The 57,671-nt window shown below is 41.7% G+C and carries 55 protein-coding genes and 1 tRNA gene (2 of these 56 running past the window's edge); 19 read left to right on the top strand and 37 right to left on the bottom strand.

Going from position 1 to position 57,671, the window contains the following annotated elements:
- On the bottom strand, positions 1–730 hold the 5' portion of the coding sequence (era, locus tag ACFSQ3_RS02455; protein ID WP_380867182.1) for a GTPase Era. 149 nt of this gene lie to the left of the window's left edge; only the first 730 of its 879 coding nucleotides appear in the window; the start codon lies at positions 728–730; the stop codon falls past the left edge of the window.
- Positions 731–843: 113 nt separating this feature from the next.
- Here era and ACFSQ3_RS02450 point away from each other — a divergent pair.
- Positions 844–916: transfer RNA gene (locus ACFSQ3_RS02450), tRNA-Met, on the top strand.
- Positions 917–1,019: 103 nt separating this feature from the next.
- Here the strand turns inward: ACFSQ3_RS02450 and ACFSQ3_RS02445 are convergent.
- From ACFSQ3_RS02445 to ACFSQ3_RS02405, 9 genes are all read right to left on the bottom strand, one after another.
- Positions 1,020–1,151 (bottom strand): hypothetical protein, encoded by a 132-nt coding sequence (locus tag ACFSQ3_RS02445; RefSeq protein ID WP_380867180.1) that lies wholly within the window; start codon positions 1,149–1,151, stop codon positions 1,020–1,022.
- Between the two features lie 205 nt (positions 1,152–1,356).
- Positions 1,357–2,166: a ChaN family lipoprotein gene (locus ACFSQ3_RS02440; protein ID WP_380867179.1), complete on the bottom strand. Its 810-nt coding sequence runs from the start codon at positions 2,164–2,166 to the stop codon at positions 1,357–1,359.
- 37 nt (positions 2,167–2,203) lie between these two features.
- On the bottom strand, positions 2,204–3,223 hold the full coding sequence (locus ACFSQ3_RS02435; protein WP_380867177.1) for a hemin-degrading factor: 1,020 nt from the start codon (positions 3,221–3,223) through the stop codon (positions 2,204–2,206).
- A gap of 11 nt (positions 3,224–3,234) precedes the next feature.
- Complete coding sequence (locus tag ACFSQ3_RS02430) at positions 3,235–4,008, bottom strand: heme ABC transporter ATP-binding protein (RefSeq protein WP_380867176.1); 774 nt, start codon at positions 4,006–4,008, stop codon at positions 3,235–3,237.
- Positions 4,005–5,057, bottom strand: a complete 1,053-nt coding sequence (locus tag ACFSQ3_RS02425) for a FecCD family ABC transporter permease (RefSeq protein WP_380867174.1) — start codon at positions 5,055–5,057, stop codon at positions 4,005–4,007. Before ACFSQ3_RS02425 ends, ACFSQ3_RS02430 begins: the two co-directional genes overlap by 4 nt.
- Positions 5,057–5,932 carry a heme/hemin ABC transporter substrate-binding protein gene (locus ACFSQ3_RS02420; protein WP_380867172.1) on the bottom strand — a complete coding sequence of 292 codons (876 nt, stop codon included), beginning with the start codon at positions 5,930–5,932 and terminating at the stop codon, positions 5,057–5,059. Before ACFSQ3_RS02420 ends, ACFSQ3_RS02425 begins: the two co-directional genes overlap by 1 nt.
- The gene (locus ACFSQ3_RS02415; protein ID WP_380867170.1) at positions 5,932–6,999 is read right to left on the bottom strand and encodes an HmuY family protein; all 1,068 of its coding nucleotides are present in this window, start codon (positions 6,997–6,999) and stop codon (positions 5,932–5,934) included. The genes ACFSQ3_RS02420 and ACFSQ3_RS02415 overlap by 1 nt, the downstream gene beginning before the upstream one ends.
- Positions 7,000–7,011: 12 nt before the next feature.
- Complete coding sequence (locus ACFSQ3_RS02410) at positions 7,012–9,051, bottom strand: TonB-dependent receptor plug domain-containing protein (protein ID WP_380867169.1); 2,040 nt, start codon at positions 9,049–9,051, stop codon at positions 7,012–7,014.
- Positions 9,052–9,559: 508 nt separating this feature from the next.
- Positions 9,560–10,804 carry a hypothetical protein gene (locus ACFSQ3_RS02405; protein WP_380867167.1) on the bottom strand — a complete coding sequence of 415 codons (1,245 nt, stop codon included), beginning with the start codon at positions 10,802–10,804 and terminating at the stop codon, positions 9,560–9,562.
- A gap of 153 nt (positions 10,805–10,957) precedes the next feature.
- Between ACFSQ3_RS02405 and ACFSQ3_RS02400 the strand changes: the two genes are divergently transcribed.
- The 4 genes from ACFSQ3_RS02400 to ACFSQ3_RS02385 all read left to right on the top strand — a co-directional run bounded on the left by ACFSQ3_RS02400 (position 10,958) and on the right by ACFSQ3_RS02385 (position 17,395).
- A complete protein-coding gene (locus tag ACFSQ3_RS02400; RefSeq protein ID WP_380867165.1) occupies positions 10,958–12,292 on the top strand; it encodes a dihydroorotase in 1,335 nt (444 codons plus the stop codon).
- A gap of 36 nt (positions 12,293–12,328) precedes the next feature.
- Positions 12,329–13,843, top strand: a complete 1,515-nt coding sequence (locus tag ACFSQ3_RS02395) for a M14 family zinc carboxypeptidase (RefSeq protein WP_380867163.1) — start codon at positions 12,329–12,331, stop codon at positions 13,841–13,843.
- Between the two features lie 141 nt (positions 13,844–13,984).
- Positions 13,985–15,625 (top strand): M14 family metallopeptidase, encoded by a 1,641-nt coding sequence (locus tag ACFSQ3_RS02390; protein WP_380867162.1) that lies wholly within the window; start codon positions 13,985–13,987, stop codon positions 15,623–15,625.
- A 15-nt stretch (positions 15,626–15,640) separates the two neighbouring features.
- The gene (locus ACFSQ3_RS02385) at positions 15,641–17,395 is read left to right on the top strand and encodes a M14 family metallopeptidase (RefSeq protein ID WP_380867160.1); all 1,755 of its coding nucleotides are present in this window, start codon (positions 15,641–15,643) and stop codon (positions 17,393–17,395) included.
- Between the two features lie 18 nt (positions 17,396–17,413).
- Here the strand turns inward: ACFSQ3_RS02385 and ACFSQ3_RS02380 are convergent, their stop codons facing one another.
- The 4 genes from ACFSQ3_RS02380 to ACFSQ3_RS02365 all read right to left on the bottom strand — a co-directional run bounded on the left by ACFSQ3_RS02380 (position 17,414) and on the right by ACFSQ3_RS02365 (position 21,880).
- Entirely contained in the window at positions 17,414–18,478 is a 1,065-nt protein-coding gene (locus ACFSQ3_RS02380) for an AI-2E family transporter (protein ID WP_380867158.1), read from the bottom strand.
- 89 nt (positions 18,479–18,567) lie between these two features.
- Positions 18,568–18,903 carry a HopJ type III effector protein gene (locus ACFSQ3_RS02375; RefSeq protein WP_380867156.1) on the bottom strand — a complete coding sequence of 112 codons (336 nt, stop codon included), beginning with the start codon at positions 18,901–18,903 and terminating at the stop codon, positions 18,568–18,570.
- A gap of 33 nt (positions 18,904–18,936) precedes the next feature.
- Positions 18,937–20,952, bottom strand: coding sequence for a (E)-4-hydroxy-3-methylbut-2-enyl-diphosphate synthase (gene ispG / locus ACFSQ3_RS02370; protein ID WP_380867154.1), 2,016 nt, complete (start codon positions 20,950–20,952; stop codon positions 18,937–18,939).
- Positions 20,953–20,968: 16 nt separating this feature from the next.
- A complete protein-coding gene (locus tag ACFSQ3_RS02365; RefSeq protein ID WP_380867153.1) occupies positions 20,969–21,880 on the bottom strand; it encodes a LiaI-LiaF-like domain-containing protein in 912 nt (303 codons plus the stop codon).
- 232 nt (positions 21,881–22,112) lie between these two features.
- On the opposite strand from ACFSQ3_RS02365, the gene ACFSQ3_RS02360 reads away from it, so the two are divergent.
- Genes ACFSQ3_RS02360 through ACFSQ3_RS02350 form a run of 3 tightly spaced genes read left to right on the top strand, consistent with a single transcriptional unit; the run spans position 22,113 to position 24,557 of the window.
- Positions 22,113–22,847 (top strand): MlaE family ABC transporter permease, encoded by a 735-nt coding sequence (locus tag ACFSQ3_RS02360; protein ID WP_380867151.1) that lies wholly within the window; start codon positions 22,113–22,115, stop codon positions 22,845–22,847.
- A 3-nt stretch (positions 22,848–22,850) separates the two neighbouring features.
- Positions 22,851–23,603 carry an ABC transporter ATP-binding protein gene (locus tag ACFSQ3_RS02355; RefSeq protein WP_380867149.1) on the top strand — a complete coding sequence of 251 codons (753 nt, stop codon included), beginning with the start codon at positions 22,851–22,853 and terminating at the stop codon, positions 23,601–23,603.
- 54 nt (positions 23,604–23,657) lie between these two features.
- Positions 23,658–24,557: a class I SAM-dependent methyltransferase gene (locus tag ACFSQ3_RS02350; RefSeq protein ID WP_380867148.1), complete on the top strand. Its 900-nt coding sequence runs from the start codon at positions 23,658–23,660 to the stop codon at positions 24,555–24,557.
- Positions 24,558–24,725: 168 nt separating this feature from the next.
- Here ACFSQ3_RS02350 and msrA read toward each other — a convergent pair whose 3' ends face one another.
- Positions 24,726–25,247: a peptide-methionine (S)-S-oxide reductase MsrA gene (gene msrA, locus ACFSQ3_RS02345; protein WP_380867146.1), complete on the bottom strand. Its 522-nt coding sequence runs from the start codon at positions 25,245–25,247 to the stop codon at positions 24,726–24,728.
- 37 nt (positions 25,248–25,284) lie between these two features.
- Positions 25,285–26,355, bottom strand: a complete 1,071-nt coding sequence (locus ACFSQ3_RS02340; protein WP_380867144.1) for a N(4)-(beta-N-acetylglucosaminyl)-L-asparaginase — start codon at positions 26,353–26,355, stop codon at positions 25,285–25,287.
- 144 nt (positions 26,356–26,499) lie between these two features.
- On the opposite strand from ACFSQ3_RS02340, the gene ACFSQ3_RS02335 reads away from it, so the two are divergent.
- Both ACFSQ3_RS02335 and ACFSQ3_RS02330 read left to right on the top strand, forming a co-directional pair.
- Positions 26,500–27,597, top strand: coding sequence for a dipeptide epimerase (locus tag ACFSQ3_RS02335; protein ID WP_380867143.1), 1,098 nt, complete (start codon positions 26,500–26,502; stop codon positions 27,595–27,597).
- A gap of 62 nt (positions 27,598–27,659) precedes the next feature.
- Positions 27,660–29,510, top strand: a complete 1,851-nt coding sequence (locus tag ACFSQ3_RS02330) for a DNA topoisomerase IV subunit B (RefSeq protein WP_380867141.1) — start codon at positions 27,660–27,662, stop codon at positions 29,508–29,510.
- Here the strand turns inward: ACFSQ3_RS02330 and ACFSQ3_RS02325 are convergent.
- Genes ACFSQ3_RS02325 through ACFSQ3_RS02315 form a run of 3 tightly spaced genes read right to left on the bottom strand, consistent with a single transcriptional unit; the run spans position 29,493 to position 31,151 of the window.
- Positions 29,493–30,041: an AAA family ATPase gene (locus ACFSQ3_RS02325; RefSeq protein WP_380867140.1), complete on the bottom strand. Its 549-nt coding sequence runs from the start codon at positions 30,039–30,041 to the stop codon at positions 29,493–29,495. The two genes, ACFSQ3_RS02330 and ACFSQ3_RS02325, sit on opposite strands and share 18 nt — an antisense overlap.
- The gene (gene pnuC / locus ACFSQ3_RS02320; protein ID WP_380867138.1) at positions 30,029–30,640 is read right to left on the bottom strand and encodes a nicotinamide riboside transporter PnuC; all 612 of its coding nucleotides are present in this window, start codon (positions 30,638–30,640) and stop codon (positions 30,029–30,031) included. The genes ACFSQ3_RS02325 and pnuC overlap by 13 nt, the downstream gene beginning before the upstream one ends.
- Before the next feature lie 37 nt (positions 30,641–30,677).
- Positions 30,678–31,151 carry a ribonuclease H-like YkuK family protein gene (locus tag ACFSQ3_RS02315; protein ID WP_380867137.1) on the bottom strand — a complete coding sequence of 158 codons (474 nt, stop codon included), beginning with the start codon at positions 31,149–31,151 and terminating at the stop codon, positions 30,678–30,680.
- 1,125 nt (positions 31,152–32,276) lie between these two features.
- Here ACFSQ3_RS02315 and ACFSQ3_RS02310 point away from each other — a divergent pair.
- The gene (locus tag ACFSQ3_RS02310) at positions 32,277–32,678 is read left to right on the top strand and encodes a hypothetical protein (RefSeq protein ID WP_380867135.1); all 402 of its coding nucleotides are present in this window, start codon (positions 32,277–32,279) and stop codon (positions 32,676–32,678) included.
- Positions 32,679–32,799: 121 nt separating this feature from the next.
- On the opposite strand, the gene ACFSQ3_RS02305 is transcribed toward ACFSQ3_RS02310, so the two are convergent.
- Positions 32,800–33,375 (bottom strand): O-methyltransferase, encoded by a 576-nt coding sequence (locus tag ACFSQ3_RS02305; protein ID WP_380867133.1) that lies wholly within the window; start codon positions 33,373–33,375, stop codon positions 32,800–32,802.
- Positions 33,376–34,042: 667 nt separating this feature from the next.
- On the opposite strand from ACFSQ3_RS02305, the gene ACFSQ3_RS02300 reads away from it, so the two are divergent.
- Positions 34,043–34,402 carry a hypothetical protein gene (locus ACFSQ3_RS02300; protein ID WP_380867132.1) on the top strand — a complete coding sequence of 120 codons (360 nt, stop codon included), beginning with the start codon at positions 34,043–34,045 and terminating at the stop codon, positions 34,400–34,402.
- A 111-nt stretch (positions 34,403–34,513) separates the two neighbouring features.
- Positions 34,514–34,915 carry a hypothetical protein gene (locus ACFSQ3_RS02295; protein WP_380867130.1) on the top strand — a complete coding sequence of 134 codons (402 nt, stop codon included), beginning with the start codon at positions 34,514–34,516 and terminating at the stop codon, positions 34,913–34,915.
- Between the two features lie 94 nt (positions 34,916–35,009).
- On the opposite strand, the gene ACFSQ3_RS02290 is transcribed toward ACFSQ3_RS02295, so the two are convergent.
- Positions 35,010–35,912, bottom strand: a complete 903-nt coding sequence (locus ACFSQ3_RS02290; protein WP_380867129.1) for a hypothetical protein — start codon at positions 35,910–35,912, stop codon at positions 35,010–35,012.
- 520 nt (positions 35,913–36,432) lie between these two features.
- Positions 36,433–36,795: a winged helix-turn-helix transcriptional regulator gene (locus ACFSQ3_RS02285; RefSeq protein WP_380867127.1), complete on the bottom strand. Its 363-nt coding sequence runs from the start codon at positions 36,793–36,795 to the stop codon at positions 36,433–36,435.
- A 116-nt stretch (positions 36,796–36,911) separates the two neighbouring features.
- Here ACFSQ3_RS02285 and ACFSQ3_RS02280 point away from each other — a divergent pair, with 116 nt between their 5' ends.
- Both ACFSQ3_RS02280 and ACFSQ3_RS02275 read left to right on the top strand, forming a co-directional pair.
- Complete coding sequence (locus tag ACFSQ3_RS02280) at positions 36,912–37,298, top strand: DoxX family protein (protein WP_380867125.1); 387 nt, start codon at positions 36,912–36,914, stop codon at positions 37,296–37,298.
- A 380-nt stretch (positions 37,299–37,678) separates the two neighbouring features.
- A complete protein-coding gene (locus ACFSQ3_RS02275; RefSeq protein ID WP_380867123.1) occupies positions 37,679–38,143 on the top strand; it encodes an immunoglobulin-like domain-containing protein in 465 nt (154 codons plus the stop codon).
- A gap of 118 nt (positions 38,144–38,261) precedes the next feature.
- Here ACFSQ3_RS02275 and upp read toward each other — a convergent pair whose 3' ends face one another.
- Positions 38,262–38,906, bottom strand: a complete 645-nt coding sequence (gene upp, locus ACFSQ3_RS02270) for a uracil phosphoribosyltransferase (RefSeq protein WP_380867121.1) — start codon at positions 38,904–38,906, stop codon at positions 38,262–38,264.
- Positions 38,907–39,111: 205 nt separating this feature from the next.
- Between upp and uvrB the strand changes: the two genes are divergently transcribed.
- Positions 39,112–41,142: an excinuclease ABC subunit UvrB gene (gene uvrB, locus ACFSQ3_RS02265; protein WP_380867119.1), complete on the top strand. Its 2,031-nt coding sequence runs from the start codon at positions 39,112–39,114 to the stop codon at positions 41,140–41,142.
- A 306-nt stretch (positions 41,143–41,448) separates the two neighbouring features.
- Here uvrB and ACFSQ3_RS02260 read toward each other — a convergent pair whose 3' ends face one another.
- The 9 genes from ACFSQ3_RS02260 to nuoH form a co-directional block, all read right to left on the bottom strand.
- The gene (locus ACFSQ3_RS02260) at positions 41,449–41,874 is read right to left on the bottom strand and encodes a 6-pyruvoyl trahydropterin synthase family protein (RefSeq protein WP_380867117.1); all 426 of its coding nucleotides are present in this window, start codon (positions 41,872–41,874) and stop codon (positions 41,449–41,451) included.
- A gap of 41 nt (positions 41,875–41,915) precedes the next feature.
- Complete coding sequence (locus ACFSQ3_RS02255) at positions 41,916–43,082, bottom strand: alpha-hydroxy acid oxidase (RefSeq protein ID WP_380867115.1); 1,167 nt, start codon at positions 43,080–43,082, stop codon at positions 41,916–41,918.
- Between the two features lie 120 nt (positions 43,083–43,202).
- Positions 43,203–44,708, bottom strand: coding sequence for an NADH-quinone oxidoreductase subunit N (locus ACFSQ3_RS02250; protein WP_380867114.1), 1,506 nt, complete (start codon positions 44,706–44,708; stop codon positions 43,203–43,205).
- Between the two features lie 12 nt (positions 44,709–44,720).
- Entirely contained in the window at positions 44,721–46,325 is a 1,605-nt protein-coding gene (locus ACFSQ3_RS02245) for a complex I subunit 4 family protein (protein WP_380867112.1), read from the bottom strand.
- A gap of 1 nt (position 46,326) precedes the next feature.
- Positions 46,327–48,351 carry an NADH-quinone oxidoreductase subunit L gene (gene nuoL / locus ACFSQ3_RS02240; RefSeq protein WP_380867110.1) on the bottom strand — a complete coding sequence of 675 codons (2,025 nt, stop codon included), beginning with the start codon at positions 48,349–48,351 and terminating at the stop codon, positions 46,327–46,329.
- Positions 48,351–48,656: an NADH-quinone oxidoreductase subunit NuoK gene (nuoK, locus tag ACFSQ3_RS02235; RefSeq protein ID WP_380867108.1), complete on the bottom strand. Its 306-nt coding sequence runs from the start codon at positions 48,654–48,656 to the stop codon at positions 48,351–48,353. Before nuoK ends, nuoL begins: the two co-directional genes overlap by 1 nt.
- Positions 48,653–49,198 (bottom strand): NADH-quinone oxidoreductase subunit J family protein, encoded by a 546-nt coding sequence (locus ACFSQ3_RS02230; RefSeq protein ID WP_380867106.1) that lies wholly within the window; start codon positions 49,196–49,198, stop codon positions 48,653–48,655. The genes nuoK and ACFSQ3_RS02230 overlap by 4 nt, the downstream gene beginning before the upstream one ends.
- Positions 49,198–49,737, bottom strand: a complete 540-nt coding sequence (locus tag ACFSQ3_RS02225) for a 4Fe-4S dicluster domain-containing protein (RefSeq protein WP_380867105.1) — start codon at positions 49,735–49,737, stop codon at positions 49,198–49,200. The genes ACFSQ3_RS02230 and ACFSQ3_RS02225 overlap by 1 nt, the downstream gene beginning before the upstream one ends.
- Positions 49,738–49,781: 44 nt before the next feature.
- The gene (nuoH, locus tag ACFSQ3_RS02220; RefSeq protein WP_380867103.1) at positions 49,782–50,855 is read right to left on the bottom strand and encodes an NADH-quinone oxidoreductase subunit NuoH; all 1,074 of its coding nucleotides are present in this window, start codon (positions 50,853–50,855) and stop codon (positions 49,782–49,784) included.
- Positions 50,856–50,962: 107 nt separating this feature from the next.
- Between nuoH and ACFSQ3_RS02215 the strand changes: the two genes are divergently transcribed.
- A complete protein-coding gene (locus ACFSQ3_RS02215) occupies positions 50,963–51,406 on the top strand; it encodes an META domain-containing protein (protein WP_380867101.1) in 444 nt (147 codons plus the stop codon).
- A 26-nt stretch (positions 51,407–51,432) separates the two neighbouring features.
- On the opposite strand, the gene ACFSQ3_RS02210 is transcribed toward ACFSQ3_RS02215, so the two are convergent.
- From ACFSQ3_RS02210 to panC, 3 genes are all read right to left on the bottom strand, one after another.
- Positions 51,433–51,993, bottom strand: a complete 561-nt coding sequence (locus ACFSQ3_RS02210) for an FKBP-type peptidyl-prolyl cis-trans isomerase (RefSeq protein WP_380867099.1) — start codon at positions 51,991–51,993, stop codon at positions 51,433–51,435.
- 80 nt (positions 51,994–52,073) lie between these two features.
- Complete coding sequence (gene panD / locus ACFSQ3_RS02205; protein WP_380867098.1) at positions 52,074–52,424, bottom strand: aspartate 1-decarboxylase; 351 nt, start codon at positions 52,422–52,424, stop codon at positions 52,074–52,076.
- A 21-nt stretch (positions 52,425–52,445) separates the two neighbouring features.
- Complete coding sequence (gene panC, locus ACFSQ3_RS02200; protein ID WP_380867097.1) at positions 52,446–53,312, bottom strand: pantoate--beta-alanine ligase; 867 nt, start codon at positions 53,310–53,312, stop codon at positions 52,446–52,448.
- Positions 53,313–53,457: 145 nt separating this feature from the next.
- On the opposite strand from panC, the gene ACFSQ3_RS02195 reads away from it, so the two are divergent.
- Complete coding sequence (locus ACFSQ3_RS02195) at positions 53,458–54,282, top strand: glycogen/starch synthase (RefSeq protein WP_380867096.1); 825 nt, start codon at positions 53,458–53,460, stop codon at positions 54,280–54,282.
- Between the two features lie 319 nt (positions 54,283–54,601).
- Here the strand turns inward: ACFSQ3_RS02195 and ACFSQ3_RS02190 are convergent, their stop codons facing one another.
- Together ACFSQ3_RS02190 and ACFSQ3_RS02185 are read right to left on the bottom strand one after the other, a co-directional pair.
- On the bottom strand, positions 54,602–54,784 hold the full coding sequence (locus ACFSQ3_RS02190) for a histone H1 (RefSeq protein WP_066755046.1): 183 nt from the start codon (positions 54,782–54,784) through the stop codon (positions 54,602–54,604).
- A 134-nt stretch (positions 54,785–54,918) separates the two neighbouring features.
- Positions 54,919–57,057 carry a S46 family peptidase gene (locus ACFSQ3_RS02185; protein ID WP_380867094.1) on the bottom strand — a complete coding sequence of 713 codons (2,139 nt, stop codon included), beginning with the start codon at positions 57,055–57,057 and terminating at the stop codon, positions 54,919–54,921.
- Positions 57,058–57,153: 96 nt separating this feature from the next.
- Between ACFSQ3_RS02185 and ACFSQ3_RS02180 the strand changes: the two genes are divergently transcribed.
- A protein-coding gene (locus ACFSQ3_RS02180) for a DEAD/DEAH box helicase (RefSeq protein ID WP_380867093.1) crosses the window boundary here: on the top strand, positions 57,154–57,671 show its beginning. It continues 811 nt past the right edge of the window; only the first 518 of its 1,329 coding nucleotides appear in the window; it begins with the start codon at positions 57,154–57,156; the stop codon falls past the right edge of the window.

The following is a 57,671-nucleotide window of genomic DNA, read 5'->3' as shown; positions in this document are numbered from 1 at the left end:
CCGCTTTTCCGATAATGATGTTTTTTTGTGAATCACGTTCTACAATAACTTCCGCCGCAATGCGCGTAATATGTCCTTCTTCTTTATACGATGTAACAACCACTTCGGTGCTGTAAGGAATTTCTTTGTCGTATAATTTGAATATCTTTTCGCGGATCATCTCCGAAACGAAGAATCGGGTAGATTTATCGGTCAATTCGTCTTTCTCATAAAATGGAGGGTGTACAGGCAGTTTTTCTTTGATGTAAGCCATAATTCCGTCCACATTGTAGCCATGCAAAGCAGATAGTGCAAAGATCACTTCTGGATTGACTTTCTCTTTCCAAAACGCTACTTTCTCCTTGACTTCTTCTTCGGATGATTTATCAACCTTATTGATTAATACTGCAACAGGAGAATCTGTTTTCCGAAGCTTTTCGATCACATCGTTCTCGTCGTATTTTTCGTGAATGTCCGTCACAAAAAGAATGATGTCGGCATCGATAATAGATCCTTGCACGAAATTCATCATGGATTCTTGTAAGGAATAGTTGGGTTTGATCACGCCGGGCGTGTCTGAAAATACAATTTGGTAGTCCTCTTGGTTAACAATTCCAATAATTCTATGACGAGTTGTTTGTGCTTTTGGCGTGATGATCGACATCTTTTCCCCCACTAACGCATTCATTAACGTCGATTTTCCCGCATTGGGTTTACCAATGATACTTACGAATCCAGCTTTATGTGACATTTTTTATTTTTTATTTGCATTTCAAAAATACAAGTTATATCTTTGTGAAACAATTCGGAAGAGCAATATCTACGAAAGACGCCACACTAAGGCAGATTTTAAGAAAAATATATTGCGGGGTGGAGCAGTTGGTAGCTCGTCGGGCTCATAACCCGAAGGTCGCACGTTCGAGTCGTGTCCCCGCTACTAAAAGCCGTTCAGAGATGAACGGCTTTATTTTTTTGTCCAAATTTTATTAATAATAAGCTATGAGAATGGAACAATCCAATGGTTCTGTCAGAGGCTGATTCTATTTAATTTCCAAATCCAATTGCCTTCCTTCTTGTTTTGCCTTTTTATCCATGGTGGCTCGTACAGCCAGTCCAAGTGCCATTCCGATAGGTAATCCAATTCCCAAAAGTCCTATGTTTCCCACACTCATTCCTATCGCTACTCCTATTGGTAATCCAAATACTGTCATACCTAGGACTAACCATAGATTTCGGTAATAATTTAATGGAACGATTTTCAAATCCTTTTACAGCATTTTTAAGATTGTACTTTGTTTGAATTTTATCAGGCTTAGTAAAACTTTTCCTGAATCAATAATCATGTTCATAATATTAGTTTGGAACCAAAAGTCAACACTAATGCGGGGTTCCTTCAAGAGGTTTCGAAGGAATTATTAACGTGAAATCAGCTTCTTCAACGGACGGATTATCTTCTCCCTCAGGAATTGTGGTGATTGTCAAGATCAATTTTGGATCGATTTCGCGCATAAACGATAAAATACCTTCCCGGTTTTTGGTGTGGTATGCACCATTTATATGCAGGAATATCTTATCGACTTTAGCATGAAGCAGGATTTGGTGCGCCATGCTCGCATCCTTGATTGCCTGTGAATACAGCATGTTTTCACCACCGTGTCCAGGAATCATGTTTTTCAATTCTTGGTAGCTCGATAGCGTCGTATCCACATTCATTGGAAGCGGAGGTAGGATCGTTTTCGCATAATCCGATAAACTATCCAAAATAGCCACGCCACGATGGTAAACGGCATTTGCATATCGACGCGGAACATTGGTAGCAATGACCGGGATACGATGCGCTTTGGCAAATTCTACCATCGGACGATAATCGCTGTAGTTTGTCCAAATACGGGATTCACTTTCAAACGATCTTGTATTGATTATGCCGCTCATATATTCGTTCAACACGGGCTGCACATCCGTTTCGAACATCTCCATGCCCAATACCAATTTGTCTCCATGAAGCGCGAACAACGATTCGAGTACTTGCAATTCCAAATCATGTGCAGGCTTTTCGCCGTGCATTTCACCAATGAAAATATACTTTTTCCCTTTTGTTGCTCCCAAAACATCTTCTATACTTACTACCTTGCCTTGCGCATTGTAAAGGGAAGAAATGTTTTGAGCATGAGCCATTTGCAGGCTCATGCTTATTATCAAAATAGCTATAAAACGTATCGACATATTATTCGCTAATGGTTTTGATTAGCTCCCGCCAATCTGTTCTTTCCGGCACATCGGGTTTGCGTTTTCCGAAGAATTGTGCTACTAGATTTCCTTTTGCATCGTACGTTTCTACGCTATGTACCAAACCCAGATTAGTTGGTTTTTTTACGATCCAAACACTGTCCAACGCCTCATCGCGCAGGTGCATATTAAATGCAGGATCTAAGATGTTAATCCACGGTCCGGTGCGCATAATGCGATCTGCTTTTCCGGTATGGATTTGCAAACAGTTACTATTGCCGATGAATACCATAATTTCCAGTTTTCCTTCGGAAACCAAATTCAACATATCTTCTACCTTACTAATTGCGATTTTTTGAGCATGGCCTGCTGGAGCTAAACGCAAAGCTTGCGTGCGCGTTACACCATGCTTGCGTAACAATCCAAAGAAATCGTGCGTATCCTGCAATGCCAACCATTCTGCCTGGAATGTTGCTTGATCGATCTCGCTATCGGCTTTTTCGGGTTTCTCTTCCGGAGAAATCTTGTCGATCGTAAAGGAAGAAGCGTTTTCATCTTTATAGGTGTTTACCAAATCTTGATAAGCATTTAAATCGCTGCTTTCTGTCAGGTAGATTTTATGGACTGCCGTTCCCCATTTGTCGAAGAACTGAATGCTTTGACGATCGTTTTCGTTTACAGCAAACACATGCGCCCAGTTAGAAAGAAACAAACGTAAGTCGATATCTTCGCCGACAACCAATCCCATCTGCGGACCATGAAAGGATGCTTTGGAATAAGTTCCTTTTCTTTCGTGAACAGCATGGTCATTTCTAGTTAGCGCCATCACATGACCTAAACTCGGGATGGCTAGCAGAATAGCTTGAATCTCGGGTTTCAGTGCAATATTGTCATTGCCTATAGCTACCAATTCAGCTTCAGATACACCAAGCGCCGTTGCCGCATCGCGAATGCGCACTTTAGGATTTTCCGCTTTGTAACTTTCGTATTTTTCTTTTAGTTGATCTGTTGTGGTCATTGTTGGAATTTTTAGGATAAAGGGATAATGAATGGATAGCCTATTTCCGGATCGTGCAACACTTTGACGCGCGTTTGATAGATTTCCAGCATATTTTCCGCCGTAATTGTTTCGGACGGAGTGCCATAATGTTTCACTTCACCCTGTTTTAAAATCAAAATTTTGTCGGCATAACGCGCCGCGAAATTAATGTCGTGCAAAATGCAAACAACGGTCCATCCGCGATTCGCCATTTGCCTTGCTTTGTCTAAGATAATTTGTTGATACTGCATATCCAAACCATTGATCGGTTCGTCAAGAAACAGAATCGCATCATCGCTTTCGTAGATTTGTGCTAAAACGCGGGCTAATTGTACACGTTGTTTTTCTCCACCAGATAGCGAATGATAGGAGCGATCGGAGAAATGTGCAATGCCCATTTCATGCAACACCTGATCGATGATTTCTAGATCAATGGTGCTCGGATTCACGTCGAAATGAGGATAGCGACCCATCGTTACCAATTCCTTGACGGTAAAATTTACGCTCACATCGTTAGCTTGGGTAAGTACGGCGCGCTTCAAAGCCATTTCTTTCAGCGAGTATTTCGATAAATCTCTTCCCGCTAAAACGATATGTTGCTGCGCTGCTTTGATTTCTCCGCAAAGCAGTTTTATCAATGTACTTTTTCCTGCTCCGTTTGGTCCGATGATGGCCAATAATTCACCCACGTTGGCTTGTAAATTAACCTTCTTTAATATCGGTTTACTATCGATGTGATAGGAGAGATCTTTTACTTGAATCATAAACCTTTTCGCGATTTTCTATCTTTCAGAATAATGTACAGAAAAATGGGTACGCCAAATAGTGCTGTCAGGATGCCGATAGGTAATTCCGTTGGCGAGGCGATTGTTCGGGCGATTAAATCCGATAAAACCAAAATACCTGCGCCAAAAATGGCGGAAGCTGGCAGCAGAAATTTGTGATCGCCAGTAACGCTCATACGTAAAATATGAGGAATAACTAACCCAATAAAGCCAATCAACCCCGTAAACGCTACCGTTGCGCCAACGCCGATAGCAGCCAAAATAATGATGTATTTTTTAGTTTGTTGTACCGAAATGCCCAAGTGCTCCGCTTGCGCTTCGCCTAAAGCCATCGCATTTAAGGATTTGCTGAAAAACAGCAATCCTCCAACGGAAATAACGCTAAATGGAAATAGCGTGCTGACGGTTTGCCAGCTAGCACCGCCCAAACTGCCCAAACTCCAAAAAGTGATGTTACGCAACTGTTCATCGCTGGCAATGTATGTTAGCAATCCGGTGAAGGACATCACCAACGCATTGATGGCAATACCAATTAATAATAACGAGGTAACATCCGTTCTTCCTTGTCGGACGGAAAATCGGTAAATCACGAAGGTAGTAATCAACGCGCCGACGAATGCGGCTAACGCCAAAGTATAATAGCCTAAATATTGAACCAACGTTCCGAAAACGGAACCTTCCAATACAATCACCAAAACGGCAAACAAGGTGGCTCCGGAAGAAATGCCGATAATGCCAGGTTCTGCCAATGGATTCCGAAAAAGCCCTTGGATAGATGCTCCAGAAATACTTAACGTTGCGCCAACCAAAACGCCGAGCACCATTCTGGGTAGGCGTATGTTCAACAAGACGGCTTGCTGCTGAATCGAATAATCGGAATTAAAGTCGAAGCCCAAAGCATTTCCAAATATGGATAGCAAAGCTTTAATGGGAATGTTAAGCGCCCCGATGCTCATAGAAAATAAGCACGAGGCGATTAACAGCACCACTAACAACATATAGGTTATTTTTCTTCGCGTATAATTCATTAATGAATTTTATGGTGCAACTCGTCAATGGCTTCTGCCACGCGCGGACCAAATCCGGTTAACAAAGCGCCATCCATTTCAACGATTTTTTTGTTCTTGCCAGCGTTGGTTTGTTTCACACCTTGCACGTTCAAAATACCGTCTACACCGCCCAAGCTAGATAATCCAGAATCAAACAATAAGATTACATCGGGATTGTAGGCCACTAAAGCTTCCGGCGTTAATGGTTTGTACTCCTGAATATCTTGAGCCACGTTTTCACCGCCCGCCAAAGCAATCATTTGATCTACTTCCGTACCTTTCCCTCCGACCATCATCGTGCCCGCACCACGAGCATAAATGAATAATACTTTCGGTTTCTTTCCGTCCGATTTATGCGCTTGAACTTTTTTCAAATCTGACAAAACAACATTCGATAAGGAATCACCTTTGCTGCTGATATTTAGTGAATCGGCCAACGATTTGATCAGTTGCACACTGCCATCTGTACTTGCTTCGTGCGGAACGAGCAACACACGAATGCCGCTCTGGCGTAGCTGAGCTAAGGTTTCGGGTTTCAAATCCTTTTCTGTTCCAATGATGATATTTGGCGCTAAAGCCAAAATGCCCTCCGCAGAAATATTTCTGTTGTGTCCCACTTTCGGCAACTGCGCCAACGCTTCCGGATAGGTGGAAGTCACGTCCGTACCGATGATGTTCTTCAATAATCCAAACTCCGCGAGCACTTCCGAAGCAGCGCCGTTGATCGATACGATACGTAAAGAATCGGTATTGGCTTCTTGATTTTCGTTTTGTTTTTCTGCCGATTGGTTACAGCTACCGAACAATAAGCTCGCCGCTGCAACTGGAAATACTAATTTTTTAAACACTTGCATTATCCTCTTTTTATAAGTTTATATTCAATTTCTGGATAGCCACGGGTACCTCCGTCACTTCCTAAGCCCATCGCTACAAATTTTAACTTGTAGATGTTGTTTGCACTGTCTTTAATAATGTAGTATTTTTCTGGAAAGATACCTGCGTTTGAACCAGTTGTAGCACGCCAGGTTGATCCAATGGTGTTTCTATTGTTAGAAAGTTGAATGCTACCTAAATGCGACTCATTAAATTGCTCATAGGTAGTGGTGAATGTTGCGCCAACAGTCACTTGAGCAGCTTGCGTGCCAGCTAAGTGATTAAGGAATACTAAGTCACCAAAGGTGTACGGTACGTAGTTCCCTGGACCAAAGGCGGTGAAATAGGCATGCTTTCCCCATGAAATATCCCAGTCAGATTTTTTGGGTTCTACATTAACGACTCCTTGGGTAAACGAAAAGAAAGTGAAATTGAAATCTGCGTTTTTATTGATCGTAATAGTCTGCACGTTAGCATCGTCAAGCTTTGCATATTCCAATTTATATCCTGTGCTGCCTTCGCGTTGCACACGGATTTTCCAAAGATTTTCTTTTGATACTTGCGCACCAGTTGCTGGATTTACCACATATACTCGGTTGCTAGCTGCAGTAGCGCTAATTTCGGCAATGGCGGTATGCGTAATACGTCCCAATGTATCATCAAAGAGCTTGAATGATTCTGCAGATAGCGCATTCTGACTTACGGTTAACGTGTTGATATCGAAATTGGTGGAGTTCACCGCGTTAATATCTGTTGATGTTGTAGCAGCCGCACCAGCATTCGCGAAACCATTCACAGCTACTCGGAATTCGTTGCCGCCGTAAAATCCTAGAGTCCAAGAGCTACGCACAACTGAGTTTTGCTTATCAGCACTAAAATCTACATACACGGCATTAGCAGCATCCCCTGCACCTTCGCCGCCTTCTAAGGTAAGTTTTGAACCGTCGGACGGTGGAATAGCTGGAGCTTCCACATCATCTCGTCCGCAAGATGAAGAAATAGCGATTACGCCGCATAGCAAAAGCGCTTTAAAGATTGAAGTGTTCATTTTTCTGTAGTTTTATTTATTCATGTTAAGTTGTAATCCAATAAAGTACGATCTTCCATTTCCCATCGGAACGGTGGAACTGGCACTACCATGCGCACCCTCACCGACGGTTCCGGTATTCCGCAAATCTTTCACGTCAAAAAGATTTCTGACACCAGCATTCACTCGTAAACTTTGGCTGAGCTTCTTGTCGAAAGTGATATCGCTCATCGTAAATGCATTGACGAATACCTGCGTGGCGATCGGTGTCCCACTAGTTTCGTTTCGGAATTCGAATCGCGGTCTGCGACCGCTGTATTTGAAGAATAAACTGGTGTTTAATCCCCACGGAGCGAAATAATAAGAAAGGTTGCTGTTAATTTCCGGGCTCCATAGGAATTCCGATAGCGAAGGATCCGTTTCTTTTGCCATGTTCATCCGGCCTATATATGAGAAACCCAATCCTGCCTGAAAGCCTTTGTAGTGGAACATGTTTTCCCACAACATCGTTGCGGTTTTGAAGCGAGCAATGTTTAGATAGGTGTTAATGCTTGGATTATCTGAATCGAAACCGATTTCAATCATATCACGGAATACATTGTAGGTTCCGCCTAAAGAGGTGTAAAAACGTTTGTTTTCGTTTATTCTGTTTTCATACGAGAAATAACTATTGAAGCTATTTGAATTTTCCGGACGAAGATTGGTGTTTCCATTTATGGAGTGATTGGCGTCAAAAAACTGAAAATACAATTCACGTAGTGCGGGAGAGCGGAAACCGCGAGCGTAAGCTGCTCGCCAAGTCATTTGATCGGTGATGCCATATTTCAAGTTCAATGATGGGATAACGGGCAGAGAACGGAATACCGTATTGCCTATAAAACGCACTCCCGGCCGAATGTTTAATCTTGATATCGGTTGAATCTCAGCAGTGAAAAATGTGGCGTATTCGGCTACGGACGCATTGTTTTCCAAACGGTCTCCCGAGCCGCTTTCTCCATCGTATTCCACGCCCAATTGCGTATGAATTTGCTCTGAAAATTTATATTGCACCGTACCACGGAAGAATAGCGAATTAAATTTAACGATGTCTTGCTCACCGCTTCCCGTAGTCAATACCGTTTCATTCGTGACGAGATTTGTCCGTTTTGTCAAAGTGCTGCGGTCATATTTTTGGAAGGAAAGCGAACCATTTGCGGTAAGCCGATCTGAAAACTTCCAATTGCTTTGTAGCATATTGTTATATCGGTTGGAAATGAAATTCTTATTTACCACCGTATTGTTTTGGTTGAATGCGCCCGGCGTGTACAAATCTTCGTTCGTATAATCGAAGCGATACCAAGTTTGGTGTTTCGCATTCGCATAACCAATTTTTCCGGAAGCCAGCCATTGGTCTTTGGGCTGCCACTGCAACTGTGGAAGCGTGGCAGAACCTTGCCAACCGCCAAAATTATTTCGACTTACATTGGCATTAAATTGCCAATTATCGAGGTAATGCGTTACTCCAATATGCGCATTGTGGCGCCCTTCTTTATGGAATGGTTTGTACTCTGATCCAACAGTTTCTTCTTGCAAGTGGACACTTAGATTTGTACCTCGGCCGAAAGCTTGATTCTTGGTGATGATATTAATAACGCCGGCCAAAGCGTCTGTTCCGTAGGTTACAGAAACGGGTCCTTCAATGATTTCGATTTTCTCAATCATATTTAGGTCGATCTGCGTCAAACTTTGTCGACCTGCTCCGCGGTCTAGAAGCGGAACACCATCCATCATAATCTTCACGTTTTGTCCCGACATGCCCATCAGTTCGATATCTGACTCACCAAGCATCATGTCATTGCTGAAGCGAATGCCAAGCTCGGTGTTCAATAAGGTCGTCATGTCCAACGTTCCGCGACGCATGATTTGCTCTTGCGTGATCGTACGAACTTTGTAAACGGAGTTTTGTAACGAAGTGGGAGCAAGTTGGGCGGTAACGACAACTTGTTCAATCTGTGAACGAATGCTATCCTGTGCATAGCTATTTAGGCCGAAAATGATCGATGAGAGGGATAAAATGGTAGACTTGACGAACATATTTAAAAATGATACGACAAATCTAATTTTTATTTAGATTTAATACAAATAAAAATATGACGAATTGTTTACTTGCTGTAGCTTCGATTATTTTGTTACTCCGCTACTGGAATTTCGGTAGTTTGGCGAAAAGGGAGGAGCTTAGATTAACGAAGTAGGTTAATTGGATAATTTAACTTGCGAAACTCACTAATGGGAGCGTCATTTCGTGATTGTAGTTTGTAATGATGCGGTTTGATAATTGACAATAGCCAATTTGTTGATCGCCCGTAGGCGAGACAACCGCCGAAGGCGCCTCCAAAGAAAACCGATCGTCGCGCTATATCAAAAGCTTTGAGAAAGCTTATCCGGTTGGTAAAACGTGGGATTGTTTCGTCATACTCACTAGCAACGGCGAAAAGATCGTTTTCGCGAACCGGAGGCTCAAGCAGTAAAGTGACGGGCCGCTATGTATTCCAGCGGCCCTCTTATTAATAAAAGGACCGCTAACACTGTTTCATTAAAAAGCCTAAATAATCCTAGCTGTATAACGAATCGATTTCTTCGCTTTTGTCAACTCTTCTAAATTGATTGCGCTGCGGAAATCATTATCCGTTGAGGTGCGTAGCGATTCCATTTGCTTTTTTAAATCAGCGCGAATATTGTCCTGTGTCACTCCTAAGGTTGCCGCTTCATCTAACGCCGCATTTACTTTATCGGTGTACAATTCGGTGTAGCGATGATGTTTGTTGTATTGAAATTCGAACTGATTGATCAAGCCAACAAATTCTTCCAAACGATTATTTGCATCTTTTAAATCATTCGCTTCTTCGGTGATCAGCATTTGATCGTAATTAATCCGATTTCCGGAACGATTTTTTTGTTCAAACTGCGTCAGTTTATTAGCGACGTAAGCTTGATCCAAACGAAGGAAAAGTTTATTCATATACTCGCCCACATCTTCTTGATCGCCACGTGGCTCCGGATTTAATCCTACTTTCTCCGCAAAATAGCGCACCTGATCGTAAAGATTTCTTTGTAGCAGAAGCAATTCCTGACGTTGAATGTTCAAGTTATAATCAAATTCGGTATTGGCTTCCGCCAATAAATTGTAAAACCGAATATTTGCATTCAGCTCATTTTCCATCTTGGCAATCGTAGCCTGATCGACATCATCCGTCAAAACGCTGGTGCTTCTCAAAAATCCCATTACACTGCTGGTCAATTGTGCGGCTGGCGAAACGACGGGGATGGCGCTAACGATCGGGTTTTTCGCGATGGAATTCACGCCATCATATATCTTGGAAGCGATGTTTCTTTTCTTTGGCTTTACGTTATCCTCCACCAAAGAAACCACCTTTTGGTCAAATCGATAACCCAACTTATCACTTTCCGGATTTCCTAACTCCTTAATCAACGGCTCGAAAAGTCGATCCGATTGGTAATTTTTCATGCTTTGGATTTTGGTGTGCAACAACTTATAGGCGTTTGTAGCACGTTCCAAATTTTCTTTTACCACGGTGTATCTGTTCTGCGCATCTAAATCTTTGCTGTTCATCAGCATATTTATTTTTTCCGTATTGTCCTTTAGTTCGCGCACTAAATCAGATACTTGTTTATTAAGTTGGCTGATCGCTAATTTATCCTCGTTTTGCGTTTCAGATGTCGTTGCCATCGCGATCTGATTGGACGTACTATCAAGTCCCTGTGCATACAAATGTCCAAAACAGGTTGACGCGAAACTTATTGCTAATAAGTAGAAGTTCTTTTTCATATTATTCTTTTTTATGGCTTTCGCGAGCCAATATTATGGTATATGTGTCTATTACAACAAATTAACCTATAATGTGTTTGTATAGAGGTCGTTTTGGCGAACAGAAGCGGAGTTTTAGCATGATTTTTCCTGATTAAATCCTATTTTTACCTTATGTCTACGATTTTAATTAAGAATGCGCAAGTCGTCAACGAAGGCGAAATTAAAGCAAAAGATATTTTTATAAAAAATGGCCGTATTGAGCAAATAGCTCCGGTTATTGATGCTAAAGCGGATCGAGAGATCAATGCAGAAGGTTTACATCTTTTGCCTGGGTTAATCGATGATCAAGTTCATTTCCGGGAACCGGGATTGACTTACAAAGCGGATATCGCGACAGAAAGTCGCGCTGCGGTAGCTGGAGGAACCACTTCCTTTATGGAAATGCCCAACACCGTTCCCAATGCGCTAACGCAGAAATTGTTGCAGGATAAATACGATATTGGTCAGGATAGCTCATTAGCGAATTACTCGTTTTTTATGGGAGCCAGCAACGATAATCTCGATGAAATGCTGAAGACCAATCCGCGCGATGTTTGTGGTATTAAGGTCTTCATGGGATCATCAACCGGAAATATGTTGGTAGATAGCGAAACCGCACTTTCCAATATTTTTCAGAATGCACCGACGTTAGTGGCAACCCATTGCGAAGATGAAGCTACGGTACGCGCAAATTTTGCAGCGTATAAAGATAAATATGGCGATCAAGTAACGATCGATATGCATCCGCTTATCCGCTCGGAAGAAGCCTGCTATTTATCATCGTCGAAAGCGGTGGAGCTAGCGCGAAAATACAACACGCGATTGCATATTTTGCACATCTCTACTGGAAAAGAAACGCATCTGTTCCAAAACGATATTCCATTAGAACAAAAGCGTATCACAGCGGAAGCGTGTGTGCATCACCTTTGGTTTTCTGATCAAGATTATGCGAGCAAGGGCAATTTCATTAAATGGAATCCTGCCGTAAAAACGGCTGCCGACCGCGAGGAAATTTGGCGTGCGGTGCTGGATGGACGTATCGATGTGATCGCTACGGATCATGCTCCGCATACGTTCGAAGAAAAATCCGAACCTTATTTACAAGCTCCATCGGGCGGTCCTTTGGTACAACATGCTTTGTTGGCTTTGTTGGATAAGGTGGCCGAAGGACAATTAACGTTGGAGCAGTTGGTGCAAAAAACGGCGCATAACACAGCGCGTTGCTTTCAAGTGGAACAACGTGGATTTATCCGCGAAGGATATTGGGCAGATTTGGTTTTGGTCGATTTAAATAAACCTTACGCCGTTACCAAAGAAAATATTTTGTCGAAATGTAAATGGTCGCCATTCGAAGGTCATACATTTGGCTCAACAATTGAACATACGATTGTTTCGGGGAATATTGCTTACTCCGACGGAAAAATTATCGAAGTAGGTTCTGGACATCGTTTGTTGTTCGACCGATAAAATTTTGCATATCATCATCATCTCAAATCGACAGCTATGGGAAGAATTGCCTTATCATTTGGCCTTATCGCCGTTTTATTTTCGGCTTGTCAGCACGTGGAACAAACCATCAGCTCGTCTAAAAAGGATTTTTCCGACGCTATGACGCTTACCACGCAAGAATGGGATTCCCTTTTCGCTACATACAAAGAACCGACAATTAAGCATCGCCGTTTCAAACATTCCGATGTTTCAGCATTGGTAAAAAAGCATGGCGAATCCGGCATTTTACAAGTTGAGAATATTGGCGCTTCTGCGGAAGGAAGGTCGATATCGGAACTGACTTACGGAAATGGAAGTAAGAAAGTGATGTTGTGGTCGCAAATGCACGGCGATGAGCCGACGGCAACGATGGCGCTGCTCGATATTTTTAATTTCTTGGAAGGAAAGGATGATGGTGCGGATTCCGTGAGAAACTTACTGAAAGATCAGCTGCAAATCCATTTTATTCCCATGTTGAATCCGGATGGTGCAGAAATTTATAATCGCCGAAACGCGCAAAGCGTCGATTTAAACCGGGATGCGCGAGCATTACAAACCGTTGAAGGAAAGATTTTGGCGGCGCGGGCAGATGCGGTGAAACCGTCGTTTGGATTTAATCTCCACGATCAAAGTATCTATTATCACGTTCCAAAAACTAAAAATCCGGTAACCATATCGGTACTTGCGCCAGCCTATAATCGCGAACGCGACGTCAACGAAACGCGCGGAAATGCAATGAAAATCATTGCGGGTATTCAGGAAATGGTACAAAAATATGTCCCCGATGCGGTTGCAAAATACGACGATACGCACTCGCCGAGAGGATTTGGTGATAATTTCCAAAAATGGGGTGCAAGCACGGTGCTTATCGAATCGGGTGGATTGAAAGGTGATGTCGAAAAGCAAGAAATTCGTAAAATAAATTTTGTGATTATTCTAAATGCCTTGATTCAAATTGCGCAGGGCAGTTTCGAGCAATACGACATCGCGCAATATGAAGATATTCCGTTCAATGGTTCTTCGTTGATGCATGACGTATTTATCAAAAATCTAGAAATCGGAACATCGGAAGTTCCCTTGCGTACGGATATTGCCATTCGACGAGCAGAAAATACATCGGATCGGGATTTCTTTGTGCGCGGTTGGGTAGAAGATCTGGGCGATTTGCAAGAATCGATGGGTTATGACGAGGTTGATGGCTCGGATTTGCATCTTGTTTCAGGAAAAACAGCTCCGCAATCTATCAATTCGGTTTCGGACTTAACCGCGGATCAAGCTTTCGATTTGTTAAAGCAAGGTTATTTAGCCGTCCGTTTGCAATCAGGCATCGCAGGAGAGCAATTGCATCAACTGCCTATCCAAATTTTCCGACAAGCACAATTTTACCCGACATCGCGAATTGATTTGGGCGGAACAGCCAATTTTTATATAGCAGATTCGAGTAATAAATTACGCTACGTGGTGCTGAATGGTTACTTAATTGACCTATCTAAACCGCTTACACAAAACTTCAAAAATAGGGTGCTTTAGCGCATTCTATTTTTGATTTTATTTCCTAACTTGCTGTTGTAATATTATCGACGGCATTTTTTGTTTTCTACCTAAAACGAATACGTTTACGCGTTTTTTAATGCCATCGATGTTTTCCACAGACAACGAAACCCGTTATTAATGAATTGTATCTATCTTTATTTCGTAAGCATTCTTTCGCTATGCGCTGTTGACGCGTATGCGCAGAATCAAACAGATTACAGCAACCGCCAACAATTGGCGCAGCGCGTAAAAACATTAGCTTCCCGCTATCCAAAATGGGTAAAGTCCCAATCTATGACGAAAACCTTGGGAGGAGCCGATATTTGGATGTTGTCCATCGGCTCGGGCGCTTTAGAACAAAAGCCGGCTATTGCGGTAGTTGGCGGTGTGGAAGGTGGTCATTTGCTGGGTGTGGAATTAGCGATTGGTTTTGCGGAGAAACTGCTGGCGAATGCTTCGCAAGATAGTGTACAGTCTTTGTTGGAGAAGCAAACTTTCTATGTTTTTCCTAATATGAGTCCGGATGCTACCGAACAATATTTTGCAAAGTTACAATATGAACGTACAGGTAACGATCGACCACTAGATTACGATCGAGATGGATTGGTTGGAGAAGACGGTTTTGATGATTTGGATGGTGATGGAAAAATCACTTGGATGCGCGTAGCAGATCCAAGCGGGAAATATTTGCCGAATCCGAAAGATCCAAGATCGATGATTACCGCAGATCCGACGAAAGGACAACAAGGGCAATACCTTTTGTTGCGCGAAGGAATCGATAACGATAAAGACGGCAATTGGAACGAGGATGGGTTTGAAGGCGTTGCATTCAATAAAAACAGCACCTATAATTACAAAAATTTTCAGCCAGGTGCCGGCGAACATGCCGTATCGGAGTTAGAAAATCGCGCTTTGTTCGATTTTCTTTACGATGCATTTAATGTGTATGCCGTGGTTTCATTTGGCCCTGAGAATAACTTGTCGACTCCGCACCAAGCAGGTCGAGGAGGAGAAGTAGCTGCCCCGTCTGCTAGCCGTCGTCCGGGCGGTCGCATAATTACCAGTTGGTCGGAACAGGATGCGCAAGCGAATGCTTACGTTTCTTCCATTTACAATAATGTGGTCAATCTCGGTAAAGCGCCGAAGACAAAATCTGGAAACGGAAACTTTACGGATTGGGCTTACTACCATTACGGTAGATTGAGTTTTTCGACTCCGGGATGGTGGGTTTCCGATAGCGATAATGATGCAGTGGCAGCCTATTTAAGTTGGGCTAATAAAGAGGGTGTGCAAAACAATTTCACGGCGTGGAAGTCGATTTCGCATCCAGATTTCCCAAATAAATCGGTCGAAGTGGGCGGTGTGCATCCTTTCTTGTTAAAAAATCCGCCGTACAAGATGGTGGATAGCTTGGTTCAAAAGCATGCAGATTTCATTGTTCGACTGGCTCATCTAGCGCCGCAAATTACGATTACGGATCAACAGGTGGAGAAACTCGAAGGTGGTTTGTCGCGGATTAAGGTGAAGGTGAGCAACAGCGGAACTTTACCTACTTTGACACAAGTTGGCGAACGCAGTTACTTCTTAAAACAATTGGTGGTGGAAGCAAAGTTGGCGAACGGCCAAAAGATATGGAGTGGCAAAGCGCGTCAAACTATTGGGGCGTTAAATGGTAAGGAATCTGCCGAAATCGAATGGTTAGTTCAGGGATCCGGTAAGTTGATCATTGAAGCGGGAAGTGCTTCCTCCGGTCGCCAATCTATTCAAGTTTCACTATAAAGCGCAGCACAAACCATGAACATCAAAAAATATACATTAACATTGACATTGGCTGCTGCTTTTGCTTTCCAAGCGAGCGCGCAGAAGCCAGAAAATATATTGGCAGCCGCTGGCTCTCCAGCGAATCCAAAAGTATCCATTAGTTGGAATCGCTATCATGATAATACCGCGCTATTGGACATTTATCGTAAAATGGCTTCCGCACATCCCGATTTAGTGCAGTTGGAATCCATCGGAAAATCTGTAGAAGGTCGTGATCTGTGGTTGTTGACCATTTCTGACAAGAAAAAGGGCGATACGAAAACAAAGCCTGCTGCATATATCGATGGTGGCATCCATGCCAACGAAGTACAAACCGTCGAATTTGCGCTTTATATAGCTTGGTATGTCACGGAAATGCACGCAGCCGATAATCCGTTTTTTCAACAGTTGCTGGCAGACAAAGCATTCTATATCGTGCCGAGTATCAATCCTGATTCGCGCGATGCATTTATACACGGGCCGAATACGCAGCATTCATCCCGAACGGGTAGAAAGCCTTTGGATAATGATCGTGATGGGTTGGTAGATGAGGATGACTTTGACGATTTGAATGGCGATGGACACATCACGCAGATGCGTCGTAAAAGTGAACAAGGGCGATTTATCATCGATCCTGCCGATCCGCGTCGGTTGATTCCTGCACCGGAAGGTCAGCCGGGCGAGTACGAATTGCTGGGCTATGAAGGTTTGGACAATGACGGCGATGGGTTGGTGAATGAAGATGGTGTCGGCGGTTATGATCCGAATCGCGATTGGGGTTGGAATTGGCAACCTAATTATGTGCAAAGCGGCGCATATAAGTACCCATTCTCCCTGCCGGAAAATCGTGCTGTGGCCGATTTTATTATGGCACATCCGAACATTGCGGCTGGGCAAAGTTTCCATAATTACGGCGGTATGATTTTACGCGGTCCGGGCGCTCAGGATGACGAAGCAAATTTCCGTCCTGCAGACATTTCTGTATACGATGCGTTGGGCAAGAAGGCAGAATTATTGATTCCGGGTTATCGGTATATCGTTACTTATAAAGATTTGTATTCCGTTTACGGCGGTGAGTTCGACTGGATGCATAGCGCTCGTGGTATTTTTGCGATGAGCAACGAGTTGTGGATGGCGAATTATTATTTCCAAAAATCTGGACAAGAGCCCGGGAATAGCTACGCGAACGCGCAAAACGAACAATATATTTTCGATCAATTTTTGCTTTTCGGAGATGGCTTTTTAGAATGGACTCCCTATGAACATCCACAATATGGCGCGATTGAAATTGGGGGATTTAAAAAGAATTACGGACGTTTGCACCCAGGTTTTTTAATGGAGAGCGATGCGCATCGAAATGCTTCTTTCGTGATTTACCATGCGTATCACACGCCTAAATTGAATATTTCGGAAGTGGCGGTAAAAGATTTAGGATCTGGATTATCGGAGGTAACAGCGGTTGTCCGTAACGAACGTATCATTCCTACGCACTCTTCATTGGACATTGCCAATAAGATCGAAGTTCCTGATGTAATTTCAATAAGCGGTGGAAATGTAATTGCTGGAATGATTGTCGAGAATCGTGATTTTGGCGTAACTACCGAGCAGAAACGTGATGCCGCAAATATTAAGGTTTCCAATATTCCGGGCAACGGATACGTGACTGTACGTTGGATTGTAAAAGGAAATGGGAAATACACTGTTACCGTAAATAGTAAAAAAGGTGGAACAGCTGTTAAGTCAACTTAACAGCTGTTTAATCACGTTTTATTTCGTTTTCTGTTTTTTCTCTTTGTACGAGCCGATCAGGTAAGCGTACGGTTTGAGGTCTGGAACATGATCGAATACGATTAAAAGAATCCCCATCAATGGGATAGCAAGTACCATACCACCGACGCCCCAAATCATTTCACCTAACACCAAACTAATGATCGTAAAAAGTGGATTGATTTTTACTTCGTTGCCGACAACAAGAGGTTCTAATAAATACGTTTGGATGAATTGTACAACTAGGTAAACCCCAACGACACCCAAAATCATTTTGCTATCGCCCCCTTGTACAGCCACGGCCAACACGGTAAATGATGTTCCGACAAGGTTCCCCACAAAGGGAATGATTTCCATTAAACCACAAAAAACGGCAAAGAAAATAGCATTTTCTACACCTAGCACAGAGAAGCCCAACCCGTACATAATCCAAAGCGCAGCAATCATCTTTGATAACCCGCCCAAATATTGCTGAGCAACATTGGCTGATTCGTGGATTACTTTCGTGGCTTTTTCTTTTTGGTCGGTGGGGACAAGCATTAAGATAAAGTTCTTGAGCTGCCTGCGGAAGTTCAGGAAAAGAAAGGTATAAACCAACACTAAAATGGTATCGACGGCGATGCTCATGGTGCCGGAAGCAAATTCCATAAGAACACTACCGCCGGATTCGCCACCAGTGGATCCAGAATTTTCCGTTAGCTTTTTCTGTTGTTCTTGATCAATGCCGATGCTACTTTGTAACCATTCGCGTAACTGCGCGAACATTTCTGTGACACGTTGCTTCAGTTCGTCCATGTTTTCAGAAAAGCTCGCCAATTGCCAGCCCAACAAAGTCAATACTCCAGCAACTAGCAGCACGAAACCTAGCAACGCGAGTAGCGAAGCTATTCCACGAGAAACACGATGTCTTTCTAACCAGCCGCCTACTTTGCTTAATAGCATTGCAAGCAAACCTGCTAAAGCTAGTGGAACGAAAAATGGCTGTCCGACATACAATAGCGCTATTGATAATCCAAGCAGCGCTAAAATTAGCACAGATCGCTCTAACTTCGATTGCTTTCTCATTTGTTTTTTTCTGTTAAAAGCGAAGCAAGAAGAAACACTTGCCACGCGGCTACAGATCAAAACAATTGATTCGGTAATAAGTTTATGATTTATTTCGCCGACAATGCGGCACCTTCGAACCGAATGCCTTCCCATCCATGAAGCATGAATGCACGGATGTTTTGATGGTCGTCGCCATTCGGATCTTCCGTAACAGCTCGGTAATGCTCAGCGAAAAGAAGTAAGGTATCTTCTTCGTTCAATCCTGCTAAAGAAGCAAATTGGAAGACCTTAGCAGAGCCTTGATTTTGAGTAGCCTCGTTATGAATTTCACCGTTCCAAAATGCGGTTGGTGTATGTATGTAACGCTGCTCGATGTATTCGATAACGTCTGAGAAATACAGTTCCCCAGTTTTTAATTTTTGTAGTAATGTGGTGTGTGACATGTAAAATTGTCGTAAGATTATACGAATGGTAATTTATAGTGCTGTTTCGCCTTCCTCGATCCAAAGACCATCACCTTTGATGATGTTGATCAATTCATCCAAAGCATTTGCAGACGAAACATTTCTCTTGATAACCTCTTTGCCTCGGTATAGGGTAATTTTGTCCGGACCTGCTCCCACATAGCCATAATCCGCATCGGCCATCTCGCCAGGACCGTTAACGATACAACCCATGATAGCGATTTTCAGTCCTTTCAAATGATTGGTACGCTGGCGAATCATTTGTGTGGTATCCTGTAAATCAAATAAAGTACGGCCACAACTCGGACAAGAGATGTATTCCGTCTTTGAAATCCGAGAGCGCGTTGCTTGCAAAATCCCAAAGGATAAGGAAGCTAACTTATCGGTCGGTGTAGCTGGGAAATCAATCCAAATGCCTGATCCTAATCCATCAATCAACAAAGCACCAAAATCGGTCGCTGCATATAACTGGATTTTGGAAATCGGTTCTTCAGGATCCATAATGTCGCCTAAAGGACCACTAAAATCCGCAGCAGCATAGCTTCTTTTTAAAATAACCGGATTGGTTAATCCGAGCTCTTGGAAGTTTGCGAAAAACTGACGTTGCTCCGCCATGCCATGTACGTGCGAAGTTTCTAATATAAAAACTAAGGTATCATCAAGTAATAAGTTCGCAAAAGCGTCGGTCGTTAAATCATCATTTTGAATATAAACGAAATTTAAAACGGAATCACGCTCATCGCCATTATTGAATGCTTCCAGCGAGTCAAAAATCGGATGGATATTGCTTCGCTCTCGTAATGTTTTCCAAGTTTGGAAATTGTATAGCTGTTTTAGGTTTCCCGGCATCGTAAATGATGGAAGGGAATCGCCCAAATACACGAAATCTACTGATTGATCGCCCATGTGAAACTTGTCCAGCACCGCGTCGTAGCGATAACCAACTGCTTTGAGAATAAACGGATCACGAAGATTCTCGGAAGAAATATCTGCAATGATACGCGGAACCATTGATCCACCAACAAACGTGTTGACTTCTGCTGCTTCGTAAGGCTGTGTAGTACACTCATCGCGCAGATGCAAAATCTCACGAGCAGGTGTTTGTTCAAGCTCTGCTTCGCGGCGGCTGTACCTATTAATTAATGCTTTCGCAACAGGTGCTTCTTTTTCCGGTTCTTCGGTTAACGAAACGCGAACCGTGTCGCCTAATCCATCTTCCAATAAGGTTCCTATGCCCACAGCCGATTTCACTCGCCCGTCTTCGCCATCGCCCGCCTCGGTAACGCCCAAATGCAACGGATAATTCATATTCTCCGCCACCATTTTCTCCACTAACAAACGATAAGCTTGCACCATCACTTGTGGGTTGGAAGATTTCATGGAGATCACCAAATTGTAATAATTCAGGTCTTCGCAGATGCGAATGAATTCCATCGCAGATTCTACCATGCCGTCCGGCGTGTCGCCATACCGGCTCATGATGCGGTCGGAAAGCGATCCGTGGTTGGTGCCTATGCGCATCGCCGTGCCGTATTCCTTACAAATGCCAACCAAGGGCGCAAACTTCTTATAGATACGCTCTAGTTCGGCTTGATACGCGGCGTCGGTATAATCGATTTGATCGAACTTCTTTTTATCCGCGTAGTTCCCAGGATTAACGCGTACTTTTTCTACGATGCGTGCAGCTACTTCTGCCGCGTTCGGCGTAAAATGTATATCAGCAACCAGAGGTACTTCGTATCCTCTAGCGCGCAATTCTTTTTTGATGTTTTGCAGATTGTCGGCTTCCTTCATGCTTGGAGCTGTAATCCGTACATATTCACATCCAGCGTCCACCATTCGGATAGTTTGTTCCACCGATCCCAGCGTATCCATCGTGTCGATGGTTGTCATGCTTTGGATACGAATAGGATTGTCGGCACCCATTGGGATATTTCCAACAAACACTTCCCGTGTTTTAAAACGGCTGTAAGCCAATTTAGTATTACAGTATTCTCCGAGTAGTCGGATCGAATTCGATGCTTCCATGTGGTAGCAAAGTTAGCTATTTTTCGAACGAATAGGTGCTAACCGAAATTGAATTTGCAGCGCCATTCAGTTGAATGTCGTATTTTTTCGAAGCAGCGTTGTAATTTGGCGTTTGGTAAACACCTTTATCTACTTTTTTCGCACCTTCATACTTTGTGGAGGAAATCACATTTTTCCCAGTAACACGGTAAGCAGCGTCGTCCGGAATCTCCAACTTTACACTAGATGCACCCGTATTAATTTCTATGTTGGTGTTTTCGTTTTCGGGCTGACCGAACACAAGCGACATACTGCTTGCTCCCGCGTTAATATTTAAGTTCTGTAAGCGATAAGGCGAAAAATCGGCTTTAAAAGACGCTGCTCCAACGTTTACTTCTAAATCCCATAGGGGATCCGAGTGCAAGGAGAAATCGATCGAATTTTTTTTAGAGCGACTGTCGTCATGCTTCGCATCAAAAAATAATTCTCTATTTGTTGTTCCAGATTCGCGTAAATCCAAGCGAATGTTTGGGCTATCAGTCCACGCTGCAAATAATTTTGACTTATCGGTTGGCTTTACCATCTTGAATCCTGCTGCGCCGCCATTTATATGTAATTTCACGGACTCCACCGATGCTTCGTGGTTAATAGCTACGCGCTGTGCCTGTTCGTTGGAATCTATGTTGGAAATGCGATTCTTATGAGTGGTTTCGTTGTCCGTTAAACCTTTGAAGGTTAAAACAGAACAAATAGCGATGTTGCATATCATGCTGATTAAAACACCATTTGGTCTGTTTTGCAACAGCAACGACAATCCTACAGATACAATGGCAAGTGGCCAAAGTTTCATAATGGCATAAAAATTAAAATCAATTATATCTAGATTGTGAAGCAAAATAATTGCGCCAGCGAAGACAAGCCATATTCCAAATCCTAATTTGTTGTTCATCTTTTTACGTTATTAGTTCATCGTTATAGATCAAACTTACCAGCTAAATTAGGATATAAAGCCCTATTTTAGGCTATAATATTCAATTATTCGGCGAACATATAGGTTTTGTCGGTAAAGAAATAATGAACAAATTTGTATATTGACTTACTCGTTGAAACATTTTGTTTCGAATAGAGTTTCTTCTCTATAGCGTGTATATGGTCTCAACTATCAAAATAAAGCACTGAATATGTTTTTCTTTTATTTCGGGGAATATCTCCTATTGTTGCAAAAAGTATTTCGCCGACCGGAGAAATGGAAAATTTATCAAAAAGAAATTTTCCACGAGATGAATGAAATTGGCGTAGGCTCTTTGGGTTTAATTGTTATCATTTCCAGTTTTATTGGTGCGGTAATGACGATGCAAATTGCCTTTCAGTTGTCATCCGATCTAATCCCGACTTCGGTGATCGGTCAGATTAACCGTGACTCCAACATTTTGGAATTGGGTCCAACGATTTCTGCGCTGGTATTGATGGGTAAAGTAGGGTCTGCAATTTCCTCTCAAATCGGATCCATGCGCGTAACAGAACAGATTGACGCATTAGAAATTATGGGTATCAATGCGGCCGGATATTTAATTCTTCCGAAGATCGTTGCAGGAGTCGTGATGGTTCCGGTATTGGTTACCATAGCTATTGTTTGTGCATTAGTTGGCGGTTTGATAGGAGGTTCATTATCTGGAGCCGTTACGCCGGGTGATTACATCTCCGGGATTAGAGAATCATTCAACGGATTTACCGTTTCTGTAGCCATGGTAAAAGCAGTCGTGTTTGGTTTCATTGTTACATCTATTCCTGCTCACAAAGGTTTCCATGTTCGCGGTGGTGCACTGGAAGTTGGACAAGCAGGCACGCGCGCGGTGGTAATTGGTTGTATCGCTATTCTAGCATGTGATTATATGATCACAGCGTTAATGTTGTAAATTATGATTGAAATTCAGAATATCAATAAATCGTTTGGAAGCAATCATGTACTTAAAGGTATTGACGCAATTTTCGAACCGGGAAAAGTTAGCCTAATCATCGGCGGTTCCGGCTCTGGAAAAAGTACCTTGCTAAAATGTATTGTCGGGCTGCATACTCCTGAAACGGGAAAAGTTTTTTTCGATAAAAAAGAGTTTACCCGTTTGTCATTCGAAGATCGCGTACCTATTCGTAAAGAAATTGGTATGCTGTTTCAGAATTCAGCCCTGTTTGATTCGATGACGGTGGAACAGAATATTGTCTTCAGCTTGGATATGTTCACGAACATGAGCAAGGCGGAGAAAGTCGATCGAGCAAACTTCTGTTTGGAGCGCGTTAATTTGGCCGGACGAAATGATTTGTATCCTGCGGAGCTTTCCGGTGGTATGAAAAAGCGCGTGGGTATTGCGCGGGCGATCAGCATGAATCCAAAATATCTGTTTTGCGATGAACCGAATTCCGGTTTAGATCCGGCAACATCTATCGTGATTGATGAGTTGATCCAAGAGTTGACGGAGGAATACAATTGTACAACGGTGGTCGTTACGCATGATATGAATTCTGTAATGGGAATTGGTCAATACATCCTCTTCTTACATAAAGGAGAGAAGTTTTGGGAAGGATCGAGTCAGGATATGTTGCAAGCCGATATTCAGGAATTGAATGATTTTGTATTCGCCAGTCCGTTGATGCGCGCTGCGAAAGAAAGTTTGTAGCGGAAGGTTTGCGACGCAAATTGCTATCTTTGCGGGATATAAGCTATTATTACTTTGAGTACAACAACAGATATTCAGCTATTAACGCCCACGCATTGGAAAGATTACGAGCTAATCGACTGCGGAGATTTTGAAAAATTGGAACGTTTTGGCGATATGATTTTAATTCGTCCGGAGCCACAGGCGGTGTGGCCAAAAAGCCTTCCTCAAGGCGAATGGGAAAAACGTCATCATATTAAATTTAAAGGTCGCTCAGCAACGAGCGGTGAATGGATTAAGAAAAATCCGAAGCAAGCCGATCGTTGGCATGTTACCTATAAGAATAAAGAAGTAGAAATCCGTTTTCGCTTGGGGCTAACTTCCTTCAAACATGTCGGAATCTTCCCCGAACAAGCCGTAAATTGGGACTACATCACGGAATCGGTGAAAGCGATGAAAACCGTTCGACCAAAATTCCTGAATCTTTTTGCGTATACAGGTGGAGCATCTTTGGCGGCGCGCGCTGCAGGTGCAGATGTGACGCATGTCGATTCTATTAAACAGGTGGTCACCTGGGCGAATGAAAATCAGGAACTTTCTGGTTTGCAGGATATCCGTTGGATGGTAGAAGATGCCTTGAAGTTTGTTCAGCGTGAGCTGAAACGTGGAAATAAATACAATGGAATCATTTTAGATCCACCTGCCTACGGTCACGGGCCAAAAGGCGAAAAGTGGAAATTAGAAGATAATATCCGGGATATGATGCGCGATGTGGTGCAGTTGTTGGATCCGGAGGAACATTTCTTGATTATCAACACGTATTCGCTAGGTTTTTCTTCGGTAATCGTAGAGAATCTTATCAAAACCTCATTTCCCGCAGTGCAAAATTTAGAAATAGGGGAATTATATCTCCAAGCTACGGCTGGACCGAAGTTGCCGCTCGGCGTATTCGGTAAATTCCGTAAAACGAAGTGAGAAGTGAGAAGTAAAAAGGGAAAAATTAAAAAGTGAAAATGACTGGTAACTTGATTAATAACTCAATACTAGAATCTTAATACTGTTATCTAAATACTAACATCTCAATACTAACATCTCAATACTAGAATCTAAGCAAAGCAATACTAAAAAAAGCTATGGCATCGCTTAACGCGATTTACCATAGCTTTCTAAGAATTTCTTCAATTTCGGCGCTACTACCGCCTGACAATATTGATTTTCCGGGTTGCGGTTGAAATAATTTTGGTGATAATCCTCCGCTTTCCAAAAAGTAACTGCTGGTTCCACCGCCGTCACAATCGGATCAGAATAAATCGCTTGCGATTCCAATTCTTCGATAAACTGTACAGTTTGCAAATGCTGTTCTTCGCTGTGGTAGAAAACCACCGAACGATATTGCGTACCAACATCCGCTCCCTGTCGGTTCAATGTCGTTGGATTATGCGTTTTGAAAAATATACCCAACAAATCGATAAATGATAATTTCGTTTCATCAAAATCGATTTGAATTACCTCTACATGACCAGTCGCACCCGAACAAACCTGCTCGTATGTTGGATTTTCGCGCTCTCCGCCCATATATCCTGGCAATACCGAATTGATGCCATCCAGTTGTTGAAATATCACTTCCGTGCACCAAAAACAACCTCCTCCAAATGTCGCTAACATAATCGTATAACTTTAATGTGTAAACAAAGATAAGATACTAAAAGATATGTTTCCCTTTTTCAATCAGGTCTTGCTGTTCATTATGACAAATTGCAAACGAAAATCCGGCTTGCAAAGCATACGATCCGTATTCACCTTTCTTGTTCAAAGCCAAAAATCCGACTTGAATTTCTTTAGCAATTTCCGGTTTCTTCTTCACAATACGTTCGACCGCTTCTTTACATGCTGCTTCCGGCGTATATCCCTGACGCATCAATTCCACTACTAAGAAACTGCCGACTGTACGAATTACTTCCTCGCCAACTCCCGTCGACGTTGCTGCACCAACTTCGTTATCGACGTACAATCCCGCGCCAATAATTGGGCTGTCGCCGACACGGCCTCGCATTTTGAAAGCCATTCCACTTGTTGTACATGCGCCAGAAAGATTCCCTTGCGCATCCAACGCCAGCATGCCAATCGTATCGTGGTTGTATTGATTTCCGGGAAGACGTTCCGTTTGAAAAGCTTTGTTCTCAATATTCATGATGGGCTTGTACTTCTTTTCTTTCAACCACTCTTGCCACGCTTCCTTCGACGATTCGATCAATAAATCTTCGCGTTCGAATCCTTGCTCCAAAGCAAATTGCAAAGCACCTTCGCCAACCAACATCACATGTGGCGTTTCTTCCATCACCTTGCGCGCAACAGAAATTGGATGTGCAATATGTTCCAAGGCCGCCACCGAACCACAGTTTCCTTCCGCATCCATGATGCAGGCATCCAAACTAACATGGCCATCGCGATCCGGATAACCGCCTTTGCCGACCGTTGGGTTCGACAAATCCGCTTCGGCAACTTGCACGCCCGCTTCAACAGCATCCAACGCGGACCCGCCCGGTTGCAAAATCTTCCAGGCGGCTTGGTTGGCAGCAACGCCAAAATCCCAAGTAGATATCACGATGGGTTTGGTCGAAGATGATGTTTTATCAGATATGGGTTGGTTGTCTTGGCTTGTAGATGCGGTCTCTGTCGGTTGCGCTGCCAAGGAATTAATTGTTCCTACAGCCGCCGCTCCGAGTACCGCTTTTTTTATAAAATGACGTCGGGAATTTGTGGGTTGAATCATGGATTTGTCGTTCGTTTGCGCTGATTTATTTGTATTTTAGCTAAGGTCGTTTTGAAGCATGTTTTATGCAAAATTTGACGGCTTTCGCCCTTAACATTTGGGCAAGCTAAAAGTAATTATTTGCACGCATAATCAAAAATATTGATGTCGTCACCAACCACAGATTCCAACAATTCTGCATGGCTTTCAGCCAAACAAGGCAAGTTTATTTTACGCATTCGTCCGTATACGTTGCAGATGCATCATGTATTTACCGTGGCTTCGTTTAGTCGGACGACGACGCCGGTTGTTTTGGTCGAATTGGATTACGAAGGTCTTACGGGATACGGAGAAGCTTCTATGCCGCCCTATTTGGGTGAAACACAAGAGAGTGTAATTCAATTTCTACAGCGAATTGATTTGTCCGGATTTGATTCTCCATTTGATACGGCGGAGATACTGAGTTACGTCGATAAAATTGCACCGAAGAATACAGCCGCAAAAGCAGCTTTGGATATTGCGCTGCATGATCTTTTGGGTAAATTGATGCAACAGCCTTTTTACAAAATTTGGGGTTTGAATTCCTCACTGATTCCGCCAACATCTTTCACGATCGGTATTGACACCGAAGAAATGATTCGTAAGAAGGTGCTCGAAGCGACAGATTATAAATTGTTGAAAGTGAAGTTAGGATTGGAAACCGATAAAATGATCATCGAAACCATTCGGTCGGTTACCGATGTTCCACTTTGTGCGGATGTTAACCAAGGATGGAAAGACAAACATTTGGCAGTCGATATGGCTGGATGGTTGGCGGAGCGAAATGTCGTTTTTCTGGAACAGCCGATGGCGAAAGATAATCCAGAAGATAATGCGTGGTTAACCGAGCGATCGCCAATTCCGACGATTGCGGATGAAGCATGTCAGCGATTGGCTGATGTTGCGGCGTTGAAAGATGTATATAGCGGAATTAATATCAAACTGATGAAATGTACGGGCATGCGCGAAGCGAAACAAATGGCAGAGTTTGCTCGAGCGTTGGATATGAAAGTCATGTTGGGTTGTATGACCGAAACTTCGTGTGCGATCTCTGCGGCTGCGCAATTGGCTCCTTTGGTAGATTGGGCGGATTTGGATGGGGCATTATTAATCAATAATGACCTTTTCGATGGCATGAAAGTAGAAAATGGAAATTGTCTTCTGCCGGATAGACCGGGAATTGGCGTGATAAAAAAGGGCGGTAAGCAACCCATCAACGATTAAACGAATTTTAGTATTTTTGCAATAAGCCACAGATTACGCCCTCAGTTCAATACACAAATAGCATGAGTACATATAACGAAGATAGTATACGATCCCTAGATTGGAAAGAGCATATCCGCCTTCGACCGGGTATGTACATCGGTAAACTAGGTGATGGTTCAGCGTATGATGACGGTATTTATGTACTGCTGAAAGAGGTGATGGATAACTCTATTGATGAGTTTGTGATGGGAGCTGGTCGCTCGATTGATATCACCGTGAATGAAAATAAAGTGTCCATTCGTGATTACGGTCGCGGTATTCCTATCGGTTCTGTGGTGGATGTGGTTTCCAAAATTAATACGGGAGGAAAATACGACAGTAAAGCCTTTCAAAAATCTGTTGGGTTGAATGGTGTCGGTACGAAGGCGGTTAACGCGCTATCGACACAATTTACGGTGCAGTCCTATCGCCAAAACGTAACGCGTATTGCGCAGTTCGCGCAGGGCGAATTGGTTTCGGACGAGAAAAAAGACACCACGCAGCGAAACGGAACTTCCGTAACGTTCTATCCGGACAATACGATTTTCCGCAACTACAAATATCGGATGGAGTTTGTAGAAAATATGATTTGGAATTATGTGTTCCTCAATTCCGGATTAACGATCAATTTCAACGGGCAGAAATTCGTATCCGAAAATGGATTAAAAGATTTGCTGGAACGCAATATCGAAACGGAATCTATGCGCTATCCGATCGTGCATTTGCGCGGCGAAGATATCGAAATCGCTTTAACGCACGGTCAGCAATACGGCGAGGAATATTATTCGTTCGTCAATGGACAGCACACCACGCAGGGCGGTACGCACCAAGCGGCATTCCGCGAAGCGGTTGTGAAAACCATTCGCGAATTCTACAAAAAGGATTATGATGCGTCGGATATTCGTGCTTCGATTATCGGTGCGATTGCTATAAAAGTGCAGGAACCTGTATTCGAATCCCAAACGAAAACCAAGTTGGGTTCGCAAAATATTGGTCCGGAAGGTCCGAGCGTGCGTACGTTCGTCAATGATTTCGTGAAGAAGGCATTGGATGATTACTTGCACCGCAATCCAGATACGGCGGATGCTTTGCAAAAGCGGATTTTGCAATCTGAACGCGAACGTAAGGATATTGCCGGTATTAAAAAATTGGCCAATGAGCGTGCGAAGAAGGCTTCTTTGCACAACCGTAAATTACGCGATTGTAAGCTGCATTTTTCCGACAAACATGAGCGTAATCAAGAAACTACCTTGTTTATTACCGAGGGGGATTCAGCCAGTGGATCGATCACGAAATCGCGTGATGTGATGACGCAAGCAGTTTTCAGTTTGAAAGGAAAGCCATTGAATTCGTTTGGCATGTCGAAGAAAATCGTTTACGAAAACGAAGAATTCAACTTGCTGCAACATGCCTTGAATATTGAGGATGGATTGGATGGGTTACGCTATAATAATATCGTCGTGGCCACCGATGCCGATGTCGATGGTATGCACATTCGTTTGTTGCTATTGACTTTCTTTTTGCAATTTTTCCCGGATTTGGTGAAAGCCGGACACGTTTCTATTTTACAAACGCCACTTTTCCGCGTTCGAAATAAGAAAGAAACCATTTATTGCTATTCCGAGGTAGAAAAACAAGATGCTATCAAAAAGTTAGGTGGCAAGCCCGAAATTACGCGTTTCAAAGGTTTGGGCGAGATTTCTCCATCCGAATTCGGGTTGTTTATTGGAAAGGATATGCGTCTTGATCCGGTAATTTTATCGAAAGAAAATAAGCTTACGCATTTGCTGGAATACTACATGGGCAAAAACACGCCGGATAGACAAAAGCACATTGTCAACAATTTGCGCGTGGAAATAGATACGGAAGCAGAATTAACGGAGGCTGTCTAAATAATTTTGGACAGCTTGCACACCATTTTCCATTCGTTTCTCATCCAATCCGGAGATAATCAGATAGTTGGCATTCAACTTTATTAATTCCTTTTTCCAAACGTCCATAAAATGTGGACGTTGTTCGGGAAAATCGCGTAACGGATCATCTTCCCAAGGTAGGTCAATGTCCATGAGTAGATAAAGGTCATACTTGCGGTTAGTAATTTCCGCTAATACGTTTTCAGGAGTTTCGCCAAACAAGTGATCGCTCCAAATCTTGATCGTCATAATGGTCGTATCGGCAATGAGCAGATTGTTTTTTGCTGAAGAGGACAGGGCATCTTCCAACGCCAATTGTCCGAAAAACATATTCACTTCATCCTGCAACGTATATTGGTTATTCAAATCCTGACAATAATAGCGCGCATATTCGGGGACGCAAATGGTATCGAAATGGGTTGCCAAACTTTTCGCCATAGTCGATTTTCCGGTGGATTCCGGTCCAACAACAGCTATCTTAATCAATTCCGAATCTTTCATTTTTGCCATGTTGTGTTGAGGAAAGTTTTTCGCCAATCGCGATATCCATTCCATGCGATTACCGCAAAGATAAAATATAATACGGCAGTCATAGCTAAATCCTTGTGCAGATAAAGTGGAATGTACAGCACATCAACCGCGACCCAAATCGCCCAGCTTTGTACGTATTTGCGCGTCATCAAAAATTGCGCGATAAAGCTCATAGAGGTGCACAAACCATCGATATATGGTACATCGCTGTCTGTCCATCGATCTAAACAAAAGCCAATTGCTGCGCCCAACGCCAAAATGATTGCGAAATAAATCGCTTGCTGACGAATGCTTAAGGAACTGATTGGTTTCTCATCGGATTGATCGCGTTTTCGCCAATAATACCAACCGTAAATCGCCGTGAGTAAAAAGTAAATTTGAAGGATGCTGTCGCCGTAAATTCTGGACTGATAGAAGATGTAGAGATATAGGCTGACGCTGATAATACTAATTGGCCAGTTCCAGATATTTTGCTTGGCGGCGAGGTAAACGCAAGCTAAACCTGATAGCGTCGCTATCCATTCCAACCAACTGGTTTGAGCAAGTTGTTGGAGAAAATCGTGAAAGATTGTCGGCATTTACGCGTTGCTTAGCGCCGTAAAGATAGTAAATCTTTTACTGCACCAGCTTGTTCGCGCAATTTGTGCTTGCGAACGATTCAGGCTTTGCCTTAAACATAAATCCCATGCCCATGATGTAGCCCATTGCTTCCTTTAAAGCAGCATTCGACTGGAAATTGGGGTTAGTGTTGATATCTGCGTGCACTTCCAAATCGACCTGATACTGATCCAACAACGGACATACTTGGTAAGCGATTTCGATGGAATGTTGCACTTCGATCAACATCCTTTCTTTGATGGACATGGTATGCGTTTTTCGGTCTTTGTGGATGAACATAAAACCGCCTCGATTTTCCCGCAGAAAGACAATCACGGTTGCAAACTCCACCACACGGCGTTTTACCTGCGAATCGGTGCCAATGTAAATTTTGAGTTTGTTTCCTAGGTTGTGCTCTCGGACAATGGTTTCTTCTACCGCTTGGAGGATCGGTACATGGAGTGTTTCTCCGTTGAATTTTTGCCAATTCATAGTAAAGAGATTACGTACTCTTAAATGTACGCATTTGTATCTGCTTTACTATTAAGTATTTATTAAGTTTTGTTGGCTGAATTGATTTGTAAGGATGATAGGGATTTTATTTAGAGATTGTTTTCAAACTAATGGTCGTTTTATGCGACAAAAATAATAGATTCATCAATCGTCTATGTTTCATATTATTTATTGTCTCAAGGTATTGTTTCACAAATCTATATCTCATAAGGCAGCATTACGTACATTTTTATGAAACTAATATAAGTACCCAAGCGCAGAAATTATAGATGCAGATCCGCTTTTTTGATAAATATTGGATTTGAAATAAACGGTTATATCAAATACTGTCCTTTTAGATTGTAAATATTTCTTACAAAACGAAAAAACATAACTTCTAATTGGTTTTTACTCTGTGAATTGACGCGTACAACTGTTATATACCATCTTTTCATCGCTCACGTCTCTATAGTCTGAAAAGGTGACCTCTTCCATTTCGCAGGTATACCCTTTTTGAGGAGGGGCAGTTAAGCAATTGGGGCATATTGTAGTTATATAATAAACCACTTTTCCTTTGTATACTCCCCGAGATAAATTGTTACTCATTGGCATGTTGTCTGATTTACTACAGGTCAGTTGTTTTCGGAAGTGATTGCGCATTTTCGCTAAGCAATCGTTAGGGGCAGACTCCTCCTTGGAACAGGCAGATAGAATTACTGCAAAGGAGATGATGAAATATATCTTATTCATAATAGGTTTTTTATATAAAAACGTATGCGCGATAAAATACGCGACAGATTATAAGGTAAATAACTGGAAAATCTAAAAAAGCTTTTAAAAAAGCAAAGTAAACCCACAAGTCTGACAATAGATCAGATCTTATCCCATGGTAAATTTGGAGCTTGCAATGGCTATCTGGAAGTTTCCAAAGGTGTTATTCACTTCGCATATTTTTTTGAATTCAAGTCTGCAGGAAGCAATCTTATAAAAAAGATCACCCTATATCAGGTATAGATATACGTTCTTTAGAATGTCTCACAAAACGAAAGTATAGAACAAATTATTTATGTTTTAAATTCTAAAGGCTTCGCCTAAATAGGTATAATTATTGATCTAGTTGTACTTATGAGAATGTATTTTGGCCTATTTTTCCTTTTACTAGCATTAGTTTCATGCGATAAAACGAGTGAACTTGAACAAGCTTCTATTTATGGAGGATGGTATTTAAGTACCCAAGATCTTATAAGAATACAAGATGGAAATAGAACCGTCACTACAGATACAGTAAACGACAAAACAATTTTCTACGATTTTAAAGAGAATGGAAAATTCGACTTTCAAGGAGGAACAGGAGAATATTACCTCAGCAATGATTCACTATACTGTAAATATGCAGCAACATCATCATCCCGATTTTATGGTTTTAAAATTAGTGTATCTCGTGACGAGCTAATTATGCGTGTCACCGATACATATCCAAACATTAATACAACGACGGAGCAGGTAAATAAATTTAGGAGGTTATAGCATTCGATCTAATCATATCTTAAAACAAATAAGATCAGTCTCACAAAACGAAACTTATGCTATAAAACAAAGACGCAGAGGACACTATTATGTTTTGTAAGTTACTATTTATCATTGTTTTCTATATTTTAGAGACTAGAATAAGACCTGTAGACCAGTTTATAACAGTAATTTGTAAATTCGAATATTTTTGCAGCTCTGAAATCAAGTTGTCAACAATTTCTTGATGTCCGTCTGGCCAATTTGGTTGGGGAAGCATGTCGTCAATCAGATAAAATCCCCCCGGGTTTAGCATGGATAAAGTCTCATCAAGCAAACTATATTTGCCTGGCCAAGCATCTGCAAAAATGAAGTCGAACCTTTCTTCAATATTCTCCATTATCCATTCATTCCCATCTGTACAAATTAAGGATACCCTTGGATCAGATCCAAACATATGACGAGCTACTGATTGACAATACTGGTCATTGTCAATCGATACTATTGAAGACCTATTAGTCATTCCTTCAACTATCCAAGCTAGAGAAAGTCCTGTTCCCGTACCAAGCTCTAAGAAACGGCCTGTCGGTTTCGAACTTACTAGCGTTCTTAAAAAACTTCCGGTATATAAATCTGATAACATCGGAAAATTGATTTTTCTAGATTCCGTTAAAATTTCTTCATATAACACAGGTAGTTTAATAGTTGCGTTTTTCATAAGTTAGGCTTTTTCGGTATATTTATTTTGCATGTATCTGCAAAATTGCTTCAATAAAAATAGACATTAAAAGTTTAATTTCAAGCGCCAATCTTGAAGCCTTACCAAAACAGTTCAAGATTAATATATCTAAAGCTTTACATATATAAAATGTGTGACGTAAGTAGTTATATCTGTCTCACAAAACGAACGCAAAACACACTACGTTGTTTGAGTCTGGGTATAACTCCTCAATATCATAGCGACTCTAAAACCGAATGAACCTATCGTGCATAAGGCTATTGCAAAATTATTATCGCGGACTATTGAAATGACAAAACCTACTATAGCACCTGCTATTAAGCTTGTAAACAATTCACGGGAATATTTTTTCACAAATGATGGAAAGTTTCTTATAGATATCGGGATTGGTCATATAAACATAAGGAATAAATTTTTAAAATTTCAAACTCACTACTTATTTGCATGTATTAAACATTCTAAACTTAAGGTAGCCTTACCTGTTAGAACGACTAATCTCAACAAACCTTTTATTAGGTCTAATTTCCTGATAAGGAAGCTACACTTGTCTCAAAAAACGAATGTAATTACCTATCACAAGGCAAGTTTCTTTAATTTCTTATACCTTATGTTTGCTATATTAAAAGCTAATTGAAAATTGTGTGATATGAAGATTACAGCCCCAAATGATTGTAACAATTCCCCTAAAAGAAGGATTGTGAAAGATTTAGTAATTGACCTATACAACGGCAATTACGACAACTTACTGAAGAACATTAATGAAAGTTTTGTATATCAGCGGATAGATAAACCAGCAATAAATAATAAGGAAAATCTAAAAAAACTCTTAGAAAAGCAAAGTAAACCTACAAGTCTTACAATTGATCAGATCTTATCACATGGTAAATTTGGAGCTTGCAATGGCTATCTCGAAGTTTCCAAAGGTGTTATTCACTTCGCATATTTTTTTGAATTCAAGTCTGCAGGAAGCAATCTTATAAAAAAGATCACCCTATATCAGGTATAGATATACGTTCTTTAGAATGTCTCACAAAACGAAAGTATAGAACAAATTATTTATGTTTTAAATTCTAAAGGCTTCGCCTAAATAGGTATAATTATTGATCTAGTGGTACTTATGAGAATGTATTTTGGCCTTTTTTTCCTTCTAGCAGCATTAGTTTCATGCGATAAAACGAGTGAACTTGAACAAGCTTCTATTTATGGAGGATGGTATTTAAGTACTCAAGATCTTATAAGAATACAAGATGGAAATAGAACCGTCACTACAGATACAGTAAACGACAAAACAATTTTCTACGATTTTAAAGAGAATGGAAAATTCGACTTTCAAGGAGGAACAGGAGAATATTATCTCAGCAATGATTCATTGTACTGTAAATATGCAGCAACATCATCATCCCGATTTTATGGTTTTAAAATTAGTGTATCTCGTGACGAGCTAATCATGCGTGTCACCGATACATATCCAAACATTAATACAACGACGGAGCAGGTAAATAAATTTAGGAGGTTATAGCATTCGATCTGATCATATCTTAAAACAAATAAGATCAGTCTCACAAAACGAAGTAAATTTTAGCATCTTTTCTACCTAATTTATCTAAGTTAGTCTACTTGTTGTCAGGGTATTCATTAATCCACCTAAAAGGGGTGTTGATTAATCGGAATTTCTGAAGATCATACTTTTCCAAATCAATTGCGTGATCTATCTCTTCGAGTTTGCCTAATATCTTCAAATCCTCATTTATGATCTTGTATTTCAGAATGGAATTAATAGAATTATCTCCCTCTTTTTTAACTAAAACTAGTTCCTGCTTATCTTGATCGACTTTAAGATCTACTGCGCTAATCCTACCATTCATAAATTTGATCTGTGCTGACCCTGGCTTTTGAATAATAAGTTGACTCCACCTTACTGAATCGGTAGTTAACGGAGGTATAGTATCACCTTCTTTGACGAAATGCTTCACATTGTAAATACCATAAAGTGGTGTAATTGATTCTGCCCCTCCGGCAGGTGGTCTGTATGTATAGTACATATGTCCAACAAAGCAAAGCGCAACAATGTATAATCCTAGCATTCCATAACGAGTGATTTTAGCCAACCGAGATTGCAAAGCTATCGGAAAAGCTTTAGGCTGAGTTGGCTGATTCAAAAGAAAAAACTGCAGTAACCTTTGCAGGTCTGGTATGACTAAAAAGATAGACATTAATAGTAGCAGACCTGAAAACAATTTTACTGGAACATCAAAAAATAGGTTGACAGCAAATATGTTCACGCATACAAATATGCCAACACATGCTCCCAGTATGTATGTCTTGCGAAAAAGCAGCAAGAAGGCGACTAGTAATTCTGCTACACCTAATACAATGCCGAATCCCTTTGAATGCCCCATGTATGCCCACGCAAGCCCCATTGGCGAACGATCTCCAAAGGGTATAAGAAGTTCTGTTAAATTAGGGGGTCTAAACTGTATGTGTAGTATTTTGACCAATCCATACGTAAACATCATATACCCAAGAAAGTATCTGATAATTAAATTCAGCTAATACATAGGGATATCGTAGCTTTTTTGTGTACTACCAATTTGGATCCATATTGTTCCACTGACTAACGTGATGGCTGTTATTAATAATATATAGATATGGTCATAGGTCGTGTCGCCACTCCCGTTCGTAAAACTCGCGATTTGGATGTCTAGAAATTGATCAGAAAACCAAGGGACGAAGCTTCTCATGCCTGGTATTAAATCAAGATTCCATGCTATCATAAGAATAAAAAAGACAGATCCGTAAATAAAGAGTGCTTTTTTAGATTTTGATAAATTATTTGCGAGTTGCATATTGACGGTTAATTGTGTAGTGCCCAAAACTACTAAATCAAATTTGTACCTCGACAAGTTTTTGTGAATTAAACCATGCAAAGGAATTTAATGTAAAGTCCTTTGTCGTGAATCCGTGGGCTGTCTCACAAAACGAACATAACTTTTGTTGCACCATGGATACGATAATTAATGCTCTAAAAGCAGTACACTAATAATTAGTGGTTATCTGTTTTTTATGATTTGATCCCCACGCCGATAGCGCTGTAATAATGTCTTTAAGAGACCTACTATATTCAGTAGCCTGATATACTATTAAAACCGGTATCTCATCCGCAAAAACTGTTCGTTTAATCAAATGATTTTCTTCCAGTTTTTTCAGTTCGTTTGATAATACTTTTGCTGATATCCCTGTCAAAGTCCTTTGTAGATCGTTGAAGCGTGTGTGCCCACCTAAAATTGCTATCATAACGCGTATGGTCCACCTCCCTCCAAGAACAAACAACGCATCTTCTGTAGCAGATAGACGATTTGTGCATTCCGGTGTCGAAAACGTTAAAGCATTATTTGCCATTTCATATTTAATTATACAGTACTTACCTAAAAGTAACTACTTACCTTTTAGATACTACTAACTTTTATAAAGCTAATATACGTAGTTTTGTCTTATTAAATTTTAAAAGTTAAAAAATGAAAGCAAACAAAATTACTTATTACGTAACTACAGGAATTATTTCAGCTATGATGATATTTATAGGCTTTGAAACCCTCTTTAAGCCCGAAGTGAAGGAAAGTATGGCGCACCTAGGATTGCCCGCAGATTATTTTAGGATCGAATTGGGCGTAACAAAGCTGATAGGTGCAGTATTAATTTGGATTCCTATACGGTTATTGAAAGAGATTGCATACATAGGGTTTGCAATCATGTTCGGTTCAGCATCTTTAGCTCACTATGCCGTTGGAGATCCAATTCTTCAAATTGTTGTAGGCTTGGTCTTTCTTATTGTTCTGATTGTATCCTACCTAACAAACGACAGAATTCGAAATTTCAATACGCTAAACAAAAAGAAGCAATAAGAAGATTGCAGAATAAATTATTGCAATAGCTACTTGATCTTTTGAAGATGCGTGAATTGGTAACTTTGGGAAGAATTTTGAATATACCTTTTTCTAGTTGAATGCGAATAAATTACTACTACAGAATTTTTGTTCAGGACAAAGGACATTGTTTCAAATCAAAATGTGAACTAGTTCCATAAGAAACGCTTGAGGTGTGGATCTTCAGGCGTTTTTTAAACTGGTCAATTATTAACCTATTGAATATTTTCAATAACTTCTATAATTCTTTCATCGGCGGTATACCTAGCTAGCACTACCTGCTCGTCTCAAAAAACGAGGGGTATAGAGGTAAAATAAAATCATATATTCAAAGTGTTAACAATGATAAAAACGTAGAAATGAAAAATCTTATCGTATCTATAATTTCCATTACACTCTTATCAAATTGTAATCAATCGAATATTAACAGACAATCAATCAATAAAGAACAGGTAAACGACACGGTGGAAAAAACTGTATCATTGTCAATTAAGCCAAATGTGTTTAAACTATCCCATATTCCTGATACTGTAAAAGTAGTTATGTCCAATAATACTCACGATACGATTATGACAGGGCTCCATTACAAGATTGAAAATTTGGAAAATAAGGAATGGAAAGAAGCTTCTCCGAATGATGTTATGTTCAATGACCTTGGTTGGCAACTAAATCCAACCAATAGCGGTAATTTTGATAAGACACTTTATAAAGACAGAATCAAATATGAGGCAGGTAGATACAGAATTGTCAAATATTATGTGAAATCTGACTATCAAAAATCAAAACAAAAAATTACTGTCTTTGCGGAATTTGAAGTTAAATAGATTGTAACAATTTTTTGAGGTGAATCCACTATTTAAGGTAATTGCTCACAAAGATGATGCCTCACAAAACGAAGCTTTTTATAAGCAGCTAAAAAGCGCATCCATCCGCTTGCAAAACCTAATCCTTAACTCCAAAAGCCAAATCGCCGGCATCACCCAAGCCGGGAACAATGTATGATTTACTGGTTAATTCTTTATCCAAATCACCGACCCATATTTTAGCTTCGGGTAAAAATGCGCGGACGTGTTGTACGCCTTCCTCGGAGGCGATCACGGTGGCAATATGGAGTTCTTTTATGTTGTAAGCAGCTAAAATTTCCTTACAACAAAGCACTAAGCTTTTTCCGGTGGCCAACATGGTATCGGCCACGATAACGATTTGATCATTCAAATCGGGTGTATTCTGATAAGTTTTGTGAATTTCAAATTCTCCACTTTTTTTGGTGTGTCGATATGCACCAATGAATCCAGAATCCGCCTCATCGAATACGTTCAGAAAGCCTTGGTGAAATGGCAATCCGGCACGAATGATCGTCAGTAAAATAGGTTGCTTTGCTAAAACATGCGTTTGCGCCAAACCTAGCGGCGTTTCCACTTCGGCAGCTCGATAAGGTAAAACTTTGCTGATTTCGTAGGCCATTATTTCTCCAACACGTTCCAGATTTCTGCGAAAACGCATTCGATCTTTTTGAATATCGGTATTGCGAAGTTCTACAAGATATTGATTGATAACGCTGTTTTGTTGAGTAAATATCGTAACCATGACCTAGATCTTTAGTTAAGTAATTTAACAAAATAAGTTCATATAAAGTTTGGTTTTTTCACGGCTATATGGAATATTATCTTCGAGGAGCTCGCAAGCTCGGTTCATGTGTGTCTAGGCTAACGTCATTATTTAGGAATAGTTTATCAAAACCCTTTTTCCACCGCCTTGTTATGATTAATTATAATCCTTACATTGTCAGCGCATGAAGTTCGAATTAACATCAGAATACCAACCGACGGGAGATCAACCGCAAGCGATTAAAGAGCTTGTGAAAGGCGTGAATGAGGGAGAAACGTATCAAACACTTTTGGGAGTTACCGGATCGGGGAAAACGTTTACGGTGGCGAACGTCATCCAGCAAACGCAAAAGCCCACGTTAATTCTCAGTCATAATAAAACGTTGGCGGCACAATTATATGGGGAATTCAAACAGTTTTTTCCGAATAATTCGGTGCAGTATTTTGTCAGTTATTACGACTACTACCAGCCGGAGGCATTTATTGCGTCTACTAGCACGTATATAGAAAAGGATTTGCAGATTAATGAGGAGATTGAAAAGTTGCGCTTAGCGACGACTTCTGCATTGATGTCCGGCCGTCGCGATGTGATTGTAGTTTCATCGGTTTCATGCATTTACGGTATGGGAAATCCAGAGGATTTTTCCCGTTCTATTTTTCGTTTCGGTGTCGGGATGACCGTTTCCAGAAATAATTTTCTCCATCGCTTGGTCGAAATTCTTTATGCACGAACTACAGCCGATTTTAAACGTGGAACCTTTCGTGTGAAAGGCGATACGGTGGATGTATATCCCGCTTATTTGGATACCGCTTATCGGATTTCTTTTTTCGGCGATGAAATCGAGGAATTGAGTACGATTGATCCTATTTCGGGAGCTACTTTAGAAAAGCATGAAGAACTTGCATTATATCCCGCTAACCTTTTTGTGACGCCGAAGGACAAGTTTACGCAGTCCATTTGGCAGATTCAGGAAGAATTGGTACAACGCAAGGCACAGCTGGAAGGCGATGGTATGTTGCTGGAAGCAAAGCGATTGGAAGAGCGTGTAAACTATGATTTGGAGATGATGCGCGAGCTGGGCTATTGTTCTGGTATTGAAAATTACTCTCGCTTTTTCGATGGAAGAACGCCGGGCATGCGTCCGTTCTGTTTGCTCGATTATTTCCCCGACGATTATTTGTTGGTGATCGATGAAAGTCATGTTACTTTACCGCAAGTTCGCGCCATGTATGGTGGAGACCGATCACGGAAAATTTCCTTGGTCGAACACGGATTTCGTTTGCCCGCAGCTTTAGATAATCGGCCTTTGAATTTTCCGGAATTCGAATCGTTGACCAACCAAACATTATATGTTTCGGCTACGCCGGGAGATTATGAGTTGCAACAAACGGAAGGTGTAGTTGTCGAGCAGGTTATTCGTCCGACTGGATTGTTGGATCCTGTGATTGAGGTTCGTCCCGCAATCAATCAGGTGGATGATTTGTTGGAAGAAGTAGATAAAACGATTAAAGAAGGTGGACGTATTTTGGCGACGACGTTGACCAAACGGATGGCGGAAGAGCTAACGAAATACATGACGCGATTAAATATCAAGGTGCGTTATATCCACTCGGAAGTGAAAACTTTGGAACGTGTAGAAATTCTGCGTGGATTGCGTTTAGGTGAGTTCGATGTATTGGTCGGTGTGAACTTACTTCGTGAAGGTTTGGATCTGCCGGAAGTCACTTTGGTCGCCATTTTAGACGCAGATAAAGAAGGTTTTTTACGTTCGGAACGTTCCTTAATTCAAACGATCGGTCGTGCTGCGCGTAACGATAAAGGGCGTGTGATTATGTACGCCGATCAGATGACGCAAAGTATGGAAGTGACGATCGAGGAAACGAATCGTCGTCGGGATAAGCAAATAGCGTACAATTTGAAACATGGAATTACACCGAGAACGGTTGGAAAGTCGCGCGAAGAAATTCTTGAACAAACATCTGTTGCCGACATCAAAGGTGGTGAAGCAAAAGCTTATGTAGAACCGGATTTGGCTTCCACGGTAGCGGCCGATCCGATGATCGAATACATGGGCAAAAAGGATTTGGAAAAAGCAATCGAAACGGTGCGCAAGCGCATGGAGAAAGCGGCCAAAAACATGGATTTCTTGGAAGCAGCGAAGCTGCGTGATGAAATGTTTGCTTTGGAAAATGCGTTTAAAGAACGGTTTGGATAGGATGCCCGAAACCGGGCGGGCTCATACTTTTGACCGCAAACGTATGCAAACCCCGAAGGGCTCAACGAAGTTAAACTCGCCGCTTACCGTATTTTGGCAACCGCGTTCGTGCATTCCTGTGCTACTGCCAATCCGCTTAGGCGGCATTTTGAGGAAATGGAAAGGTTCGCGATGAAGTCTTCAGGGGTTTAATAGAGTTGAATAGGGGTTTAGATGTAAAGTTGTTAAAGCACATTTTTACTTTTTAATTTCTCACTTCTCCCATCTAAATACTAATATCTAACTACTAAATACTATTTCCCACTTCTAACTTCCCAACGCATACGTCGCTGAGCACTTCGCAGTTTCTTCGACTTTACATGAGATTAATCGCGTATTAGTACCAGCAAGCTGTTTTGGCCCGACCACTTCTACGAGATGTTGTGCAATGTTTTCGGCGGTAGGATTGAAGGGAACAACCACCAAGCTGTGTTCGGTAATAGCACGAAGCTGCGGTAAAAGTTCATCTTGTTCCCAAATCAAGAATTTGTGGTCATATTCTTCTTCCAACCACATACAAAGCTTTTCCTTAATGACAGAGAAATCCAATACACGGCCTAATTCATCCAGCTGTTCAGCTGCAACCACGAAATGAATGCGGTAATTATGTCCATGTAAAAATCGACATTTTCCTTCGTGTCCCACCACGCGATGTCCGCATGAAATATCGTGATAGCGCTCTGCTGTAATCATGCGGCAAAGATACGTATTTTTTAGAATCGCGGATGCGCGAACTATCGGATCAGGCGATCCGGAAAATCGCTCACGCGCTCTAAAGTGAGTTGTTGCATCACTTGATACAATTGGGCTTTAAACAAATTGATCGTATGATCCGCTCCTTCGTCGCCTAAAGCACCCACGCCGTACATAAACGGTCTTCCCATAAAATTGAATTCGGAACCAACGGCATGTGCGCGACCTAAATCCACACCCGATCGAATACCACCGTCCATCATAATTTTAAGCTTTCCAGCATAATTCGGGTTATTTGCTAATTTGATCAAGGAGATCAGTGATGATTCTCCTGCATCAATTTGTCGACCGCCATGATTCGAAATAATTACGCCATCCACACCTAATTGAATCGCACCTTCCATATCTTCTTCGCTCGCAATTCCTTTCAGCACTAAAGGCCCTTTCCAAATATCACGAATCGCTTTCACCTTTTCCATATTCACTTTTCCGGTGAAGGTGCGGTTCATAAATTGCCCAAGCTGACTCAAATCCAATCCTTTTTCCATATAAGGTTTCAGCGTTGCGAACGAAGGAATGCCATGTTTCAACGTTTTAATTCCCCATTCCGGACATACCATCGCTTGAAAGATGTTTTCGATGTTCATTTTCGGCGGCATGGAAAGTCCGCTTTTAATTTCGCGGTAGCGTAATCCAAAAGACGGTACATCGACTAGCACAACTAATACCGGACATTCTACCGTTTTCAATCGATTTAGAATATCATCGCGCAAGCGATCTTCTGTTGGATGATAGAGCTGAAACCAAGCTTTACCATCGGAAACTTCGGCAATACGTTCGATACTCGATGTGGACACCGTACTCAGCGTGTAAGGAATGTCGTGTTTTGTAGCAGCTTTTGCTAGAATTTCCGGCGCATTTGGCCACATCAAACCTTGTAGGCCAATAGGCGAAATACCAAATGGAGCGCTGTATTTTCTGCCAAATAATTCAACCGACATATCAATGTCACCACCCACTTTTAGGTAATGTGGTTTAAGGTAGATATTGTCGAAATCCGATTCGTTGCGTGCAAGATTCAGTTCTTCATTACATCCATCTTGCAAATAATCGAACGCAAATTTGGGAATGCGCCATTTAGCGCGACGTTTTAGATCGGCTATCGAAGGATATTTTGGATTGTACGGAAAAACGGGTTTCTTGCTCATTCGGTTTTCAGGCTATGTATTTATATGCCGACAAATTTAATACAATCGCTCGTATTTCTACGCTGTAGCCGACCTGTACCTTCATGCTTGAAAATGAAAAAGGAGAACGGAAACTTCTGATTAATGAGCTCGAAATACGTCCAAAAGTAGGGCCGGGAACAAACCGGAAACAAAAAGAATGATGGTAAAGAGAATCGCTAATAGATAAATCGGTTGCGATGCAATGCGGACATTTTCGGTAGATACAAAATCCGGCGACTTCCGCAGAAAACTGTACAAAGGAATTTTTAAATAGTAGAAAAGGGATATCACGGAAGTGAGTACACCCACGATTAGTAGATAAAGATACAGCTCTTGATCGAGGTTTTGATAAATGTCGAATATGGAAGAAAAGACAAATAACTTTCCAATAAATCCGGCAGTTGGTGGTAAGCCCACCAAAGATATGCCGACGAAGGTTAAGCACGCAAATACAATCGGAAAACGCTTTCCTAAACCAGCATAACTTTCCAATTGTGTTGATCCTGTTTGATGTTCAAGCAACATTACAAAGCCGAACACTGCTAAATTCATCAAGGTATACACCGCTAAATAAAAAAGCAAAACTTCGGGTTCACTATGCACATAACTCAACACCGCTAATAACAGAAAACCTGTGTGTCCGATGGAAGAATAAGCCATCATTCGCTTGATGTTTTGCTGGCGCAACGCCACCAAATTTCCGATTAACATGGTGACAACAGAAATAAAACACAAGAAATGTAACGTTACTTCACCAAAATAGAATGGACTGGCTGTCCATGCCAAGATCAGCCGACTAAAAAGAGCAACAGCAGCAACTTTCGGAACGGTGGATAAGAATGCCGTGATGGGCGTCGGTGCACCTTCGTAAACATCTGGCGTCCAAACATGGAATGGGACGAACCCCAATTTAAAACCGATGCCGACAAATACGAAAAGCAAGGCAATTGTACTCATTACGGTCGGCGCAGCAATTAAACCTTTCATTTGCTCCATGCTCGTGAAATTCAACGATCCGGTAAAGCCATAAATCAGCGATATTCCATACAGCATAAATGCTGCGCAAACCGATCCAAAAAGCACATATTTCATTGCGGCTTCGGACTCACTTTTCTTCTCTGCGAAGTAAGCAACCAGCACATAGGAACCAATGGATACCATTTCAATAGCGATAAACGCTAACAGCCAATTGGTCGTAAGTGCCAACGCGTGCATTCCCAAAGTTGTCGCAATCAGAATCGAAAAAATATCACCAGTACGCTTGTCCAGCGCCTGCAATTTGACGAATTGTTGCAGATAGATTCCGATGATCAATGTCGAAATCAATACAATGCCACGAACGGATTGAGAGAAATGGTCGATCGTCAGCATGTCAAAAAACATGGACGTGGTCGACAGTTCTTCTCCGATATTGAAATAGAACGCCGCTGCGATGGTAAGCAAGAAGCTCCATAAGGAAGACGATTGCCAAATGCGATCGACGAATAGCGTACAGAAAATCGTGCAGATAAACCCGATGCTGAGTGCTAACTCCGGACGAAAAAAACGTAGAGATTCTACGATATGATCAATACTGCTGGTTATCTGTGGCGCAAATTCGTGCATGGTTCTCCTTTTCTATAAAAATGATGAAACCATTGAAACCAAACGCAAAACACCTTCATTTAGCGGGGTGAATACCAATGATGGCATGATGCCTAAAACGATCGCCAATGCTAAGGCAGGAATAAAAACGAGCTGTTCGCGCGGCGTGACATCTGTTAGCTCCGTTGCCCAGGATTCTCCTCCTTTTAATCGTGTTTGTCCAAAGAACATACGTTGTAAGGTCCAAAGGAAATAAGCCGCGCTTAACAGAATACCAATCGATCCGCCAGCAGCCATCCAACGCGGAATACCCGTTCCGACGGATTCGCTATTGAATGTGCCGATAATGACGAAAGCTTCTCCAATAAAAGCCGAGAAACCAGGAAGCCCTAACGAAGCAAAAAATGCGATGGCGACATAAACGGTGTACTTTGGCATGTGGCTGGCCAATCCTCGGAAACTATAAATATTACGATCATGCACACGGTCATAAATAACACCCACTAAAAAGAATAAAGAAGCGGATAAAAATCCGTGACTAATCATCTGGAACATTGCTCCAGAAATGCCTTCCGCGGTTAGCGAAGCGATTCCCAACAGCACGAATCCCATGTGCGAAACGGATGAATAAGCGATTAAGCGTTTCAAATCTTTTTGCGCCAAAGCGTTAAACGCACCGTATAAAATGGAAACAACGCCAATCAACGCAAGCCACCAATTCGTTTGAGCTGCAATATCTGGGAAAATGCCAATGCAAACGCGTAGGATTCCATAACCGCCGACTTTCAGTAGAATTCCAGCTAATATAATGGAAACCGGCGTTGGTGCTTCCACGTGCGCATCCGGCAACCAGGTATGAAGCGGTACAATTGGAACTTTGATTGCGAAGGCGATAAATAGAATAATAAATCCGAGCATTCTCGCCGGAATACCGAATATCTCGTGAAAATTCTGTCCCCAACCGAAAAATGCATCTTCACTGAAGTTCGCTGGATTCATCATGTGCAACATGTTGAACGTATGCGCACCAGTTTCCGGATTAGTTACCGAGAAATACAGCCCGACGATCACCAATAACATGAAAACCGAACCTAATAAGGTGTAAATAAAGAACTTTACCGCAGCGTATTCTCGACGAACGCCGCCCCAAATTCCGATCAGGAAATACAGCGGCAAAAGCATCACTTCGTAGAAAATATAAAACAAAAAGAAATCTAATGCACAGAAGATACCCATCACGGCCGTGTTTAAGAGCATCAACAAGGCGAAATATCCTTTCACGCTTTTTTGCATATTCCAGGATGCGCCGATAGCCATCAACATCACAAATGCACTTAAAACAATTAATGGCAAGGAAATGCCGTCCAATCCAAGGAAATAATCGATTTCAAGCAATCGCTCGCTACCGATTTGTAATCGGATCCACGACAGTTGTTCCACGAATTGAAAGCTCTTGACATCGTTTACGCCTGCCAATGAAGGATCAAATTGGACATACAAATAGCCCGATAAAACTAACTGTGCGAGGGCCGCTGCCAGCGCAAGATATTTTGCTTTTCCATTCGCTGATGATGGCAATAACAGAATCACCAAAGCAGCTAATAGTGGAAGAAATATGAGTATAGATAATAATCCCATGTTATCGTAAAACCAAATAAAGTATGCCAAATAAAACCATGGTAAACGCAAAACCCATGTAACCTTGCAATCGGCCATTTTGTATCCAGCGAAGCAAATGACCCAAATAATAGCCGGTTTGCGCAACTAAATTTACCAAACCATCTACGATGTAGCGATCGATCCATGCGGAAAAAGTGCTAATCATACGCGTGATCGCTGCTAAACCGATTGCTAGTCCATCCACGATATTTCGATCCAACCAATACAACCCGTCGGAAAGTAAAACTGTTCCTTGCACCCAAGTTCGTTGATAGAATTCGTTAATATATCCTTGATTCAAAGCGTGCTTGACCAATTTGTTATCTTCTTTAAATGGATAGGCATCTTTTACATACCAACGATAGCCAATCCACCATCCAATCGCCGATCCACTGATCAAGATGATCGGAATTAGCATGTGAAGCGATTCGATGGGAGGGAAGACCGATAAAAGAAGCAATCCGCGCATTAATGCTGCGTTGGCGTATGATGCGGGATGGAACGAGAAGATGATGAACAGCGAGCAAATCGCTAGGAATGCCATCGGAAACAGCATCATTTTTGGTGCTTCATGAAAAACCGGAACTTGGTTATCATTCGCCGACCACGAACGAATCTTTCCAAAAAACACCTTGAAAATCATTCTGCCGATATAGAATGCGGTGAGGAAACTGACCAAAACTAAGATGATGGGAATGATGATGTAAGCACCGCCATGCGCTAACGCCCATTCGAAGGACGCAATAACGATAGCATCTTTCGATAGAAATCCGGCGGTCAGCGGAAATCCAGCTAACGCTAAAGAAGCAACCACCATCAAAATAAAGGTAGACGGCATAAATTTCCGCAGTCCGCCCATATTGCGCATATCTTGCGGATTCAGCGTGGATTTGCCGGAAGCAGAAAATGCGTGTGCCATTTCGTGAATTACGGCACCTGCGCACAAGAATAGCAAGCATTTGAAAAACGCATGTGTTACCAAGTGAAAAATAGCCGCATTCCAAGCGCCAATGCCGACAGCAACGACCATAAATCCGAGTTGGGAAATGGTCGAAAAGGCTAAAACTTTTTTAATATCCTGTTGCGCTAGCGCGAAATAAGCCGATGTTAACGCCGTAATTGCTCCGATGATTGCAATCACCAATAATGTCGTTCCATTGAATAATGGGAAAACAGTCGCCAGCAGGAAAACGCCAGCTGCCACCATCGTTGCAGCGTGAATTAAGGAAGAAACGGAGGTTGGGCCTTCCATCGCGTCCGGCAACCAAACGTGCAACGGAAATTGCGCAGATTTGGCCATCGCACCCACGAAAAATGCTAGTCCGGCGTAGGTTGTCCAAGATGCAGAATGATGCACGGACATTTTCTCAAAAACTGGACTTTGCGAACCAAATAGTTCGGAAAGATTCAACGTTCCCAAGTTAGCATAAACTAAGGCAATACCGATTAGAAAACCCAAATCGCCAATGCGATTGATAATAAATGCTTTTTTATTCGCCTGTGCAGCGGCATCTTTTGTAAACCAAAACCCGATTAACAAATAGGAAGCGAATCCGACCAATTCCCAGCATACATACATCAGCAAGAGGTTGTTCGCAATCGTTAAAGCCAGCATGGCGAAGCAAAATAAGCTCAGATACATCCAATAGCGATGCAATCCGGGATCGCCCTTCATGTAAACGCGCGAATAGATGTGGACGGGTAAGGCGATCACACATACCAATAATTGCATCAAAACCGTCAGGTTATTCAATAAAATACCCGCGGAAAATGTGTGCGTACCGACGGTGAACCAGTTAATTTGTGATTCGATGGGAGTATGTTGCCAAACGGGAATGAAAACGAGCAATCCGCTACAAATTGTGCTTAAGCAAATGGCAATCAAACCTGCCCAACCACTTTGATCTTTTCTTCCCAAGCAAGCTTGATAAACAAAACCCAAAAATGGGAAAAGCAATACGGCTAAGGCAGCAAAAGATGGCGATATGTTTAGCAGGTTCGTCATTAATCGCGTAAGTCGGTAATTTGATCAGGATTAATGGTTTTATATTTTCGATAAACCAAAAGAATAATGGATAAGCCGACGGCCACCGAAGCAGCAGCTAGCACAATGGCAAACAGCGCAAAGACTTGCCCACCGTAAAACGCTCTGTCGAATCGACCGAAAGCAACCAGATTTAGAATAGCGGCGTGAATCATCAGCTCGATTCCCACCAAAATCATGATGGCATTTCGCTTCGCCAATACGGCGTACAAACCAATGCAGAAGATGCAAGCGCTGATCGCCAAAAAATGTGTTAATGGAATCATGCTTTTTCGCCCTTTCTCGCCACGTGCGCAGCGCCAATCAGCGTCATCATCAGAAATATAGATACGATTTCGAAAGGAAGAATATACCTTGACATGAACATCACGCCGAGCTGATTGATGTTGTTATCGCTGGCGCGGATGATTTGTCCGCTACGCATATTTTGCTGAATCCATTCTGGTGAATAGCTCTGTTCCCATTGCCAAATTCCGAACCCCATAATCGCTAAAAAGCCAACAGAAAGTAAAACGGATTGCCAATTCGGAAGTTGTATAAAAGATCCGGATAGATCTTGCAGATCGCTCAGCAGTTCTTTATTGCTAAGCATAAATGCAAAAATCATCAGAATAAGCACACCGCCAACGTAAACCAATATTTGCGTGATAGCTACAAAATCGGCTAAAGCGAATAAGCAAAGTCCTGCAATGGCAAAAATCACGATAAAAAAAAGGAAAAGCGCGCGCGCTGTATTTTTTAAGCTTACCATGAGTAAAGCACCGAAAATAGCCATCGCTGCAAAAGCGTAAAATAATACAGTTTCCATTATTTTTTTGCTTTCGCTGCCTCCTTCTCAGCTTGAAAACGCGTCCATTCTTCTTTACGTTGAGCTACTTCTTGATCACTCATTTCGGCGAAGCCGTATATTAAATCTGTTAATTTTGTTGTGGTACGATCATATTGATCAGTCATGGTAATGCATTCTGTTGGACAAACTACGGTGCACAATCCGCAATACATACATTTCGCCATGTCGATATCGAACGTTTCAGCATACAATCGCTTTACGCTGCCATCTGAGGTTTTTCCGATGGCTTCCGGTGATTTGATTGCCTCGATCGCAATGCAATCTACCGGGCAAGCTTTCGCACAAAGATCGCAAACAATACAATCGGATATTTCAACATCCAATTGATAACGTGCAACTTCTGGAATTGGAATGGTTTGCTTTGGAAACTGAATAGTAACCGTTCCATCTTGCTTGTCGAAATAACCATCTTCGCGAATATCTAGGTTTTCACGTTTTCTACCTGCCGCAAACAAATGCTTGACCGTCAAAAGCAATCCTTTGACAGCGGTCTTCATTCCGTACAGCGTAGTTTTTAAAATCACGTTTTCGACCAATTAAATTAAATCATCACCAATATACGCCACAATCCCGAAATTGCCATACCAACGAAGGCAACTGGAATCAACACTTTCCAACACAGGTTCATCAATTGATCGGCTCGAAAGCGAGGTAATGTCCATCGAATCCACATTTGTACGCCGACGATGAACAACGTTTTGGAGATGGTCCAAAACAATCCCCAATATAATCCGGTCGTCCAAGTTGCCAATTGCAAACTGCCGATGTTGGGCAGGGGCGTATTCCACGCGCCTAAAAACAACACCACGCCCATCATCGAAACCAAAAACATCATGGCATATTCTGCCAAGAAAACAAAAGCAAAGCGGATTCCACCGTATTCGGTATGAAAACCACCAATTAGTTCACTTTCTGCTTCGGGGATATCAAACGGTGCGCGATTACATTCTGCCAAGGTTGCAATAAAAAATATAATATAAACAACCAGCAAATGTGGCGCTTGGAAAATGTGCCAAGCTAAAATACCGCCGACCTCATTGATTTCCCAAATACCGAATAATTTGATTTCTGTTGTCGCCAGAATGCCTTGGCTCGCGGCAATATCATTTAAATTAAGCGTTTGCGATAACATCACCACCGCAATCAGCGATAATCCAATGGGAATTTCGTAAGAAAGCATTTGCGCTATCGCACGGATTGAACCCAACAGCGCATACTTGTTATTAGATCCCCATCCTGCCATTAAAATACCAATCGCATCAATGGAAATAACCGCCATAATAAAGAATAACCCCGTATTTGTATTGGCTGGAGCAAAATCCGGCGCCCAAGGAATTACACTAAATCCGATGTAAACGGCAATAAAAATAACGATCGGCGCAAGTGCAAATAATACCTTATCAGCAACGCTGGGCGTAATAAATTCTTTTTGGATAAGCTTGAGAATATCGGCAATGGTTTGAAGGGAACCAAACTTTCCCGTTTCCATTGGACCGAGCCTATCCTGAACAAAACCAGCTATTTTACGTTCTGCATAAACAGCAAACAACGTAAAGAAGGCAATAAAGATAAATATTGCGATAGGCGAGATGATATGGGATAAAAGTTCGGACAATGTTTTTTAGAACAATTCTTAACTACACGCAAACTTAATGAAAACGCTTCAATATAACGATGTAGCGAGGCACGAATGTTGCCCGTTTAGCAATAAAAGATATGACAATGACAAAGAATTGGATGATTTTTGCAGTGCTGGTAGCCAGTCTGCTCATCGGAGCGTGTAGTACGCAGAAGAAAAACAAGCAAATGACGGCGGCCGGAACGTTGGAAAATGTTACTTGGCGTTTGGTAGAATTGAACGGTAAGTCGGTTGCGGAGCAAATTAATGGTAAGGTTCCGTCATTAAAGCTGATGTCGGAAGATAAGCGCTATGCTGCGGTGACGGGCTGTAATGGCATTGGAGGGAATTATACTGCCTCCGAAGGAAATTTATTGAGTTTTTCTGCCGGCATGTCGACTAAGATGTTTTGTGAGGGCGCGATGGAGGTGGAAGATGGTTTGAGCAAAGTGTTTCCGTTGGTTTACGGTTACGAAATGAAAGCGGATCGCCTTGTGCTGAAAGATGGAGAAGGAAAGAAATTAGCAGAATTTACATTGATGCCCTAAAAGGCATCAATGTAAATTGAATGTATTTAATCGACGATCTTAAGTACTTTGATCTCGAAAATTAATGGAGAATTTGCTGGGATGCTCCCACGGCTTTGGTCTCCATAAGCATATGCGGAAGGCGTGATAAAGCGAATGTGATCTCCAGGTTGAAGACCGCGATCTAACAATCCATGCACAGCTTGTTTGCTGTTAGCAGATGGTTTTGGGAAAAATGCTCTATGCCAAGCTGGAATAAGCTGTTTAAGGCCGAACGCAAAACCTTCGGCCGCCTGATTTCCGTCCACTTCTGAACCGTTTAACAAAAGTACGCGATAGTTCACGGTTGCTGTCGGGAAGATATGACTACCATCTGGGTTCAATTTGTATTGAAACGTAGCGGTGTCAGCTTTGCTTATTAGTTCATAGTAGATGCCTGATCCACTACTATCCGCTATGGCATTTGGATATTTTTCTGAGGCAAAGTTCTTGATTGCTTTCTTGTCTAATTCAAACTGAGCGTTAGCATCGAAATTGTCTTCCGATGAGCAAGCCCACAACGCCAAAAAGGCAATAAATCCTAACACGATCGTTTTTAAAAGTTTCATAGGTAAAATTTTGTTAATCAATGTTTGGTTAAACGTGCCTGTATTCGCGACGCGACAATCATTGGTAGAAAAATCTGGGTTTACGAAATAAGTTGATTATTGTCGTCAGGGAAAACCAAAGATGGCTCGTGCTGTTTCGCTTCATCATGGTTCATCCAAGCATACGAGATAATAATTACCACATCACCAACTTGTACTAAACGCGCTGCTGCACCGTTTAAGCAAATTGTTCCCGATCCGCGAGCACCTTTAATAACGTACGTTTCAAAACGCGCTCCATTGTTGTTGTTTACAATTTGCACTTTCTCATTGGCTATGATATTAGCCGCATCCATCAAATCCTCATCGATCGTAATACTGCCGACGTAGTTCAATTCTGCCTGGGTTACTTTTGCCCGGTGAATCTTGGATTTCATCACTTCAATCATCATGCTGCAAAGGTACTGTTTTTTCTATTGGAATGTTTGTTTGCTTGCTGTCAGGATTACGTTGTCGATCAGCCGAACGCCTTCTATCCACGCCGCCGCAATGACCACATAATCTTTATCGTCCTCAATCATGGTCGCCAGCGCCAGCGTTTTTGCTTCGCAAATAGCCAAATATTCGACTTTTAGTGGTGATGTTTGTTCAATCGTTTGAATGGCTTCTGGGGTTAAATGCTGCAGATCCACAGATTTAAATTGTTGCTGAATGCGATTCAGTGCACGCGGCAAAGCATAAGCGTGTTCGATTCCTTCCGGCGACAAGCGCGTGTTTCGTGAACTTAGCGCCAATCCATATTCATTACGTTTCGTTGGAACAATATCTAGTTGAACAGGAAGTTTTTTTACTTCGACCATGCGCTGAATAACCATCACTTGCTGGAAATCCTTTTGACCAAAAAATGCCACATCAGGCTGCACCAATTGAAACAACTTGTAAACGACTTGCGTAACACCTTGGAAATGTCCGGGACGATGTTCGCCTTCCCAAATGCGATCCAAGTTGCCTAAATCAATCGACCATTCCGGTTCGTTTGGTGGATACATCGCGCTTACATCGGGTAAAAACAAAACATCGCATCCGATTTGGTTCAATAATGCCTTATCCTGTTCAATCGGCCTCGGATATTTTTCTAAATCTTTTGGATCGTTAAATTGCGTGGGGTTGACGAATATGCTACAAATTACGATATCCGTTTTTTTCTGTGCTTCCTGAATTAAGGTAAGGTGTCCTTCATGCAAAGCGCCCATGGTTGGCACAAAACCTACTTTTTTTTGCTCTTGTTTAACGTTATGCACATATTGCTTTAGTGCAATGGGATCGAGTATGATTTCCACGTCAGTATTCTTTGAAATAGCCCGCTAAGGTGCGTAATATTTTTGGGAATATAAAACCATGATTGGCAATCAATTGGTTAAAAGGATAAAAAGTCGTACATTTGTACACCGATTTTATTTATCAAAACAAAAAAAGTAAGTGGAGATGGCAAAAACGAAAATATTGTTTGTAACCCATGAGATGTCGCCTTTCCTTGAATTAAGTAAAATTTCTGAAATTACTCGTCAGTTGCCACAAGCTATGCAAGAGCGCGGATTCGAAATCCGTATTCTAATGCCACGCTTTGGTAATATCAACGAACGCAGAAATCGCTTACACGAGGTAATTCGTCTATCTGGTATGAACATCGTGGTGGATGGGGATGATAACCCCTTGATTATTAAAGTGGCATCTTTACCAGCCGCACGCATGCAGGTGTATTTTTTGGATAACGAAGACTATTTTCAACGGAAAAAAGTATTTCGCGACGAAAACGGAAAGTTTTTTAACGACAACAATGAACGTGCGCTTTTCTTTGGAAAAGGAGCTATTGAAACGGTTAAAAAGCTTGGTTGGGCTCCCGATGTAATCCATTGCCATGGTTGGTTTTCATCTATGATTCCGGCGTACATCAAGAATGTATATAACGACGATCCATCTTTTAAAGATACGAAGATCATCTATTCGCTTTACGATGAGGATTTCAACGCTGAGGATACATTGTCCGAAAAATTTGGCGCAATGGCAGGTCAATCTGATTTGTCTGCAGAGCATGCTGCAAGATACGGCAGTGGTTCTTATACCGATTTATACAAAGGTGCGTTAGCATTTACGGATGTAGCGATCAATGCTGGTTTGCCAGCGGATCATGAATTGCTGCAGCATATTGCTACCGAAGGTATTCGTTTGCACGCTACCGAAGGCGATGAAGATTACGAATCTTTCGCAACATTATACGACGAGTTTGTCGGCGAAGAAGTAATCGCGTAAGCAAAAGTTCCGCAGTATTCACTGCAATCGATATTCTAAAGCAAAGGTCAGTAACGTCCTTTGCTTTTTTTGTTTTTAGAATCTTTATAGAAGTTACCGGCTATGAGGTAAAGATGTGAAGTCGTAAGTTCGTTGAGTGGTTGATTTATGAAATTGCTAGATGGCTTCACCACTCGTTCCTCGGGTTCCTAATGACGACAAGATGAATCATGCGTTTTATGGCTCTAACAACTCATAATTTCAGAAATGTCTAAAAAGCAAATAAGCTCAATACCTTGCAGTATTGAGCTTATTTATTTAAAGATTAAAAGGCTTTGCCTTATTTTTTTGCATCGTTTTTAGCAGCAGTGATTTCGTTACGAATTTCTTGTGCTAAAGTTTTAATTTCTTGCAATCCTTTACGTACACGAGTACCAGCTGCCGCGTTACCGTTGTTGAAGAACTTGTCAGCATCGCCTTCGATAGAGGCAAGTAGGTCTTTAAGTTGATTGAAATTTTTCATGTTTAAATACAATAATAAATAATTAATATAAAAGTCGTTTTTACCTAGATGTAATCCTAAGATAGGATAAATATACAAAAGGTTCCTTTAAAAAGTAATTTTTTAGTTTTTTATGTCAAAGCACGTCTAAGGCACTATTCTACAATTGTTAGTTCATCGATAATGTTTTTCGCACCAGCATATTTATCGATGATGAATAGTACGTAGCGAATATCTACCGAAATAGTGCGCTGCAATTTTGGATCGAAAATCACATCACCTGCCATCGCTTCGATGTTACCGTCAAATGCAATGCCAATTAACTCGCCTTTTGCATTTAAAACCGGAGATCCCGAGTTGCCTCCTGTAATATCCTGATCGCTCAGGAAGTTCACTGGCATATAACCTGCCGCATCAGCGTAGCGACCGTAATCTTTCGTTTTCTCCAATTCGATCAATTTTTCTGATAAGTCAAATTCCTCATCACCAGGTACATATTTAGCAATTGTTCCCGTTAGCGTGGTGTAGTTGTTGATCGTGGCATCGTTGCGTTTATCTTTCGGTAACGCACGAATGGTACCATAAGTTAAGCGTAAAGTAGAGTTTGCATCTGGATAATATTTTCCTTGCGGATCCATTTCCAAAACACCCTTTACATACAAGCGTGCCGCTTTGTCGAACGCTTCTTCCAATTTCGCTGTTTCCGGATTGGTTTCACGATACTTCTGCATTAGCGAAGATGAAAGTTGGAATAGCGGATCATTTTGAACGGTTGCTGCATTTGGATCATCCAAGAAAGCGGCCAGTTTTTCTGCGCTTTGAAAGATGCTTTTATCTACTGCATTGGATACATCGTTTGTAAAATTATTTTGGTTTTGAGTGGCCATCGCAGCTACTTCCGGAGCAACGTTGCCAGCTTTGGAAGCATACAAACTCAATCCTGCAGCCAAAACATCCTTTTCCAATGGCAAATGCATTTTTTCATAATTGTTCGCAATATAGCTTTCCAAGCGCGGACGCATTTCCTGACGTTTTGCTTCGTTCTCGTTGCTGTATTGAATCAAACCGTTACCTAAAGATGCAGGAATCGCAGCGAAAGATGCCGAGCGGAGCAAGCCAGTCAGGTAATTGTCGTGTCTTGCTTCCTCGTTTGTTGCTTTATAATAAGCGTTGATCGTTGGGATAACTTGACCGTACATTTCGCGATTCGCCGGACGATTTGCCCATTTTGCAAAACGTTTTTCTTGTTTACGTTTCGTTGCCGCGGTGCGATGTTTGGTTAACGCATCAATCATTCCTTGACGATTTTTCCAATAGTTAGCGATACCGGAGTAAGTCGATGCATAATTCAATTTTACATCTTGATGCTGATCCATGTGTTTTTTCATGGCATCCATACCTACTTTCGATGCCTCTACCCAAGCTGGATATGCATATTGTACATTTTGATCGATTCCAGCAGCATTCATCCAACGATTTGTACGACCTGGGTATCCCAAAATCATAGAAAAATCACCTTCCTTAATTCCTTTAATGCTGATCGGCAAAGAATACTTTGGTTTCAAAGGCACGTTCTCTTTCGAATATTGTGCTGGATTCCCATCTTTGTCTCCGTAAACGCGGAATACAGAAAAATCTCCGGTATGACGCGGCCATTCCCAGTTATCGGTATCACCACCAAATTTACCTACGCTATTCGGCGGAGTACCTACCAAACGAACATCGGTGTAATCTTGGTAAACGAAATAATAATATTCGTTGCCGTTATAGAAAGGGCGCACGGAAACCACATATTTTCCGCCTTCGCTGTTTTCTTTTTCAATTTTGGCGATCTCTTGATTGATGACTTGCTCACGTTCTTTCTCGCTCATCTTATCGTTTACCAGACCCAAAATACGTTTGGAAACATCATCCATGCGGACAAAGAAACGTACGTAAAGTGATTTTGGCTTTAATTCTTCTTCGTGATTTTTTGCCCAGAAACCGTTAGTCAAATAATCCTTTTCAGGCGTTGAAAGTTCTGCAATGGCACCGTAGCCACAGTGGTGATTAGTGAATACTAAGCCGCTTTTCGAAACAATTTCTGCAGTACAACCACCGTTGAATTGCACAATCGCATCTTTTATGCTAGAATTATTAATGCTATAAATTTCTTCTGCAGTTAACTGCAATCCTTTTTTCTGCATATCCGCTTCATTCAAGCGCTTCAAATGCATTAAAAACCACATCCCTTCATCTGCCCAAGTTGTTAAGCTAACAACCGATAGCAATAGGATAAACATTGTTTTTTTCATGTATTATTGTGTTTATATCGCAACAAATTTGCTGTAAATAATCTTGAAAACAAAACCTTAGTCGGCAACATCCCCGTGTTTTACTATCTTTGTAACATGGCATCTTTCGAAGATTTTAAGCTCAACAGGCAACTGTTGAATGCAATTGCGGAGGCCGGTTACAGCGAACCGACCGAAATTCAGCAAAAGGCAATCACTCCTTTATTATCAGGGCAGGATGTCATGGGGATTGCGCAGACCGGAACCGGTAAAACGGCTGCGTTCGTGCTTCCATTGTTGATGACTTTAAAATATGCGCAGGGCAATGATCCGCGCGCTTTGATCCTTTCTCCTACGCGAGAGCTAGCGATGCAGATCGAAGAACAAATCCGTTTATTCTCGACGTATCTCGATCTGCGTACCGTTTTGCTGTATGGAGGTTTAGGTCCGAAAACGCAGAAAGAGCAATTGGAAAAAGGTTGCGATATTATCGTGGCAACGCCAGGACGATTCTTGGATTTGTATTTATCGGGTCATATTCACACCAAACAGATCAAGTTCTTGGTCATGGATGAAGCGGATAAGATGATGGACATGGGGTTCATCGGAAAGATTCACCGCATTTTGGAAGTTGT

Origin of the sequence: Sphingobacterium corticis (assembly GCF_042684745.1) — a bacterium.
Lineage (GTDB): Bacteria > Bacteroidota > Bacteroidia > Sphingobacteriales > Sphingobacteriaceae > Sphingobacterium > Sphingobacterium corticis.
Note: the sequence above shows the minus strand (reverse complement) of the source record. Positions and strands in the feature narration are given on the sequence as shown.

What these genes read in the sequence shown, in the direction of transcription:
- ACFSQ3_RS02360 (WP_380867151.1), top strand. Translation starts at nt 22,113, where the DNA reads ATGTTTTTCTTTTATTTCGGGGAATATCTCCTATTGTTGCAAAAAGTA.
- ACFSQ3_RS02190 (WP_066755046.1), bottom strand. Translation starts at nt 54,784, where the DNA reads ATGAAAAATTTCAATCAACTTAAAGACCTACTTGCCTCTATCGAAGGC.
- ACFSQ3_RS02430 (WP_380867176.1), bottom strand. Translation starts at nt 4,008, where the DNA reads ATGATTCAAGTAAAAGATCTCTCCTATCACATCGATAGTAAACCGATA.
- ACFSQ3_RS02255 (WP_380867115.1), bottom strand. Translation starts at nt 43,082, where the DNA reads ATGAGCAAGAAACCCGTTTTTCCGTACAATCCAAAATATCCTTCGATA.
- ACFSQ3_RS02380 (WP_380867158.1), bottom strand. Translation starts at nt 18,478, where the DNA reads ATGAGAAAGCAATCGAAGTTAGAGCGATCTGTGCTAATTTTAGCGCTG.
- ACFSQ3_RS02290 (WP_380867129.1), bottom strand. Translation starts at nt 35,912, where the DNA reads ATGATGTTTACGTATGGATTGGTCAAAATACTACACATACAGTTTAGA.
- ACFSQ3_RS02310 (WP_380867135.1), top strand. Translation starts at nt 32,277, where the DNA reads ATGAGAATGTATTTTGGCCTATTTTTCCTTTTACTAGCATTAGTTTCA.
- ACFSQ3_RS02385 (WP_380867160.1), top strand. Translation starts at nt 15,641, where the DNA reads ATGAACATCAAAAAATATACATTAACATTGACATTGGCTGCTGCTTTT.
- ACFSQ3_RS02300 (WP_380867132.1), top strand. Translation starts at nt 34,043, where the DNA reads ATGAAGATTACAGCCCCAAATGATTGTAACAATTCCCCTAAAAGAAGG.
- ACFSQ3_RS02195 (WP_380867096.1), top strand. Translation starts at nt 53,458, where the DNA reads ATGGCAAAAACGAAAATATTGTTTGTAACCCATGAGATGTCGCCTTTC.
- ACFSQ3_RS02185 (WP_380867094.1), bottom strand. Translation starts at nt 57,057, where the DNA reads ATGAAAAAAACAATGTTTATCCTATTGCTATCGGTTGTTAGCTTAACA.
- ACFSQ3_RS02305 (WP_380867133.1), bottom strand. Translation starts at nt 33,375, where the DNA reads ATGAAAAACGCAACTATTAAACTACCTGTGTTATATGAAGAAATTTTA.
- ACFSQ3_RS02330 (WP_380867141.1), top strand. Translation starts at nt 27,660, where the DNA reads ATGAGTACATATAACGAAGATAGTATACGATCCCTAGATTGGAAAGAG.
- ACFSQ3_RS02445 (WP_380867180.1), bottom strand. Translation starts at nt 1,151, where the DNA reads ATGAGTGTGGGAAACATAGGACTTTTGGGAATTGGATTACCTATCGGA.
- ACFSQ3_RS02365 (WP_380867153.1), bottom strand. Translation starts at nt 21,880, where the DNA reads ATGAACAACAAATTAGGATTTGGAATATGGCTTGTCTTCGCTGGCGCA.
- ACFSQ3_RS02395 (WP_380867163.1), top strand. Translation starts at nt 12,329, where the DNA reads ATGGGAAGAATTGCCTTATCATTTGGCCTTATCGCCGTTTTATTTTCG.
- ACFSQ3_RS02215 (WP_380867101.1), top strand. Translation starts at nt 50,963, where the DNA reads ATGACAAAGAATTGGATGATTTTTGCAGTGCTGGTAGCCAGTCTGCTC.
- ACFSQ3_RS02275 (WP_380867123.1), top strand. Translation starts at nt 37,679, where the DNA reads ATGAAAAATCTTATCGTATCTATAATTTCCATTACACTCTTATCAAAT.
- ACFSQ3_RS02280 (WP_380867125.1), top strand. Translation starts at nt 36,912, where the DNA reads ATGAAAGCAAACAAAATTACTTATTACGTAACTACAGGAATTATTTCA.
- ACFSQ3_RS02325 (WP_380867140.1), bottom strand. Translation starts at nt 30,041, where the DNA reads ATGGCAAAAATGAAAGATTCGGAATTGATTAAGATAGCTGTTGTTGGA.
- ACFSQ3_RS02285 (WP_380867127.1), bottom strand. Translation starts at nt 36,795, where the DNA reads ATGGCAAATAATGCTTTAACGTTTTCGACACCGGAATGCACAAATCGT.
- panD (WP_380867098.1), bottom strand. Translation starts at nt 52,424, where the DNA reads ATGATGATTGAAGTGATGAAATCCAAGATTCACCGGGCAAAAGTAACC.
- ispG (WP_380867154.1), bottom strand. Translation starts at nt 20,952, where the DNA reads ATGGAAGCATCGAATTCGATCCGACTACTCGGAGAATACTGTAATACT.
- ACFSQ3_RS02340 (WP_380867144.1), bottom strand. Translation starts at nt 26,355, where the DNA reads ATGATTCAACCCACAAATTCCCGACGTCATTTTATAAAAAAAGCGGTA.
- ACFSQ3_RS02420 (WP_380867172.1), bottom strand. Translation starts at nt 5,932, where the DNA reads ATGCAAGTGTTTAAAAAATTAGTATTTCCAGTTGCAGCGGCGAGCTTA.
- nuoL (WP_380867110.1), bottom strand. Translation starts at nt 48,351, where the DNA reads ATGACGAACCTGCTAAACATATCGCCATCTTTTGCTGCCTTAGCCGTA.
- upp (WP_380867121.1), bottom strand. Translation starts at nt 38,906, where the DNA reads ATGGTTACGATATTTACTCAACAAAACAGCGTTATCAATCAATATCTT.
- ACFSQ3_RS02425 (WP_380867174.1), bottom strand. Translation starts at nt 5,057, where the DNA reads ATGAATTATACGCGAAGAAAAATAACCTATATGTTGTTAGTGGTGCTG.
- ACFSQ3_RS02335 (WP_380867143.1), top strand. Translation starts at nt 26,500, where the DNA reads ATGTCGTCACCAACCACAGATTCCAACAATTCTGCATGGCTTTCAGCC.
- ACFSQ3_RS02250 (WP_380867114.1), bottom strand. Translation starts at nt 44,708, where the DNA reads ATGCACGAATTTGCGCCACAGATAACCAGCAGTATTGATCATATCGTA.
- ACFSQ3_RS02295 (WP_380867130.1), top strand. Translation starts at nt 34,514, where the DNA reads ATGAGAATGTATTTTGGCCTTTTTTTCCTTCTAGCAGCATTAGTTTCA.
- pnuC (WP_380867138.1), bottom strand. Translation starts at nt 30,640, where the DNA reads ATGCCGACAATCTTTCACGATTTTCTCCAACAACTTGCTCAAACCAGT.
- ACFSQ3_RS02210 (WP_380867099.1), bottom strand. Translation starts at nt 51,993, where the DNA reads ATGAAACTTTTAAAAACGATCGTGTTAGGATTTATTGCCTTTTTGGCG.
- msrA (WP_380867146.1), bottom strand. Translation starts at nt 25,247, where the DNA reads ATGTTAGCGACATTTGGAGGAGGTTGTTTTTGGTGCACGGAAGTGATA.
- ACFSQ3_RS02435 (WP_380867177.1), bottom strand. Translation starts at nt 3,223, where the DNA reads ATGACCACAACAGATCAACTAAAAGAAAAATACGAAAGTTACAAAGCG.
- ACFSQ3_RS02355 (WP_380867149.1), top strand. Translation starts at nt 22,851, where the DNA reads ATGATTGAAATTCAGAATATCAATAAATCGTTTGGAAGCAATCATGTA.
- ACFSQ3_RS02405 (WP_380867167.1), bottom strand. Translation starts at nt 10,804, where the DNA reads ATGAAAAAGAACTTCTACTTATTAGCAATAAGTTTCGCGTCAACCTGT.
- ACFSQ3_RS02440 (WP_380867179.1), bottom strand. Translation starts at nt 2,166, where the DNA reads ATGAGCCTGCAAATGGCTCATGCTCAAAACATTTCTTCCCTTTACAAT.
- ACFSQ3_RS02230 (WP_380867106.1), bottom strand. Translation starts at nt 49,198, where the DNA reads ATGGAAACTGTATTATTTTACGCTTTTGCAGCGATGGCTATTTTCGGT.
- ACFSQ3_RS02415 (WP_380867170.1), bottom strand. Translation starts at nt 6,999, where the DNA reads ATGAACACTTCAATCTTTAAAGCGCTTTTGCTATGCGGCGTAATCGCT.
- uvrB (WP_380867119.1), top strand. Translation starts at nt 39,112, where the DNA reads ATGAAGTTCGAATTAACATCAGAATACCAACCGACGGGAGATCAACCG.
- nuoK (WP_380867108.1), bottom strand. Translation starts at nt 48,656, where the DNA reads ATGATTCCATTAACACATTTTTTGGCGATCAGCGCTTGCATCTTCTGC.
- ACFSQ3_RS02410 (WP_380867169.1), bottom strand. Translation starts at nt 9,051, where the DNA reads ATGTTCGTCAAGTCTACCATTTTATCCCTCTCATCGATCATTTTCGGC.
- ACFSQ3_RS02390 (WP_380867162.1), top strand. Translation starts at nt 13,985, where the DNA reads ATGAATTGTATCTATCTTTATTTCGTAAGCATTCTTTCGCTATGCGCT.
- ACFSQ3_RS02400 (WP_380867165.1), top strand. Translation starts at nt 10,958, where the DNA reads ATGTCTACGATTTTAATTAAGAATGCGCAAGTCGTCAACGAAGGCGAA.
- ACFSQ3_RS02315 (WP_380867137.1), bottom strand. Translation starts at nt 31,151, where the DNA reads ATGAATTGGCAAAAATTCAACGGAGAAACACTCCATGTACCGATCCTC.
- ACFSQ3_RS02260 (WP_380867117.1), bottom strand. Translation starts at nt 41,874, where the DNA reads ATGATTACAGCAGAGCGCTATCACGATATTTCATGCGGACATCGCGTG.
- ACFSQ3_RS02245 (WP_380867112.1), bottom strand. Translation starts at nt 46,325, where the DNA reads ATGGGATTATTATCTATACTCATATTTCTTCCACTATTAGCTGCTTTG.
- ACFSQ3_RS02225 (WP_380867105.1), bottom strand. Translation starts at nt 49,737, where the DNA reads ATGAAGACCGCTGTCAAAGGATTGCTTTTGACGGTCAAGCATTTGTTT.
- ACFSQ3_RS02375 (WP_380867156.1), bottom strand. Translation starts at nt 18,903, where the DNA reads ATGTCACACACCACATTACTACAAAAATTAAAAACTGGGGAACTGTAT.